The sequence below is a fragment of the Novibacillus thermophilus genome, from assembly GCF_002005165.1.
GTDB classification, from domain to species: domain Bacteria; phylum Bacillota; class Bacilli; order Thermoactinomycetales; family Novibacillaceae; genus Novibacillus; species Novibacillus thermophilus.
In genome coordinates, this window is the sequence record NZ_CP019699.1 from 865,072 (window position 1) to 922,255 (window position 57,184).

Sequence of the window (57,184 nt, forward strand, 5' to 3'; positions counted from 1 at the left end):
CATAAGGCTTAGTAAAGTTGACGAGATGGGGGCGAGGACGTTGATGAGGTTGAACCGCATTTCCATCGAACGGGTTTGGCCGGTGTTGGACACAGAAGTGCTCGCTTTTTCGGAATTGAGACAAGATGAGTTGTATCCGAGTATCCGCCCGAACCAAATTGTCTCTTACATTGAAGGGGCAGTTGAATTTGGCAGGCAGGCAGGAAAGGAGTATGAGTACAACGGCGATCTGGCGCCGCTGATGGAGCATATTGTGCGCAGTGACACGAGGGTGACCTTTGTCGATGAGCCAAAAAAGGACGGGGACAAACTGATCAGAGCCCAGTACATTCGCAAACCCGCCACGATACTCGTGTATCGCCCGTCGTTGGAACAGATGGACCATTTTTTCCTCAGGAGCGGATTTCACATACGGCAGGAAGATTTAATCGCCCTGCACGTGTGCCATGAGTGGTTCCACCATTTGGAAGACACCCGTTTCGGCCGAACGGACGACAAACTTCCGAAAATCGTTATGCGTAAAGTCGGGCCCGTCATGTTTAAACAGCCTGTGGAGAGTACACGGGAGATTGCGGCCCACGCCTTTACGCAGCAAGTCATAGGCCTTTCGTGGTATCCGCTGTTACTCGATCTGTTGATCGATTATTCGGAACGTAAGGTAAAGAAAGAGCAAATCAGGGACAGCTTTAACGGGCTTAAGCAGGAATTCAAACGGGCCGTCGAAGCAGATGTGACCGCTGTATAGCTGAGATGTTTCTTTTCTTTGTTAGAAGCCGGTTGACGGTTCCGGATTTTCAATGGGTTTGTGTCAGCGAGAATTTCATTTAAATAGGTGACAAAGCTGCTTTCAGCAATTTAGGAAGAAACTCTACATTCTCTACTCATTTTCGTTGTAATATTTATCTCCTTGCAGAGGGCGTTCCGGCAGGAAAAAGGTGCCGATTAAGCACAGTACGGCGAACACGAGGCCAACTTCAAACAACTGGTTGATCCCGGCTGTCAGGGACGCTTTTACGGCGTAGAGCAGTTGCTGGAACATCTCTTGTCCTGCTTCTCCGAAGGCGGCGAACTGATCGGCCATTTCCTGCTGCGCTTGTTGCGTCAACATAGTTTGTGGGTCGAACCGGGCCCAATCACCAGAGAGATCTTTCAGTTCGTCGGGCAATGTGACGTTCAAGCTGCTCTGGAATCCCCGGTTGAGAATCGATCCGAAGATCGGGGAGGCAATGACACCGCCCAAGGAGGAGACGAATTGCTGGGTGGCATTCACAGTTCCCATCATCCGGTAAGGGAAAGCGTTTTGCACCGCGATGTTCAACAGCGGCATGAGGGAACCGACTCCTAGTCCGAGGACGACCATGTTGACGATGACCGTCGGAAATTGCGTCTCAACGTCCATGTTCATCAACAAAAGAGAGCCGAGGACGATGAATGCTGCACTGACGTGGGACAAGGTGCGGTATTTCCCTGTCTTCGTCATGAGTTGCCCGGCAACCACACTGCCGATGATAAAACTGATCATCATCGGTGACATGACCAAACCGCTGTTTTGAGCGTTGAGCCCGATGACGCCTTGGATGAACAACGGGAGGAACATGATGCTGCCGAACATCGCCATGGAGACAAAAATGCCGAGAACGAGCGATGTGGTAAAGATGCGGTTTTTAAACAGAGAGGGAGTGATCACGGGATCGGACGCCTTCTGCTCAAACCAGATGAACAAAACTAAGACAGCTGTACCACTCCCGAATAGCACCCATATGACCGGGGACGTCCAAGTGTATTTCGTCCCGGCCCAAGTGAATCCCAATAAAACGGGGACGAGACCTGCGATGAGCAGAAGAGAGCCAAACCAATCTACCTTCGATTGCTCTTTGGCGCGCACTTTGGGCAGGGCCAATAGGACGCCGATTAAGGCGAGCATGCCGAACGGCAGGTTGATGTAAAACACCCAACGCCAGGAGAACGTTTCTGTGATCCACCCGCCAATGACGGGGCCGAGAATGCTGGACAGACCAAACACGGCGCCGATCACTCCCATCCAGCGTCCGCGTTCTTTCGGATTAAAAATATCACCGATTGTCGCCCGGGGCATACTCATCATCGCTCCAGCTCCGATTCCTTGTACTCCTCTGGCCAGCACTAATTCCAGCATCGAATGGGCTAGCCCGCAGGCTGCCGATCCGATCATAAACACGATAAGGCCGAAGACGTAAAACGGTTTTCGCCCGTACACATCGGACAATTTTCCGTAAATGGGAACCGTGACGGCGGAAGTGAGCATAAAGGCGCTAAACAACCACGCATAGAGCGAGAACCCTTGTAATTCTCCGACGATGGTCGGGATGGCAGTAGAGACGACCGTTTGGTTCATCGAGGAGAAGAACATTGTAAGGAGTACCGTGGCAAGAGCCCACCACTTGCGTTGTCCCGTAATCTGGTTCGTCGTTTGTACGTTGGACTTTATTATCTCTGTCGCCATGACATCCACTCCTCTTTCTTTTTAAAGGTCCAATATGTCGGCAATCTCTTTCCGGTATGGCTGCAGGGGCTCGATGCCGTCGAAATTGGCCAGCATCCCTTTAAAAATGTATCTTTCAGTACGGTCGCTTCTGACTTCTTTCAGCAAAAAGTTGAGTGTGGCAAGCAACTCTTCCCTCGTGTCTGCATCGAGATTGAGCTTGTTCACTTCTTTCTGCATCGTGCGCAACAGTTGGATGATCCGACGGTTATCCTGTAAAACAGGGTTGAACATGGATTTTGTTAGCAACGGGGTCTCGTTGTCCTTGATCATGCCGTGCACGATGTCGTCCAATCTCTTAACGATAAAGCGAGAAAGCTTTCCAGCATGGAGGTCAATTCCGTTTACAATCATTAATTTCATATAAGATTTGTGGATCCCTTGGAACAGATTCGATACGTCTGCTAAGTAAGGAGAGACCGGGTCTCCGTACATAGCCAAAAAGCTGCTGTGCAGCCACTGTTCGCGTTCAAGTCGTTTTTGTTTAAAAAAGTGCTCAATGTCGTCGTTCATGTAGAGATATTGCTCTCTGAGTTGGATGATGACGACATTTTTTTGCCGCATTATTTCTTCAAATTGCTTTTGTAGCTGGCGGATAAATGTTTCCCGAGGGCCTACGCCTTCGTCCTGTACAGAAAACATGTGCTGTTCAAGGCGTTCTGTATAATGCTTAAATATCGACAGGACGAGCTCTTCTTTGGAACGAAAGTGCAAATAAAAGGAGCCTTTGGAAATGCCGCTGATGTCCGCAATTTCTTGTATCGTCGTTGCGTCCACTCCTTTTTTGGCGAACAGCTTCACAGCTGTTTCTATAATGCTTTTTTTCTTCGCGTGCACGGGCATTTCCCCTTTCTTCCAATTGACGTAAGGAAAAGTGACTGGCCGGACAGTCACCCTTCTATAAAAATTAAGGTGCGCTGATTTTACATTATAAAAGCATGAAAGTTATTATAGACCTATGTGACCAATGAGTCAATCATTCAAATTGAAAAAACCTAAACCCGCAACGTTCGGGTTTAGGGGGAAAGTACGTGACCGTCTGCTACTCTTTTGTGTCTTTTTTTGTCGGCGTCTTTTTTCTCGGGGCTTTTTTCTTTTTCGTTTCGACCAGTTGTTCCACAGTGCTGACCAAATAGTTGACGTGGTGGTCGGGATTTAACTTTTCACCGGTCGCCTTTTCCAACAGATCGTTCCACTGGTATTTTGCGCCGTGCCGGAAGATATTTTCTTTCAAAAATTGTCCAACACCTTCGTGTTTGACCAAGTCGTCTCCGCCACTTCCGACTGTTTTTTCTATGGTCGTCCAGATTTGAGACGCCATCAATTCGCCCAGCAGGTAGTTTTGGTAGTAGACGGGGGCGACCGTAAAGTGGATTTTCGACGCCCAGTCCGGTTTATGACGGGCTTCCGGACACGGGACGAATTGGATCGTCTCGACGTAATGCCACCACCTCTTCGTCAAATCCTGGTCGGGGTTGGCGTACAAATCCCGTTCGAAGTAGACCATGACGAGGCACCAGCGCAGAAGGATCAATTGGGCTAAAACGGCTTGTTTCGTGAGGTTGATCTTCATGTTCTCAGCGGTTTCTCCATCGATCCCGGCGTAATGGGTCAACCAGGACACATTCTTCGTGAGACGGCCCATCATCATCGCGATGGACTCGGTGGAGGCGATGTGTGCCGGCTGTCGCAACACATAAGGCAGTGTCTCGTCGTGATATTTGTCGTAAACGGCGTGCCCCAGTTCGTGCAACAGAGTGCTCATCCACTTCTCGTTCGGCTGTAAATTACATACGATGCGCACGTCCCCTTCGCGGTCAATATCAGTGCAAAAGGCGTGCTGCTGTTTTTGATCCCGTTCGTACAGATCGCTTCGAGCCAGGATATCGGTTACATCGAAACCGATGGCTTTATAAAAGGCGGCGGCGATGTCTTCCAGCTTTTTATCCTGAAAGATGCGGTTCAAGTCGACGTCGAACACGTCAGGCGCCTCTTGGAAGAAAGGATCGACGTAATGCCAGTGGCGCAAACCTTCAGGGCGGAGGTCTTTGTAGCGGGAAGCGATAATTTTGTCCATTTCTCCTTTGATGTCAGCGTACGGCTGATCGGTTTTTTGCTTTAGTTCGTCCATTAGGGAAAACAGTTCACCTTCGTCGGTTTCCTGTACGGTCAGCATCATTTGGAAGAAATCGCGAAACCCGAGCTTGCGGGCAATGGCGTTGCGGTGTTTGACCAGTTCGATCAGTTTGTCGACAATTTTTTCGCCGATCTGTTTGCTGGCGTACCACGCTTCTTTCCGTTTATATGTATCCGTTTCCGTTTCTAGAATTTGCCGGATCTCGTTGTCACTGATGGGTTTGCCTTGATACGTTGCGCGAAAGCGGGTAAAGGTGCTTTCGATTTCAGCCGTGCGCTGAACTAACTCGGCAATGTCTTCTTTCGGAATCTGATTGGGTAACGCTTCGTTGTACAGAAGAGTTATTTGACGGGCTATCACAGGGTCGGATACTTCGCCGTCTTTTAACGTTTTCAACCGTTCAAACAGCTGTTCGTCTGCTAGTTTTTCTCGATACTGTTTTTCCAATTCGCTGTACTGTTGTTCGTATTGTTTGTCGCCAGTCGTCGTCGCTTTCCAGTAGGCGAGGGCGGCTCGTTTTTGCAAATCAGCCAGTTCCGGGACGAGGCGATCCAGCAGTGCTTGAGCTTGTTCGTCCATCGTTTCATCAGTCCTCCACAAGTTTCTCCACCGTTATTGTAGTGGAAAAACGATCGATTGGCTAGCAGCATGAGATTTTTTCTATCGGGAATAATATGAGGTGAGCGTATTTGTCCACGACAGCAAAGGCTATTGGTGCTGTGGCAAGACGACAGGAGTCACAGCATTCGAGAGGAGGTGCAGAGGGAATGGAAGGATCGGTGAGACCGTACTGTTGTCCGTCGTGTGGAACGAACCGCACCCGGTTCAACTTGATCGAACAAGTCGTGTCCCCTGTAAAGAAAGACCCCCAAAGCGGTGAAATTGTAGCGCGCGTGGCAGACGGTGATCCATTGCACTTGCCCTATCGCGGGGAAACGCTGCGCGTCCAGTGCGGGGTGTGCGGGTTGGTGGAACGTGAAGAGCGGTTTATTAAGACGGCGGAGCTGGCGGGTGGGATGCAGTAATAAGGACACTTGAGGCGAAAACACACCCGCCTTCTGGGCGGCTTCTCGGGCATTAAAAGAACGGCTTAAAGTCTATATCCACGCTAAGTCCAGCCGAAGGATGTGGGGCGTTCGTCACCTGCGTCTGGATGAAATTCTCCAGTATGACGGTCGACTGGGCCGTTTGGGTGGACATATTGAGTGAAGTTTAGATTGCGAAAACGCGTTTCTCATTTTTTGTATCGACGAGAGTGGAAGAAATATAAGGATGTTTAAAATTCCTTTTGTTCATACAAACGGATGGAAATAGACCGAGAAATGAGAACGGCTGCTATCGTTATACCGCATAAACCAATGATTGCGGGAATGGTGTACCGCTGCCATAAAATGGGCAACCCCCAAAAATCGTATGTGAACCCCGCAAAAAAAAGAATGGGGAAAACCGTAAAACAGAAGGCCATCAAGACGATAAATGCCAACGTGATAAACGGCGTTCCCAATTTGAAATAGAGAGGAAAGTAAACGGCCGTGAAAAAAGCGACCGCCATGGCGGCTAAAAACAGATCTGTCAGTTGCCCGTCATGCCTCGTATCCACGAATAACGACGTCACTTTTCCGACTGCGATAAGCACGGCTCCGACAAACAAAGTGGACGCGTATTTGGACGTCACAATTTGCCGCCGCGTCACTGGCAAGCTGTTCAGAAGCACGTCAGTGTCGTTTTTATAGTCAGTCATATCCATTCCGATCGTAGAGAACCACGTCATCATCACCGCAAACACGAGAGGGGTGAAAGGTCCCGTTTCGTTGTCCCAAAGAAAGGTCGGAGAAAGGAAAAGAACGGCACCCGCAATGAATAAGCCGGAGCGATTGCTGTAATAACGTTGGAGTAGTAAACTGGCCATGTCAGGACCTCCTGCTAAAAGTTTTTTGTTTCGTAAATTCGGGTCGCTGTCCACCACGACAAAAGTAAGAGCAAGGTCGTCACTGTGAACAGGCCAAACGACCACTGAAGAACAGTGTACTGTTGCCACAAATCCAACAGGTAGCTCAAGACGTCCATGGCGTGCGGACTAATTTTCGACAAGCCAATAAAACCTGCAAAAAACATCGCCAAGGAGGCAAACAGCATAAACCGCGGCCCCGCCAGGAAGTAGAGCGGCAAGTAAATCGAAAGAAACGCGCCAATCCCGGCATAAGTCAAGATGAGTGCAACGATTGGTGGCGGAAAAAATTCGACAGACAGTACACTTTGCAACAAAATGTGGATCACGGCTAAAATAGCGGCCGACACAACTGAAAACAACGACAAAATGACGTATTTGGACAGGACTACTTGGCGTCGCGTCACAGGTAAGCTGTTGATCAGCATATTGCTGTCGTTTTTGAATTCAAACAGTGTCATGCTGACGGGAGCCAACCACAAGAACGGGATAGCGAACAAAGTCGGCGAAACCGGACCGAAGGTTAACAGGGCGGACAGAGCCCCCACAACATCATCCCTAAAATGACGATAAAAAATATCCGGTAAAGCATCCAATCTTTCTTCAGCAAACTACGCACGTTGACCGCTCCTTGCCGTAAACACCATGATCTCTTCCAGTGAAGGACGCTCAAAGACGACTTCGTCCCCAAACAGCGACCGTGCCTGTGCCGCATGACGCGTCAACCCCTCAAACCCGACCCCCGTTTCATGCAACCCGTCAAACACCCGCCGCGTATCTGCATCCAGCAGTTCTTTGGCTCCCTTCACAATCAGGTATTGCTCCAGAATGGTGTCTTTCTCCTCGCTGAAGACGATCCGGCCGTCGTAAATATATGTGACGTAATCGGCGATTCTCTCCAAATCTGAAGTGATGTGCGTGGAGAAGAAGATCGTTTTCTCCTCATCTTGAATGACTTCAGTCAATATATCGAGAATTTCACTGCGGAATACGGGGTCGAGCCCGGACGTCGGTTCGTCCATGACGATCAAGTCGGCATTGTGAGACAGTGCGACGGCGAGGGCAAACTTTACTTTCATGCCTCGCGACAGTTGTTTGATCTTGCGTTTTGGCGGAAGGTTGAATTTTTTTACATAGTGTTGAAAAGTGTGTTCGTCCCACCGTTTGTAAAAGGGGGCGATAACCTTCTTCATCGATTCAACACTCAAGTGATCGTAAAAATGGTTGTCGGCATAAACGAAGCCAATGCGTTCCTTGATCTCTTTTTCGTGCTTTACGTTGTCCATCCCGAATACGTCTATAGAACCTGAATCGGGCTTTATAAGATTCATGATCAGTTTGATTGTCGTTGTTTTTCCGGCGCCGTTTGGTCCGATGAACCCGGTAATAAACCCTTTTTTTATGGAGAAGGAGAGACGGTCCAAACTGAATCCGTCGAATGATTTGCTCACATGTGTCAACTTTACGGCGTCTTCCATTATAGGTCCTCCTTGTACAGCAGTTCCAGCATGTCTTTCAGTTCTTCCAGGCTGATATCCAGTGTTTTGCTTTCTGTCACCACTTCTGTCAGTTTGTCCTCAATCCACTTCAGCCGTTTTTCGCGGATCAAATCGCTGTTTTGCCCCGCGACGAACGATCCTTTGCCGACGACGGACGTGATAAAGCCCTCTTGCTCTAAATCTTCATACGCCCGTTTCGTCGTAATCACACTGATGTGCAAGTCTTTCGCCAGGGCACGAATAGAGGGAAGGGCGTCCCCTTCCTGCAGTTCCCCTTTGAAGATGCTTTGTTTGATTTGATTTTTAATTTGTTTGTATATCGGTTCTTTCGACGTATTGGAAATAATGATATTCATGCGGAACCCCATTAGGTGATAATATTGTATTTACCGTGTATATTCAATATATACAAACGAAAGGCTGCTGTCAAGCCAATGTTTGAAATTAAAAACCGCAGGCATTATGCGCCTGCGGAACTGAAGTATGTTTTGTCATGTTCTCATACTAATCGCTTGATCAATTCTTCCCGGTCACCGTACATGAAATCAATAATCGGCACTTCAATCATCGTGTAGGCGCCGGGCTGTTGCTTGAACGTTGCGCGTGCCGCGGCCACAAGGACTTGTGACGTTAAGGCAGGGTTGTTGATCCGCATCTCGAAGTTGAACAGCTGGTTGTGGGTCGCACCGGAAACCCCTTTGCGCTCCATCGATACGCCGTGTCCCACATCAACCAGCTGCTGCACATCGTCGACTTGGATGACGTGTGTTTCGTCGTTGACGAAGTAAGGGTCGGCTAAAACTTTTTCTTTTACCGTTTCAAAGTCAGCGCCAGCTTCACACTCCACGTACACCATGCGGCGGTGAACCCCTGTACCTAGCGGGATCGTCATCGAGAGGGCGTCTTTCACACCGTCAATGGCTTTAACGGCGACAGAGTGTCCCATGCTCATCCCCGGCCCGAAATTCGTATACGTGACACCGCCGGGAGCCATGAACTCCAGCATGCTCCGGATCATGGAATCCGTTCCGGGGTCCCATCCGGCGGAAACAATGGCGACACTGCCGTGTCTCTTGGCGATGTCGTCTAATTTCCTTCGGACATCGGCGAGTTCGCCGTGTATGTCGTAACTGTCGACAGTATGAATCCCTTTGGACAAAATGTCGGATGCGTACTCTGGGGTGGTACGCGTCGGTGTGGCGAGGATCGCCGCTTCGACCCCTTCCAACTCGTCGATGGAAGTTGCGATCGGTACTCCGGCGAGTTCGGGTGGGACGTCCCGGGCGGAACGCGCGCGCCTCACAACGCCGGCCAATTCCATATCGGGAGCTCTGTTGAGGGCTTGTACCGCGTATTTTCCGATATTGCCGTAACCGACGACGGCGATTTTGTGGACTTTGTTCATATTTCATCACTCCTCGAACAAAATTTTAGCAGTATTACGTTAGGGGATAAAGTGTTGTTTTCATTTCAGGCAGGTCATATGATAGTACATGGGAGGGGAGGACAAAAAAATGTCAACAACGACCAAAACATTGAAACGACGCAGTGCGTTTTTCACGATCGTCGCGGCGGGGCTTCTGCTGTTCAACGCTTGTTCCAAAGGGCCGACACCGGAAGAGAGTTTTCAGGCGTATGTCGCGGACTGGGAAGAGCAGGACTTTGCCGCGATGTACGGGCGACTGGCGACTGAATCGAAGGAAGCTATCACAAAGGATGATTTTGTCGAACGCTATGAAAACATTTATGCCGGTATCGAAGTACATAACCTGAAGATCCAAACGAATCCTCCGGAAGATTTGGAGCCGGACGAAAACGGAGAAGTCCGCATTCCGTTCGAACTCTCTATGGAGACGTTGGCCGGTCCGGTCACGTTTTCCTTTGAAGGGACACTCATCCAGGAAGAGCAGGGAGACGAGTCGGGTTGGTTTGTCAAATGGGATGAGCGCATGATCTTCCCGCAGATGGAACCCGGCGATAAAGTGCGTGCCAAGACGGTCAAAGCGGAACGGGGAGAAATCACGGATCGACACGGCAGTGGGCTCGCTGTGAACGGCACAGCCGTTGCCATCGGCATTGTGCCCGGACAGCTGGGAGATGACGGCGCGGAAGCTAAATCACAACTGGCCGATGAACTGGGGATTTCCGTGGAAGAGATAGACAAAAAATTGGCTGCTGACTGGGTGCAGCCGGATCTGTTTGTCCCGATCGCCACATTGCCGCAAGGTGACGTCGAGCGCATCGCGGCGTTGATGGAGATTCCCGGCGTGACCAAACAAGATGTACCGGCACGCGTTTACCCGTACGGTGAGGCTGCCGCCCACTTGACAGGCTATGTGGGCGAGATCACGGCAGAAGAGTGGGAAGAATTAAAAGAAGAAGGGTACCGCAAGGACGATGTTTTAGGGAAAAGCGGATTAGAGCAGGTGTTTGAAGAGCGACTCAGAGGGGAAGACGGCGGGGTCATTACGATCGAAAGTGAAGCCGGTGAGGAAAAGGAGGTCATCGCTGAGAAAGAACCGAGACATGGAGAGGACATTCAGCTTACAGTCGACATGGTGCTACAGGAATCCTTGTACAACGAGATGAAAGGGGACGCAGGCACGGCTGTCGCCCTTCACCCGAAAACAGGTGAGGTGCTGGCACTGGTGAACAGCCCGGCATACGATCCGAACGCGTTTGTACTCGGCCTGTCAGGCGAACAGTGGGAGGAGTGGGAAGGCGACCCGAAAAAACCGCTTCTTAATCGCTTTGCCCAGTTGTTTGCCCCCGGTTCAGCTTTTAAACCGGTGACGGCTGCCATCGGTTTGGAGGCGGGCGCCCTTCGACCGGAAGAGAAGCGGGAAATTTCAGGAAGGTCGTGGCAAGCGGATGCATCCTGGGGGAACTACACAGTCAGGCGCGTCACCGATCCCGGCAAACCGGTGAACCTGCGTGACGCCTTTGTCTATTCGGACAACATTTACTTTGCCCAAACGGCACTTGACATAGGGGAAGAAGCTTTCCTAGAAGGGGCCAAAGGGTTCGGAATTGGGGAGAAGATCCCGTTTGCCTACCCGGTTAAAGCCTCACAGTTGGCCGGAGAGGACGGCATTCAAAGCGAGGTTCAGCTGGCAGACACGGGATACGGTCAAGGACAGGTGCTGATGAGTGCGCTGCACCTGGCACTGACATACACCCCTCTTGTCAATGGCGGAAATATGCTGGCGCCGCAACTGGAGAAGTCGGAAGGTGAGCCGGCGCAAGAAGTCTGGAAGGAGCAGGTGATTTCCGAAGAGACGGCCGAACTCATCTTGAGCGATTTAATCGATGTGGTTGAACACCCGAAGGGGACAGGCCGCGAGGCGAAAATTTCCGGTGTCACCATCGCCGGGAAAACGGGGACCGCTGAATTAAAGGAAAGCCAAGACGATGAGACGGGAACGGAAAACGGCTGGTTCGTCGCCGTGGATACCGATGACCCATCACTCCTCATCGCGATGATGGTGGAAGACGTAAAAGATCGCGGCGGGAGCCACTACGTTGTGCCCAAGGTGAAAAAAGTGATGGGGGACTTTTTGCGTTCGGATTAGCGCAATACGTACGCTAACGCATCCAACGCTTGTTCGACGTTATCCACGACGACGTCTGCTTTTTGGGCTAACTCTTTCAGGGCATGGTGCAAGTCGGGATGGCGGACGAGAATGAGCGGCTTCCCGGTTGCCAGCGCTGTGGACGCATCCATGGCCGTGTTCCACTGGCGGTATTTGTCTCCGAACAGGGCGATGACGACATCCGCCTTTTGCATGAGAATGCTCGTGCGCAAGTTGTTGAATTCCGATGCGGCTTCGTCTTTGAAAATGTTGTTCGGTTGTGTTCCCTTGATCTTTTCCCCGATGTTGTCGGACAGATCGTGGTCTTCCTGGGGACTGACGAACGTGAGGGGCAACTTTCTTTCGTTCGCTAATCTCCGGACGCGCTCCCGCCAGTCGTCGTGAATTTGTCCCGCTAAGTATACCGTGAGTTCCATCGAATTCCACTCCTTGTAAGTGATGCTTGAGGAATAGCTACTACCTTTAGTCTAAACAATGTGAACAAAACTTACAAACAAATCAAAACACCTGAACGGAGCAACCGCTCGGTTCAGGTGTTTGAAGTGTCATTTAACGTTCGGCTGAATCATGTCTTCTGGACGGACGAGGCGATCGAACTCTTCTGCCGTCAACAGTCCAGTCTTTACGGCAGCTTCTTTCAGTGTGATGTTTTCGGCAAAGGCGAGTTTCGCAATCTTCGCCGCATTTTCATAGCCGATGTGCGGGTTCAAGGCCGTCACCAACATGAGCGACTGGTTCAAATAGTGGTCGATGACGTCCCGGTTCGGTTCGATTCCGACAGCAGCCCGGTCGTTGAACGACACGATGGAGTCGGCAAGGAGGCGCGTCGACTGTAAGAAGTTGTAGATGATCACCGGTTTAAACACGTTCAATTCGAAATTGCCCTGACTGGCGGCGAAACCGATGGCAGCGTCGTTCCCCATGACTTGGACGGCCACCATCGTCACCGCTTCACTCTGGGTCGGATTCACTTTCCCCGGCATGATTGAACTGCCCGGTTCGTTGGCCGGTATCGTAATTTCGCCGATGCCGCAGCGCGGTCCGCTGGCGAGCCAACGTACGTCGTTTGCGATTTTCATCATGTCGGCCGCGAGGGCTTTGAGGGCACCGTGGGCATGCACGATTTCGTCGTGGCTCGTGAGCGCGTGGAACTTGTTTTTCGCTGAAGTGAACCCCTTTCCAGTCATGCGGCTCAGTTCTTCGGCGACGTAGTCCCCGAACTTCGGATGGGCATTCAGTCCAGTGCCGACAGCTGTTCCGCCGATGGCCAGTTCCTTCATGTACTGAACGCTCTCCTTGATCATGTTTTCGTCTTTTTCCAGCATCCTGTGCCATCCGCTGATTTCTTGCCCCAAAGTTAAAGGTGTTGCATCTTGCAAGTGGGTTCGGCCAGTTTTAATGATATCTTGAAAGTCTTCAACTTGTTTAGCAAATGTTTGTTTCAGTTTGTCAACGGAGGGCAAGAGCTGGTCTTCCACGGCGATGACAGCGGCGACGTGGAGGGCGGTGGGAAACGTGTCGTTCGAACTTTGTGAACGGTTCACGTCGTCGTTCGGGTGAACGCGCAGTTCACTGCCCTTTGCTTCAAGAATTTGATTCGCTCTCGTAGCGATCACTTCGTTGACGTTCATATTCGATTGGGTGCCGCTCCCCGTTTGCCACACGACGAGGGGGAAGTGCGCGTCCCATTTTCCGTCCAAAATTTCGTCGGCGGCTTGAGCGATGGCCTCTGCCTTCTCCGGTTCCAAGTTGTTCAAACGCCGGTTCGCTAGTGCCGCCCCCTTTTTGAGCATGGCGAAAGCGCGAATGACGTCCATGGGCATTTTTTCAGTGCCGATGGGGAAGTTTTCGTAACTGCGCTGGGTTTGCGCCCCCCAGAGTTTATCGGTCGGGACTTTCATCTCTCCTAACGTGTCGCGTTCAATACGGTAATCCATCGGTGAATCTCTCCTTGTCTCATGATTGGGCTAGCTCCATTGTACACTTTTACTGAGGCAGTTTGAAGAAGGGGCCGGTTCCCGTTCGCAAAGGAATTGAAGTGGCATGAGTGGACTTCACGTATGTCAAATTCATACTTGACATATCGGAATAAGTGAAATATGCTTTTGCGGAAAGCTGGAAGGAGGATCAAGATGACAAATGTTTTGATTGTGATCAATGTGGTACTGTTGCTCTTGTTTGCTTTAGCCTTGTTCTTCATGCAGAAAAATCATTTATCTTTTTCTAAACGTGTGTTTGCCGGTCTGGGGATTGGCATTGTCTTCGGCCTCAGCTTGCAATTTGTTTACGGCCCGGATTCAGAAGTAGTTGAAAAGTCTGTCGATTGGTTTAACATCGTGGGAAACGGGTACGTCACATTGCTGCAAATGTTGGTCATGCCCCTCGTCTTTATTTCCATTCTCGCAGCGTTTACAAAATCTCAGTTGTCACACAACATCGGCAAAATCGGCGGCGTGATTATCGGCATTTTGATCGGTACGACGGCGATTGCCGCCGTTCTCGGAATCGGTGCAGCCTTCGTGTTTGATTTGCAGGCGACGGAAATACACGCCGGAGAAGAAGAAGCAATCCGCGGCGAAGAACTGGAAGAAAGAATGGGCGAATTGGAAGGCATGACGGTGCCGCAGCGAATCGTGTCGTTGTTGCCGGGAAACCCGTTCTTGGATTTTACCGGAGCTCGCCCGACGTCGACGATTGCCGTGGTGATATTTGCAAGTTTCCTAGGGATCTCCTACTTGGGAGTCAAGCGAAAACATGCTGAACAGGCGGAGATGTTTGCGAAACTGACGGATGCGTTACACGCTGTTGTCATGCGGGTTGTCACGCTTGTCATCCGTTTGACACCGTACGGTGTCCTCGCCTTGATGAGTCGGGTTTCTGCGACGAGCGATCTTCATGCCATCTGGCAATTAGGTAAATTTGTAGTGGCGTCTTATGCGGCACTGCTGGTCATGTTTGCGGTCCACTTGCTCCTCATCGCCGTGTCCGGTCTAAATCCGCTGACATATGTCAAAAAGGTGCTGCCGGTCTTGACGTTTGCCTTCACTTCCCGCTCCAGTGCGGCGACGTTGCCGCTTAACGTGCGGGCTCAACACCAAGACCTGGGTGTACCCGAAGGTACGGCGAATTTCGCTGGGTCGTTCGGTCTCACCATCGGACAGAACGGGTGTGCTGGCATTTACCCGGCTATGCTCGCGGTCATGATCGCGCCGACTGTCGGTATCAACCCTCTCAGTCCTTCTTTCCTTCTGACGTTAGTCGCCGTGGTCGCGTTGGGTTCGTTCGGCGTTGCCGGTGTCGGCGGAGGAGCTACCTTTGCCGCGCTCATCGTGTTATCCGCGATGAACCTCCCAGTTGCTCTGGCGGGATTGCTCATCTCCATCGAACCGCTCATTGACATGGGACGTACGGCTGTCAACGTCAGCGGAAGTATGACGGCCGGGGTGCTGACCGGCAGGGTGACGGGAGAGCTAGACACGACTATTTATGCAACACGTCGGGGTATGACATTGCCTGTTGACGAAACAAATGCAGTGGGGTAAAATAAACTCAATTTTAAATTGACATTCAATTTCGCTTCTTATCCAGAGTGGTGGAGGGACTGGCCCGATGAAGCCCGGCAACCTGCTGATCTTTTCGATTGGCAAGGTGCCAACTCCTGCAAGACAGCGGTCTTGAAAGATAAGGAGGAGGAACGTGATTGACTGCCTTCTTCTTATCTAGGAAGAAGGTTTTTTCGTTACAAATATCACTCTTATCGAGAGCGGCGGAGGGACTGGCCCGATGAAGCCCGGCAACCTGTCGATCTTTTCGATTGGCAAGGTGCCAACTCCTGCAGGAACGTTTCCTGAGAGATAAGAGGAGGCATGCCATCCCTCTTCTTATGGGGGGATTTTTTGCTGTGGGGGAAGGTGACATCTCACTGTAAAAACAAGAGGAGTGAAGAAAAAAGTGCGGTACGTTTTCGTGAGAGTGGCGTTGTTCGTCACGGCGGTTACAGTGTTTTTCGTCGGCTGTCAACGTTCGGTGGGGGACGAGGCGGAAGGTGAAGGAGCGGACAAACCGGACAAAATTCGCTTGGATTACGCTTATTACTCCCCGGTAAGTCTCGTGTTAAAAGAAAAAGGCTGGGCAGAGGAGGTGTTTGCTGAGGAAGGGATTGACGTCGAGTTTGTACTCAGTCTCGGAAGTAACAAGGCATTGGAATTTTTAAACAGCAACAGCGTAGACTTCGGTTCGTCGGCGGGAGCGGCTGCACTCATCGCCAAATCAAACGGGACACCGATTGAGACTGTCTACATCTATTCTAAACCGGAATGGACCGCCCTCGTCACGAATGCCGATTCTGACATTCAACACGTGGACGATTTGAAAGGGAAGAAGGTGGCGGCCACTATTGGCACGGATCCGTACATCTTTTTGCTGCGGGCATTAAACGAGGAAGGACTATCAGCGGAAGACGTGGAAGTGGTGCCCCTCCAGCATCCCGATGGCGCCACGGCACTGTCAAAAGGAGAAGTCGATGCCTGGGCAGGATTGGACCCGCACATGGCTCAACTGGAACTGGAAGAAGGGGCGCACTTGTTTTATCGCAACCCCGAATTCAATACATACGGCTTTCTCAGTGTGCGTTCAGAATTTAAAGAAAAGTATCCCCAATACGTAGAAAAAGTGATCGAACTGTATGAGAAGGCGAGAAAGTGGACGTTAGACCATCCGGCTGACGCGACACGCATTTTGGCCGATTCAGCGCAGTTAAATAAAGACGTGGCCGAAATCGAAATGGGGCGCAACGATTTCTCCGATCCCGTTCCAGGAGCTGTGCACCGTGAAGCGATAAAAGCTGCCGCAGAAGTGTTGCAAAGCGAAGGAATCATTGGTGCCGATGTCGATATCGACTCCCTTTCCCATGAGCTCATACAGCCATCGTTTACCGAAAAAGTCGTTCAGTAATGCCAGGAGAAAAAAGGAGTTGGCGAATCGTGGCCCGATTACAAGAAAGAGAACTTTCAAAGCCGTATCGTTTTCCGTCTCAAGAAAGGTTTGGCAAAAAGGGGAGTGGCGCGAGCTTTTGCGTTCCACCTTTTCTGATCAGAAGCATCGTTCCGCTCCTCGTCGTCATTTTGTGGGAAGTCTTGAGCCGAGCAGGGCTCGTTGCCGACAAATTGCTTCCGGCACCTGCAACTGTCGCTGTGACCATTCTCGAGATGGTACAGGACGGCAGTTTGTGGAGCCATGTCGGCATTACTCTGTACCGGGTCTTGATCGGGTTTGTCATTGGGACGGCGGCCGGAGTCGTGTTCGGTGCGCTCGTCGGGGTGAACCGAACGGTTGAACAGTTATTCGACACGTCCATTCAAGCCCTTCGCTCCGTCCCGTCTATCGCCTGGGTACCGCTGTTCATTTTATGGTTCAGCATCGGGTAATCTTCCAAAATTACGCTGATTGCTGTCGGCGTGTTCTTTCCCGTCTACTTGAACACTGTCAGCGGTATTCGGAACGTGGACAGAAAACTCATCGAAGTGGGGCAAGTGTACCGCTTTAGCGCGTATGAACACATCAGGAGAATTGTCTTGCCCGCTTCCCTGCCATCCTTTCTCGTCGGATTGCGGAGTGGACTGGGCTTGGGATGGATGTTCGTCGTCGCTGCCGAACTGATGGGGGCCAGTGAAGGTCTGGGCTACTTGCTCGTCTTCGGACAGAACACGTCAGCCCCGCAACTCATCATCAGCAGCTTGATCTTGTTCGCTGTTCTGGGCAAATGTACCGATGCCGTGTTAAAAGGAGTGGAAAGGAAGGCGCTACACTGGCAAGACGGTTTGCCACAAAAAGGTAAGTAGAGGGGGTAGCACATGTGTTGAGTGTCGAACGAGTGACCCGCACGTTTGCCAACGGGAAGACCGCTGTTAAAAATATCAGCTTTACAGCGGAGAAAGGCGAAATTGTCGGCATTCTGGGGATGAGTGGATGTGGGAAGAGCACGCTCCTCCGCGTTATCGCCGGTCTGGATACGGGATACGACGGTGTCGTCAAGATTGACGGACACGTGGTGAACGGTGTGGGTGAAGAAACGGGAGTCATTTTTCAGGAACCGCGCCTCATGCCCTGGCTGACAGTTGTCGACAATGTCTGCTTCGGGTTGAAAGGGAGTAAACAAGAAAAATACAATAAAGCCCAGCGACTGATAGATCTCGTAAACTTGACAGGATTTGAAGAGCATTATCAGAAAGAACTGTCGGGCGGAATGGCACAACGAGTGGCGATTGCCCGGGCCCTCGTCACTTCTCCCGAGATCCTGTTGTTGGACGAGCCGTTTAGCGCCCTTGACGCATTGACCAAAATGCGGCTGCAAGATTTACTGCTCGATGTCTGGAACGAATGCCGATCCACGATGCTGCTCGTCACACACGATATCGACGAGGCTCTCTATTTGTGCGATCGGTTGCTCGTATTGCGCGGCCAGCCGGGAGAACTGTTTCGCGACGTTGCGGTCGAACGAGGACGACTGCGTTCCAGAGGAGATTACCGTGTGGCTGAACAGAAGAAAGCCATTTTGGACACGTTGAATTTGACGCACAGCTCCTCTAGTCGACGGGAACGACCTGATTCATAACGAATACTCTTTCCGATATTTTCAACGAAAATCGCCCGTTTCAATCGAAACGGGCGAAGCGGATTACTCCGTCTCAAGGGGGTAGTACCCTTCTTCGTTGTGGACCTCCTGTCCTGTGAGGGGCGGGTTGAAGACGCACACCATGCGCATGTCGGTTTTAGCCCGCAAGTAGTGTTTCTCGTTTCCGTCAAGGGCGTACATGGTACCGGCTTTGATCGGATACACTTTGCCGTCTTTCAGTGTTTCCACTTCCCCTTCTCCTTCGATACAGTAGACGGCTTCAAGGTGGTGTTTGTACCAAATGAACGTTTCGGTTCCGGCGTAAATGATAGTGTCATTCAAGGTAAATCCCATGTTGTCCTTCTTGAGCAAGAAACGGCGACTCGTCCAATTTTTATCGGATGTCTCGTTCTCTGTCCCGACAATGTCATCGAGCGATTTCACAATCATAGTTAAGCTCCCTTCGTAACCATAAGTTAATGGTGTAACACGTGTTGTATGCTTTTTTCCAGAATGTTGAGGCCGAGCGTCAGTCCTTCTTCGTCAATAGTGAGTGGAGGAAGGAGTTTCACTACCTCATCTTCTGGGCCCGACGTTTCGATAATCAGGCCGGACTCAAAAGCGTCGCGACAAATTTGACTGGCCAGCCCTTCTGGACCGCACGCAATTCCTTGCATCAGACCTCTGCCGCGTGCTTCTCCTTGCAACTCAGGGTATTTCTCGACCAGCACTTCCAACGTAGCCCGAACCTTTTCGCCTTTTTCTCGCACGGAGATCGAAAACGAGTCGTCTTTCCAGAAAGACAAGGCTTCCGTTGCGGCGACGAAGGCCAGGTTGTTTCCGCGGAATGTCCCGTTGTGCTCGCCCGGGCCCCACTGATCGTATTCCGGTTTAATCAACGTCAAGGCCATGGGCAATCCGATTCCGCCGATGGACTTAGACAGGCAAACGACGTCCGGTTGAAGCCCGGCCGGTTCAAAACTGAAAAAAGTTCCCGTCCGGCCGCATCCTGCCTGAACATCGTCGACGATGAGCAGAATGCCCCAACGTCGACAAATCTCCTCAACTTTTTTCAGCCATTCAAAACTGGCTGTGTTCACACCCCCTTCACCCTGCACCGTTTCGAGAATGATGGCGGCGGGGAGTGCGACGCCGCTCCCTTTGTCCTCTAGGAACATCTCTAAATACGAGATTGAATCGTGTCCCTCCATGTAGCCATCAAACGGCATCGAGACGCTATGATGCAGGGGGATACCGGCTCCATGCCGTTTGAAGGCGTTGCCTGTTACAGACAGTGAACCGATGGTCATGCCGTGAAAAGCGTTGGTGAAGCTGATCACTGTTTCGCGACCCGTCACCTTGCGGGCGATTTTGAGCGCGCTCTCGACTGCATTCGTTCCGGTCGGTCCGGGAAACATCACTTTGTAGTCGAGATTCCGAGGTTTCAGAATGACGTCGTGAAAGCGTTGGAGAAACGTTTTTCTGGCCGTCGTCCCCATGTCCAAACTGTGGGTGATGCCGTTTTGTTGAATGTAGTCGATGATTTTCTCTTGCATCTTGTCGTGGTTGTGTCCGTAGTTTAGGGCGCCAGCACCGGAGAAGAAATCGATATACTCGTTGCCGTCTTCATCCCACAACTTGTAGCCTTTGGACTTTTCAAACACGGTCGGCCAGTTTCGGCTGTAGCTGCGAACGGCAGACTCCAGTTCATCAAACACTTTCATCTTGTCGTCTAACGTAACGGTTGCCACTCAAGATCAATCCTTCCAGTTTAATTTAAGTAAAAAATGGCCCAACGCGGTAAATCAGCTCGTCTTCGTGCCCATTTTCTGGAAAATCTTCAGTGGAAAAACACTCCCTCACCTCACAAACGGTATTCAGTTTTTTCGCTAATCCTTGGAACAAATTTTGTGACGGAATGTTCGAAGGGGAGACGGTTGCTTCGAGAAAGTGAACGTGTTCGCACGAGGAACGCCCGAGTAAGTTGAGTAACATGCGCGTGCCCAAACCTTTACCGCGCTCGGCCTCGTCGACGGCAACCTGCCAGATAAACAGCGTGTCCGGAGCTGCAGGCTGAATAAAGCCTGAGACGAAACCGACGATATGTCCACGCTGTTCGATGACAACGGACGTGTCGGCGAAATACTCACACCACATGAGGTAGCTGTATGGAGAGTTGAGGTCGAGTACACTGGAGTTTTTGATCAAAGTCCATACGTCGGCACCGTCATCTTTAACCGGCTTACGGAAGGAATAATCGCCTCTCGTCTGTTTTTCAATCGTCGCGGTGGCAGACTTTTCACTATTGATGTTTTCACCTCCCCATTTTGTATTCCTTATAACCATAATCAGAAGATGCCTATCCGTCAAAAGTGTTTAGATGCGATAAATGTGGTTATGCCGTTGTCAATTGGGAAGGGAACCGATTAAGTACCTCACGGATGGTTTAACTTGTATATGAAGCGTTATAAACCTGCGCTGGTTGTTTTCGCAAGCCTTGCGAGCTGTCGCATAGGTTGCTATACTGGCGATAAATGCAAAGGAGAGAGACCATGACCTACCAGTTAATCGCATTGGATTTGGACGGTACGCTTCTCACGGACGAAAAGGACATTACGCTGCCCACGTTGAATTTACTCGTGCAGCTTCAGCAAGAAGGGAAGTATATTGCGATTTGCACGGGGCGTTCAGCGTTGTCAGTCCAGCCGCTGTTAGAACATGAAAGTTTTGCGACCCACTTGATCACGGATAACGGCGGGACCGTAAAGGAGCTGACAACGGACCAAACCCTCTACACGAATACCATCCCCCGTTCGTTTTTAGCAGCGATGAGAGAGGTCATGCAAGAGTACAACGTCCACTGTGACGTGACGACAGCAAGCGGCGTTTACGTCGAGACGTTAACCGAGAAAATGGCTGAGCAGTACAACCGGTACTTGATCAAACCGATGGCCATCGGGGATCTGCGTCAAACGCCTGAGGATCCGTTAAAATTCACTATTTCAGGTGAAGCGGCAGTCCTGGATAAAATGGTCCCTGTCTTAAAGTCGCAATATGGGGAAGAGTTGAACATCGTACGCAGTGGAGAATACTTTATTGACATCGTGAAGGAGGGCACGACGAAAGGAAAAGCGTTAGCCATGTTGGCCAACCACCTGAACGTGAAGCCGAAAGGCGTTGTGGCGATTGGGAACTACTACAACGATTTGGACATGTTGCAGTATGCGGGGCTGGGAATCGCCATGGACAACTCTCCAGAGGACGTAAAAGCGGCAGCGGACGTGGTGACCCTGTCGAACAACGAAGACGGCGTCCGGCTGGCGTTGGAAAAATGGGTCTTGCAGCAAGACCCGGTGTGACGACTCTCTGGCAAAATTCTACAGGATGGCCTTGTCGCGTGTTGGATACCTTAAGAGTTGAATCTTCAAACAGAAGGGTTCTACCATGCGGCGCATACAGCATTCCTTACTGTTCAAGGTACTGATAGGTTATCTGGCCCTTACGTCTGTTTTCGTTGAACTGGCAGAGGCGACAACACTTGATGCTCCCAATCTGACGTTTGCTGTCATGAGTGACATTCACATCCACGTACACAACACGGACGTCCACCGCCGCTTAACGAAGGCACTAGAAGATTACAGACGCATCAATCCAAACATGCGTCTGATCGTCATCAACGGTGATCTGACGAACGGCTTTCCGTCTCATTACCGCGTTTTAGAGCGGCTGCTAGACAGCGTCCCCCACCCTTCCATCCATTTTACTCCTGGAAACCACGACTTTTATAAAATGCTATACAACCGACAGGGGAAGCTGGATTTCGATCACCTCCCTAACGGGTGGTCCAGCGAGGAGGCGATGCGCCTGTTTCAAAAGTTTACCGGGTACGACCGGCCGTACCACGATGTGTGGGTGGACGGGTATCACTTCGTCTTTCTCGCCAGTGAGAAATCCCGGGATGCCGACCGTTCTATCGGCAAGAACGGTTACCTCAGTGACACCCAACTGAATTGGCTGGAGGAAAAATTGAAGGAAAGGCCTTTGGGAGCGCACAACCCGACATTTGTTTTTTCCCACCACCCGCTCCCGAATACGGTAGAGGGTTCGGAAGGGGAAGCTCAAATCGTTCAGCACCGCGCTTTACGGCGCATCCTCGACCGGCATCCTGAAGTGATTTTTTTCTCCGGCCACACCCACTACAGCCTGCGTAAAACGGATCAAGTCTACGCTGACCGTTTCCTCATGTTGGGAAGTTCCTCTATTATGCGCCACGAAGAAAGTTTGTACATTGAAGTGTACGACGACCATGTCGACATTCACAGTCGCGATCACGGCAAGGGGGAGTGGATACGGGACAAGTTTGTTCGCCGTGACTTGCACGCCGACTGAGTACGAAAAAGGATCGGCACCGAGACTGGACACTGTCTCATGTATTGTGTGCAACGGTAAATTTCCGACGCTCTCACGTTAAACAAGATTCTTGCAAATGGTAGTTGAATGGTATACACTGATGGCAGCTATCTTATTTTACAAGATAGCTGCCATTAAGCAGAAGTATCTTGTAAAACAACATAGTCAAAGCACAAGAGGTGGGAGCATGTCAGCTCGCAGTCAGCTGTTGAAGGGCATTTTGGAAGGGTGCATTTTAGCGATTATCGGGCAGCAAGAGGTGTACGGTTACGAACTGAGTGTGAAATTGGCGGAAAACGGATTTACCTTTGTGAGCGAGGGAAGCATTTACCCTGTTTTATTGCGCTTGCAAAGGGAGAAGTTGATCGAGGGGACAATGCGCGATTCGCCGAGCGGTCCGCAGCGGAAGTACTACCGTTTGACACCGAAGGGGTGGAAGGCGCTAGCTGAGTTTATGGAGAATTGGCTTGAAATGAAGGCGTCAGTTGATCAAATTCTGGGGAAATTGGAGGAATAAGCGATGACGGAAAAAGAAATGGTTGCTCTTAACAATGAGAGGCGACAGCAGCTGACGAAAGAAAACAAGGCTTACTACGAAGACATGTTAGTCTATTTGCGTACGAGCCGTATCCCGGCGATCAAAACGGAAGAACTGTTGCTGGAGATGCTGGACCATCTGTTGGCGGCACAAAAAGAGGGAAAAAGGGCGGAAGACGTGTTCGGTCCGGACCCAAAAGCCTATTGTGAGGAAATTGTCGAGACGTTGGGTCGGCGGCCGTTCAGTTTGAAACGGTACGTGTTTATGTTCAGCACGATGCTGTACGTTGTCTTTTTTATCCACGCCATGCTGGATGGAGTGGTCATGCCGCTACTGAACGTCTTTTTCGAGGTTCCCCACGTTCGCCAAGGTCTTTCGGTGGAATTTTTGGCATTGCCGTTTATTGCCGCATTTGTAGTGGAAGCGGTGTTCTACTTGATGAGGAAGTCGACATTCGAAACATTTGGCAAAAAATTACTCCGCAGCTATGTTCCCGTCTTACTGATCTTATACGTGTTACCCTTAGTCGGCTTTTTATTCATTTTGTTCAACTTCAGGGATGACCTCCCGGTACTTCCTATTACGCCGTGGATGAGCTTGTTGATCGGGGCCGCTTGGTACATCGTTCACAAACGGTTGTTTCGGAATGCCGACATCGCTTGAGTGAACCGAAAACAGCTCACATGATAACAGAGCGTGCGTCAGGTAGCAGGAGGAGGATGTCTTAAGACAATTCCCCTCCCCCGCTACGTTACACGGCCTTCTTGTATCGCAAGGAACAGCTTACTTTCTTTCCGCCAGGACAGCAATCAAGCGGTGGTTGATTGCTTCTTCAGTGTAGTCTTTGAACAGCTGTTCGGAGACGACGAGGTCGTACAGCCGTTCCATCGGTTCGCGCTTGTCAGCGTTCTTTTGTTTCTGGCCCTTGAGTGCTTCCCACGTCTTGGCGACAAACTCCTGCGGCTGAATGGACTGTTTGTTGAAGAAGGATTTCAACTTTTCCACATCATCTAAGAAACGCTCGCCGAAGCGTTTTTCCGCGTTGTCGGAGAGGAGGGCGATCTCCGCCTCGTACATCGGGCGCTTTGTCGCTTTTTCTTTCCCAATCCACGGTGTTTCCAAAATGACCGGTTTGCCTTTTGCTACGTCGTGGTGCACAATGTTGTAAATCGTCTCGAAACCGATGAGTCCGGACCCAACCGGGGCGTGGCGGTCTTTCCTCGCGCCGCGGAAGTTTTTGCTGTCGTTGATGTGCAGCACTGCCAGACGGTCCAACCCGATGATCCGGTCGAATTCTTCCATGACGCCGTCGAAGTCGTTCACGATGTCATAACCGGCGTCGTGGGCGTGGCACGTATCAAAACAGACAGTTAACTTGTCGTTGTGATCGACCTTGTCGATAATCCGGGCGAGCTCGTCAAAACTGCGTCCCACTTCCGATCCTTTTCCCGCCATCGTCTCCAGCGCGATGTTCACCTTTTGGTCAGCGGACAACACCTCGTTCAATCCTTCGGCAATGCGCTTCACCCCGTACTCCGGATCTTTGTCCGTATACGAGCCGGGATGGAGCACGATGTTGTCGACCCCGATGTATTCGGTGCGGTCGATTTCACTTTTCAAAAAGTCCACTGCCAATTTGAATGTACTCTTCTTGTAAGAGCCGAGGTTGATGATGTACGGCGCGTGGACGACAATGTCGTCGATGCCGTTTTCTTTCATCAACTGAAGCCCTTCCTTGACGTACTGTTCTTCCATCGGCTTGCGTTTCGTGTTCTGCGGCGCTCCGGTGTATATCATAAACGATGTCGATCCGTAGCTGATCGCTTCTTGCGCGGCGTTGAGCAACCCTTTCTTGGAAAAAGACACGTGTGATCCGATTTTTAACATGCTATCCACTCCTGCAACTTGTCTCACTCCATTGTAACAGAAAATGACGGGAAACGGGCAGATCATGACTTCAGCATCATTGTGCCGGATAACGGGACGGGGAAAACCGATACAGGCGTAAAGATTCTCGCTGCAGACAGTGTTACAATAGAAGGAGTTCATGAAAGAGAACAAATGGGAGGCGATGCCGCAGCTGCCCATGAGGATGTGACGTGAACGCGTTTGTGGACATGCGGCACACCATGAGTGTGGCGATGTTCAGTCGGACTGGGATCGGACCGACATTTCAGCTGAAAAATCGAAGTGTATCAGGTAACAGTGACGATAAGTCGTTGGATCAGTATCGAGGAAGAGCGGACGTCATTGGAAGATGAGCTGCCAAAACGTAGAGCAGGTGGCGAAAATGAGGAGTGGGAAATTGATGAAAGCCGTGCTGTTTGATTTTGACGGGACCATTGCGGATACACTGCCCCTTATTTTCCATGCCTTTCGCAAAGTGTTTTCCAAGTACACAGGTCGAACGCACAGCGACAGGGAAATCTTACAGATGTTTGGACCCCCTGAAAAGGAGATAATTGAGAGGCACATTCCACCGAAACAGAGGAAACAGGCTTTTCGAGACTTTCTACAGCTCTATGACGACAAGCATCGGGAGATGGTGGAGCACAACCCGGACATTGAGAAGGTTGTCCGACTGATAAAAGAAAAAGGGCTATCACTTGGCATCGTCACGGGAAAGGGACGGGACAGTGCGAACATTTCGCTTCGACATTTAGGATTGGCACGATTTTTCGACGTCACGATCACCGGAGACGACGTGGTGAGGCCGAAGCCGGACCCGGAAGGCCTCTTAATGGCGATCCATCGTTTAGATGTTCGACCGACTGACGCAGTGTACGTTGGAGACAGCAACGGGGACATTCTTGCGGGGAGGCGGGCCGGGACCGGGACGATCGGGGCCAACTGGATGTCGGTTTCACAGAGCGACGGTTTTTCGGTGCAACCGGATCACATTTTTAAAGACATCCAGTCTTTTTCCAAGTGGATGCAGTCGGTCCTGTAGAGGAGAAGGAGAGATGATCAAGAAATGAAATCTTCAACAGTATACACCCAAATCATTTTCGCAAAGGTATTGCCGCATCACTGCTGCAATTTGTTGAAAGGGCAGAAGACGGCGTCGACACGATCACCGTGGCCACGGGTACGAAAAATAAGCCGGCAATACATTTGTACAGACGATTCGGATTCAGGGAAACGGAGAACAGAGAATTGACCCCTGGAATCTCCATGACGTTTTTTGAAAAGACATGTTAAGAAACAATTTCTCGTCGGGCAAAGGGGGGAAATTTGAATTGGGGCTTAGGCCCCTTTTTTTATGAGCTCAATCGTCCGATAAAAAAATGGGATGAAACAGGAGGATGCGAGCAATGACAGTTGAAAAATCGAAACTTTATGTAGACGTTGCCTCCCTGTCCACTTTTCATGACTGCCCTTACCGATATGAGCAGGAGCAAATCTATCGGAACAGAGAGATGTCGGACGAAGAGCTGTTGCAATTGATAGGTGGGGAACACGATACACATCGAAAACTGTTGTGGCAAAAAGAGTGGGAGAGGCGCCGCAATGAGCGTCACCCGAAAGCCGATCCACTGGTTTCACGGGATGCTGAAGCGTCCCGGGTCAAGGGCTTACTGTTTGTGACTTCGTTCGCACTCAGTTTTTCATTAGTACTTTTCTACTTGCTGACAGGTGGCCCGGCTTGGCTCGCGATCACCGCCACGTTTTGTCTCGTATCTGCCACCGTTTTTGGCCTCACGCACGTTTAGTGGCAACGTCGCCAGCGGAATGTCGTCCTTTACCGCAAATCGACAAAAGTGAAGCCGATCCAGAACGAGAAGTGGTTATGTCAAGGAGCTCCCGACTTGATAGAACAGATACCCGAAGGGGAGTTGGTGATCACGCTCCGGTTGACGACTGACATCGAGTACAACCGCAAAAGACCGTATGAAGCCGATATCATACAGTTGGGCGGCTACTTTCTATTGGCCAAAGACCGTTTTCACAAGCCGATCCGGATTGGGCGCATTGAATATCGAAACCGGACCTTTGAAATACACGACACTGAAACCCTTCATGAACAGGTCGTGCGAACACTTCATCGCTTGCGAATTTATCAAAAGTCAGGTAAACTGCCAAACGTATCGCTTGATCAGCACAAGTGCCAAGCGTGTGTGTTTTATCAGACAGTCTGTGAAAGGGCAATAAATGTATGAATTTTCCGCCTATATAGCGCTTCCAGAAATATTGTGGTATAATACTCACCGTGCAGGGAGGGACACATACATATGAGGAAAAACGGTCTTCTTGTTTTCAGTTCATGTATGATCGTGTCGATTCTCGCCGCTTGTTCATCCGGCAGTGTAAATCCCGAAGAGAGAATTGAACTGTTGATCGATAACATGTACAGTCAAGCTTATGACTTTAAGGGAACACTCCACGCGGAAACTGCGCAACATACCCTTAAAGACATGTTAGTCCTGGACGGATCTTTCGTCCCGGATAAAGGGTACGCCCTTCACGCTGATGTCCGCTTGCCCGGGTTTAAAACGGAGAGTGACATTCTACATTTAGGCGATGAGCTGTTTTACAAAATGCCGGAATCGGACAACTGGAAACCGACGACGAATCAAGATTTGCGCATGTTGGGCATCTTGTATAAAGACAGCCCGGCGGACCTCTTCCGCACTATGAAAGAAACCGTACTCTCAGTCGAACCGACAGAAGACGACAACGTGTTCCAGGTGACCCTTGACCGAAATAAATACATGGAGACGACGGAAAAAGCGCAAGAAGAGGTGATACGTCTGCCGCAAGTCGACATCCAGAGCCACGACTTTCCATTTGAGCTCGTAGAGAACCCCGTCGTGGATGTGGAAGTTGACTTGGATCAAAACGTCATTCGTTCTTTTACTTTACATTACGCCGTTAGATCTTCACTAAACGGCTCCTCTGAACAACCGGTGCAAGTGACGTACGAAATGGAAATGAGCCATTTTAACGAAAATCAAACTCTACCTGAGATATAAATTTTGGGAGCCATCGGGGGAGACTGTTGACAATCTCCCCGGTGGCTGTTTTTGATTTCTACTGTTGGGATCATTTTGGTGGCGTTTCGCCGCCGCCACTTTCCGGGTATTATGGGCGATGGTCACCCATCCGGGCTCTACATGGACTTTCTCCAATCCTCGAAGGTGTCATCGTTGAAAACCGAGGTTTCGTTTGACATGACCAAATGCACTCTCCACGTCCGTTTCGTCGCACACATGATCTTCGGGAATCAAGTCTGAACAATCCACAGGAAGATAAAGCTGTCATGTTATACTCTTGGAAAGTAGCCATTAGGGTACGCAAAAAAATCGTCTCTTTCTGTGATGGTGTTGTGGTGATTACAGAAAGAAGGCTTTTTTTGTGCGTTTTTTTCTAAAAAGACAAAAAAGAAGAGACTCCAATAGGAGGATTTTCGGCTGACAGGTTCGGCATCAAGCGCACACTGTTGACAGTGATCGTACTTTTGGGTGTCTGTTTGTTGACCATGCCATATACCTCATTGATGTTCTTCTGGTTTGTCTTGGTGATTTGGGGTGTGTTGAGTTGGGCGATTACACCGCCGATCCAAAGTCACCTGATTCAATTGTCTCCCGAGACATCGGATATACAGCAAAGCCTGAACAATTCCGCTTTGCACTTTGGTATTGCTTTCGGAACATTGATCGGGAGCATAGTGGCCGATCAACTGTCCGTCGAACAAAATGCACATTTTGGTACTTTGTTTGCCGTGCTGGCATTGGTGTCCTTTTTGTTTTCGACGCAACGGAAGCGAAGAGCAGCCGAGGGGTGAGGCAGGAAGTTGGTGTGCATAGTGCCTATTATCCTGAAATTCATACTTCCATACTAGCGAATAACAGCAGTGTCATCCGGTAGCGGGAATGGGGCTGTCTGTCACAGCAGCCCCTTCCCCTACTGTTTAATAGGAATCAACGTGCCGCCGTAATCGCTTTGGCAGGTGGTTTTTCACGACTGTCCCCACTTGTTTCCCCCAGCCGAGGGGGAATCCGTCAACCGTGACAAGTGTCCACCCTTTTTGACTGCTTTTAGCCGTCACCGTTTCACCCCGGAGGTATGCGGCTACATCACCGATACGCTTCGACGAAAGGAATGTGACCAAACGCGCGTTTTGCTTTGTCAGCGCCATAGCTAAAGCGTGACTCGGCTCAAATCGGTTTTTCTTGAACTCACCGAGGTAAAGGCCAGGTCGCTTGACTCGAATTCCCCGCAAATCCGGTAAGTCGGGAGGAATGTCGTACAAGTGGGAGCCAAAAACGATCCGCCGTTTTTCCGACAGCGGGGCGGTCAACGTATCCCGTTCAAATGTTCTCCACTTCTCAAGTAAATCGGCTGAAAGGGCTGCCTTGGGGTACCCCGTTTCCTTCGCAGGCGAGTCGGCATCACCCTGCTTTTTAAATACTGCGATAAAGTGCCCCTCCCCTTCCAACTGGTGGGGCCACAAGCGGGCAACGTGCTCGTTTAGCGTACGGGCACGCGTTTCTCGGGCAATTCCAGGTGTGAAGTGACGATGGTTTTGGGCTTTTTGCAACGTGAGATCAGGAAACGTGTGCAACAGATAGTCGACGATCTCTTCGTTTTCCCGTGTGTTAAAGGTACACGTTGAGTAGACGAGACGCCCGCCTGGCCGCAGCATGGGAATGGCGGCGTCGAGTATCTCCCGCTGGCGTCGTGTGCATCCCAAAACGTGTTGGGGACTCCACTCGTTAACGGCGTCCGGATTTTTGCGAAACATCCCTTCACCGGAACAAGGAGCGTCGACGAGGATTCGGTCGAAGAAGGCGGTAAACCGCGACGCCAGGCGCTGTGGGGACTCGTTTAAGACTGTTGCGTTGCAAACGCCACACCGCTCCAGATTTTCCGTCAGGACGTTCACCCGTTGGGAGTGAATCTCGTTCGAGATAAGCCAGCCCTGTCCACCCATTTTGGCCGCGATTTGGGTCGATTTCCCACCTGGAGCCGCACACAAATCGAGCACCCGTTCACCAGGCTGAGGGTCGAGCTGTTCCACGACGGCCATGGCACTCGGTTCTTGGATGTAATATAGCCCGGCGTCGTGATAGGGGTGTTTTCCCGGGCTGTCTTTCGAACTGTAGTAAAAACCTGCGGGACACCATTCGACCGGTTTTAGATGAAACGGCACCATTTCCTTGAGTTCAGAGGGTGATACTTTTAGTGTGTTGGTCCGCAAACCGCGAACCGGCGATTTCGTGTAAGCGCGCATGAAAGCCCGGTAATCCGCCTCTCCGAGCAGCGTCCGCATCTGTTCTTTATAAGCGTTTGGTAATTCAGGCATGTATGACGGTCCCCGTTTCTCGTATTTTTAATTACCAGTATACCTGACAGGTTACCCTTTAAAAACCTCTCGCGGTTTTTGGTTCGCTTGACGGAGAGGCGTGAATCGATTTATAGTAAGGGTAAGTAAATACGGCACTTAAGAGACGAGGAGACACTGAGTCGGGCGAATCCGGAGGCGGATTCGTTTTAGCTCGGTGTCTCTTTTTATATGGGAGGAGCGAAAATGAGTTTTTCCTATCAAACGCGAAATCGGCTGATTCAGGACATGGACAAAACGAAGTACGACCTGCTCGTCATCGGTGGTGGAATTACCGGTTGTGGCATTGCGTTAGACGCCGTGCTTCGCGGCTTAAATGTCGTCTTGGTCGATCAGGGGGACTTTGCCGGGGGAACGAGCAGCCGTTCGACGAAACTCGTACACGGTGGACTGCGCTATTTGGCCAAAGGAGAGATTCGTTTAGTCCGCGAAGCTGGGCGAGAGCGGAACGCGTTGTTGAATATTGCGCCCCATCTTGTGACGCCGATGCCGTTTATCATCCCGACCAGTCGCAAATTGGCGGGGGCGATGTCGTACTACCCGATGACGCTCGGACTGCGGTTGTACGACCATCTGGCCGACGTGCGCCGGTATGAGCGGCGTGTCATGCTGAAACCGGACCAAATCGAACAAGCAGAGCCAATGCTTGCCGGTGCGGATATGGTTGGCGGCGGCAGATATTACGAATACGTCACAGACGACGCCCGCCTCACGTTAGAAGTGGCTAAGACGGCACATGAAAACGGCGGACACGTGCTCAATTACGTTGAGGTTGTAGATCTTGTCATCACAAATGGGCGTTGCCACGGGGCGAAAGTGCGCGATGTGCTGTCCGGCAAGGAATGGGAGATTCAAGCAGAAACAGTGGTGAATGCCGCAGGGCCTTGGGTCGATGACATTCGCCGCAAAGACGCTGTTCGTCCTCGGGGTAAGCGTCTGTTTCATTCCAAGGGCGTTCACATTGTGTTGGACCGCCGAGAGCTTCCTGTCACCCATGCGGTGACTCTTCTGCCTTCCGACGGAAGAATCGTGTTTGTCATCCCCCGGGGCCGCTTTACGTACGTCGGTACGACAGACACATCCTACCGCGGTGACCTTCGCAACCCTGTTCCAACGCAGGAAGATGTGGCGTATTTGATCGATGTGTTAAACGAAGGGTTCCCGAAGCATTCGTTTAATAAGAGCCAAGTCTTGTCTTCGTGGGCGGGCATTCGTCCCCTCATTCACGAAGAGGGGAAAAAACCGGGGGAAATTTCCCGCGCAGACGAAATGATAACGAGTGAGACCGGTCTGATTTCCATTGCTGGGGGTAAATTGACAGCTTACCGTAAAATGGCAGAACGCGTCGTCAATCACGTGATCCGAGTGCTTCAAGCAAAAGGGCGGGCCACACGTGTGAAACCGTGTCAGACCCTCACGACACCTTTAACCGGTGTGAAGGGGATCGCGGGAACATTTGAATCGTTTAAATTGAGGAAAAGAGCTGAATTAGAGCAAAAAGGGTTTCAAAGGGAGACGGCCGAACGATTGGTGACGACATACGGGCGACATGTGGATCTCGTGGTGGCGATTCACGAGGAAGACGATGAACAGTTCCACCGCGACTTGTTGGCGGCTGACGTCCGTTACGCCGTCTGGCACGAGCAGGCGTTAACGGTGTGCGATGTGCTAGAGCGCCGCCATCCCCTGTTCTTGTTTTCTCACGACCAGGGGCGTTCCGCCATTGAACCGGTTGCGAAACTCATGGGCGACATGTTAGGCTGGTCTCCCACCAGGATCCATGAGGAGATATGGAAGGCGCAGGAGTCTGTTGAGAGACGGAACAAGTGGAAAGGGGAATGAGGGGTAAAAGGGTGTCCGTTTGTCTGCATTTTTGCTAAAGTATAGAGGGAGACTGACTGGGAGGAGCAAGCGGATTGATTACAACCATTTTGTTTGACGTCGACGGCGTTTTTTTGAGTGAGGAGCGTTGTTTTGACGCCTCTGCTTTATCTGTGTGGGAGCTGCTGCACAGTTCGGACTACTTGGGGCTTTCAGGTGAGCGATTTTCAACGGCGCTCGAGGAAAGGGATATTCGGCGCATTCGGAAGCTCGTGTTCGCCCATGACGATACGCTCAACTTTGTGAAAAACCGCGGGATCAACTCAAACTGGGACATGGTGTTTATGACGACAGCCCACCAACTGCTGCATCTGCTACAGAAATTGATGCCTACTCACGAAGAAACGGTCCGCAAACTTTTGCACCAGGGCATCGGCCGCGAAGAGTTGCAGCAGATTGGCCACATCGTACGGGAGGAAGGCATTTCATTCGCTCCTGATTACACCTTATTCGTCCCCGACTTCTCGTCGACAAAGGCAGAAAAACAAGCCGTTATCCGTCATTTGAACGTATTGGCCGAAGAATGGTTCGGAGTAAAAACAGAGATGTTCTCCCGGGACCATCCACTTTGGGAGTTGGGCCGCACCGTTTATCAAGAGTGGTATTTAGGGGACGCCTACTTCGAACAATCGGAAGGCAGTCGCCCGCAAACGCCGGGAAAGAAAGGGTTCTTAGAGAACGAGATTCCGCTCGCTGAACCGGATGAGATTCGAGCTTTATTGCGTGATTTACGCAGCCGAGGGATCAGACTCGGTATCGGGACAGGTAGGCCGCGCCTAGAAACGGACGTGCCCTTTCAAGTCTTCGGTTTTTCGGAGTACTTTCATCCGAAACACGTGGCGACGGCTTCGGAAGTTCTCAAGGCTGAAGACGCTTTTCCAGAAAAAAGTCCCCTCGGCAAACCGCAACCGTACACGTACATGAAAGCTTTGCTGGGCACTGAGGTACCGGATCGACGTGTGATCGAAACACCGTTACCCCTTGAAAACGGGAAAGAGGTGCTCATTGTCGGAGATTCGGTGGCCGATTACATGGCGGCTCAAAGTATGGGCTGTCGCTTTGCCGCTACACTGACCGGTTTGTCGGGAAAAGAAGCGCGTAGCAAATTTGAACACCTACAGGCTGACTACATCTGTGATGACGTCTTACAACTGCGACATGTTTTGCTGTAAAAAAGAAGGGACTGCCGTCAGTCGGAACGTTTCGGCTGAACGGCAGCCCTTTACCTTTGTCCGAATGTCGCAATCTGTTATTTGGCCGCGTCAAAACGTTTGGCCACTTCATCCCAATTGACGACATTCCAGAATGCGTTAATGTATTCCGGACGCCTGTTTTGATACTTCAAGTAGTAAGCGTGCTCCCAAACGTCGAGTCCGAGGATCGGGGTGTTGCCGTCCATCACGGGAGTGTCTTGGTTCGGCGTGCTCGTCACGGCCAATTTCCCGTCTTTGTCCACGATCAACCATGCCCAGCCGCTACCAAAACGACCGGCAGCTTGAGCGGCGAATTCTTCTTTGAACTTGTCAAAGCTGCCGAATGTGCTGTTAATGGCATCGGCAAGGGCTCCGCTCGGCTCACCTCCGCCATTTGGGCTCAAAATTTGCCAGAAGAGCGTGTGGTTCGAGTGTCCTCCTCCGTTATTGCGCACTGCTGTGCGGATGCTTTCCGGCACACTGTCAAGGGAGGCTAACAGGTCGTTGACACTTTTTTCGGCCAGAGCAGCTTGTCCTTCTAACGCAGCGTTCAGTTTGTCTACATACGTCGCATGGTGTTTGCCGTGGTGAATACGCATCGTCTGTTCATCGATGTAAGGTTCCAGCGCATTGTAATCGTAGGGAAGTGCCGGCAATTCGTGCTTTGCCATGATGAACATCCTCCTTAATATGTAATCTTGGTCTTTCCTTAAATTATTATGAACAAATTAAGGGAATAAATCAACTTTACCGTTTAGTAAGTTAACTGTCTCCCACCAAAAAATTCCGGTTTATCCAATAATCCCATATTGCCCGTTTTAGAGTGTCTGCTTATAATGGGCGCTGATTACCGTCGTGGCGGTAACCGTACAGCGAACGAGTGCGAGTCTCGCTGCAAGTGATCATCATCGCATTAGGAGGTATTCGATGATTTGGAAAAAATGCGGTCGCATCTGTCTTGCATTCATCGTGCTCGCCTCTGTTTTGTTGGCGCCGGTGATGACGGATGATGCTGATGCGCATGCTCCAAGAAAGCTGTCTTACGGAAGTGAAAACGGTGATGTATGGGATTTGCAGTATAGATTGAGGTTGCTCGGCTACTACAAATTAAAGCTGGACGGACAATTCGGCATCCACACGAGTCAAGCCGTCAAGCGATTTCAAAGAGACTACGGTTTGAAAGTGGATGGTATTGTCGGCCCTGCTACTTGGCGAACCCTCAAAAAAGTGAGCCTTTCCCTCAATGAAGTAGAATGGGTCGCCCGGGCGGTACACGGGGAGGCCCGCGGTGAGTCGTACGCGGGAAAGGTAGCTGTTGCGGCGGTGATTATGAACCGAATTGCGTCAGACCAATTTCCGAATACGGCAAAAGGGGTTATTTTTGAACCGGGTGCATTCACGGCCGTCGATGACGGTCAAATTTGGTTGACACCTGACGACGAAGCCCGGCTTGCTGTGCGAGACGCTGTAAGGGGCTGGGACCCGACACACGGTTCGCTGTACTACTTTAACCCCGAAACCGCCACGTCACCCTGGATTTGGGGGCGTCCCCAAACCGTTCAAATCGGAAAACACATTTTCGCCCATTAATTACGAGGAGCTGTCCAGAAAGTCAGTGCTCGCTGACTTCCTGGACAGCTTTTTTTACATAGAGAAGGACTCCAGTCTTCCCCCGCGTTTTAACCTAAACGTGATGCCTTTTCCACACACATAAACCAGGAGTGAAGATTAAACACTACTTGAGGAAAGGTGGTGTCAGTATGGCTAGCAGAAGGAGACTTCTCGTCCCGGAGTCGCGCGAAGCGTTAGACAAATTGAAAGCCCAAGTCATAAGCCGCCAAATTGGGCGCTCAATTTCAGCTGAAAGGGCTAAATTTGAAGCAGCGAAGCACGTCGGTGTTCCGCTGTCAAAGGGATACAACGGAGATTTAAAAACGAAGAGCGCAGGGAAGATTGGCGGGGTCATCGGTGGGCAAATGGTCAAAGAACTCGTGCGAATGGCCCAAGAGAGCTTGATAAACGAAAAAAAGCGTCCACACTGACGGTTCAGCGTGTTATAAAATGTCCGTCGGAATGCCCGCGATTTTGTCTAGAATCCGCGGTTTGTGGAGAAAAGCAGGAATTTCTTCTTCACAGCAAGAAGTGTAAAGTTGTGCACATGTCATCTTTTGTGACGGGAGATGAACGCAATGGGCAGTATTGCAGACGTTCCGGGCATTCGCGTCGGTCATGCGGAAAACAAGGAAGCATTGACAGGGTGTACCGTTGTATTGGCAGGCGAAGGAATGGTGTGCGGTGTCGACGTAAGAGGTTCTGCTCCGGGAACGCGGGAGACGGATTTGCTTGCACCCGTGAATGCAGTCGAGGAAGTTCACGCCGTCGTCCTCAGTGGCGGCAGTGCCTTTGGATTGCAAGCGGCTACGGGAGCGATGGATTATTTAGAAGAACAGGGTAAAGGACTTGAGACAGGTTACGCGCACGTTCCCATCGTTCCCTCCGCTATATTGTACGATTTAAGCGTCGGGGACGCATCCGTGCGCCCTGATCGCGAGATGGGATATCGCGCTTGCCAGGCGGCAGATGTCCATGTCCCGGTCGGAAATGTAGGAGCGGGATGCGGTGCTACGGTGGGGAAAGCACTCGGCATGGATCGAGCGATGAAAGCCGGTTTGGGAACCGCATCCGTCCGGTTGCCCGACGGTTTAATCGTGGGGGCCATCGTCGCCGTAAATGCTTACGGTCATGTGGTTGATCCGGCAACGGGAAAGATTTTAGCTGGTCCGCGCGGAGAAGACGGCACGATTTTGGATTCTGTCCAGTTAATGCGCCGCAGTGGGAAGGAACAAAACGCTTTTCCAGGCATGAATACGACCATCGGCGTCGTCGCCACGAATGCGAAGCTGTCGAAAACGCGGGCAACGAAGGTTGCCCAAATGGCACACGACGGCCTCGCCAGAACGACATTCCCTGCCCATACGATGTTGGACGGCGACACGTTGTTCGCTTTAGCGGGGGGAGAGATCCAAGCTTCTGTCGATTTAGTGGGGGCCCTCGCAGCGAATGTGGTGGCCGAGGCTATCGTTCAAGGTGTTACGTCGGCCACAGGGGTAAAAGGTCTTCCGGCTGCAGGGGATTTGTGATATAAAGAGTGAATAAGCAAGTTGTCAGGCGACACAGCGAAACTTTTTTTCCTTTTTTTCGTCTATAATTAGTGATAAGGGGGGATTTCATCAGTGATGAAACGCGTGACAAAACTGGGTCTTTTGGGTGCGCTGTTTGCTGTCTTTACTTTGTTGCTCCCGCCGGCGGCCTTTGCCGATGCCGTTGTAGGGGAAACAGTCGTCACGCTGGGAGCGGATCTGTCAAGTGAACAGCGCCAGCAACTGTTAGACGAGATGGGTGTCGATGCAGAGTCGGTACAGGTGCTGGAAGTCACGAACGAAGAGGAGCATCGGTACTTAGGAGATTACCTCAGCGCTGCCACGATTGGTTCCCGCGCCATTTCTTCGGCGAAAATTACATTGACTGAAGAAGGTTCAGGGATCAATGTCGATACGAACAACATCTCACACATCTCTAATTCCATTTATGCCAATGCGATGGTCACCGCCGGTGTCAAAGATGCCGACGTTTACGTTACAGCACCGTTTGAGGTGTCTGGAACGGCCGGTTTGACCGGCATACTGAAGGCCTTTGAAGCGGCGATGGACGAAGAGATTAGTGAAGAGCAGAAAAAAGTGGCCAACGAAGAGATGGTCAAAACGTCTGAGCTCGGCGAAAAGTACGGAGATGAGAAAATTGCCGAGTTGATGATGCGCTTGAAAGAGCAGCTCGCCGAAAACAAACCGGAGACGAGAGAAGAAATGCGGCAGCTCGTCATCAATGTGGCGGGTGACCTCAATATCAACTTGAGCGATTCGGATGTCGACTTGATTACTGACTTGTTAACGCGAATTTCTGAGTTGAATATCGATTGGAATCAGTTAGGAAAACAAGTCGACAAAATTCGCAACAACTTAGATGAGATATTGGATTCACCGGAAACGCGGAACTTTATCGAACGAGGGTTAGATCTCTTGCGCGCCGTCATTGATTGGCTTGCCAGCTTGTTTGGAGGCTGAGATGTGGTGGCACAACCGTTGTGAACCCGTCCTGATGTTAAAGGACGGTTTTTTTTGTTTACGACATTAAGGAGGACTGTCCCGACACAAAGCCGTTTGGGACGGCGCGGCTACTCGACGTATAAAGAGTGTCTAGAAGAGTGCCGAGGACGAATGGTGGAAAGCGGATGGACCTTCCTTTGGCGGGAGAAACTAAAGATAGGCTTGCCAGGGGAGGGAGGGTTTGTTTGTTTGTTTGTACACGGGATTCCGTTTCGATATGTGCCGTTCCACTACCCTGTATTAACTGCGTCACGTAAGACTTCAATCCGATCGCGCGAGCAACTAGACGATGCGCGACACTTGATCGAGCAGTTTGGATTCGAGCCAGTACACTTTTTGCGTCCAAGCAATTCATTCCCCCTCGCCGCCTGTATGGAATCGTGTTTTCACTTTGGAGATACGCTCTTGTTCTTTAATACCCTGCCGTTTCCCCGTCTCCAACTGAGTGCGCACGAGTGGGGGTGAGGGAAGTGGATATGCGCAACGCGTACTTCGTCGTCAGTCGCGAACCGGAAGCGAGATCGTGGTTTCAGACACATCTGCCAAGCGTTCCGTTCACCTTGTCCAGCGACGTCATCTAGCCGTTGCCAGAACGGGCCTAAATATTGTACATCCTGCACCATGGTTAGCGCGCGCTCATACAATAAGTTGACTGTATCCCTTGCCCTTGTGACTGAGAGATTTAGCAAGGAGGGGTGGCATGCTTTGAAGCAAAATGACCAGAGTCAGAAGCCATTACTGACGAACAGAGAGCGCGAAGTGTTTGAGTTACTCGTCCAAGACAAGACAACCAGGGAAATTGCTCAACAGTTATTTATTAGCGAGAAAACTGTTCGCAATCACATTTCGAACGTGATGCAAAAGTTGAACGTCAAAGGTCGGTCTCAGGCTGTCGTTGAACTCGTTCGACTTGGGGAATTACAAATTTAGCGCCTCTTTTCGAACAGGAACCCCTCGTCACGGGGGTTCTTTTTGTATTGAAAATGGGATGAAGGTTCACACGCACCCTTTTTCCCGCTATACTGTCTCTATACCGTTCGGTATGGCGGAGGAGATTCCATGGGGAGCAAAGGGTTTCATTCTCCCGATCAAGTCAAAAGGGTAGAGGCAGCATTGCGTCGCGTCAGCTCGACGGTCAAACAGAAGGGACGCCTCATTTTACATAATTTTCCGATTACCCCCAACAGTTTGAAGTCCTCTATCTGTTGAATGAACATGGCGACATGACCATCGGGAACATTAGTCAAAAAATGTCTCTGGCTTTCAGCACGATGACCGATCTTTTGCACAGGATGGAGAAGGCCGGGCTAGTGGCGCGAGTTCGAAGCCAAAAGGACCGCCGCGTGGTAAAAGTGCATATTTTACGCAAAGGGGAAGAAATCGTACGCGATGTGTTGAAGGCGAGGCGTGAGTACTTGGGGGCCGTTCTGGACCAGATGAGCCGGGAAGAAGTCGATCAAGTGGACCATGCCCTGCACTTAATTGCAGATTACATGGATAAAATGAAAGGACATCGGTAGAGGAGAGCACTACATTTGAATCGAGAGACCAAAGTAATCGGCATTTTAGACTCGGGCGTCGGAGGACTAACTGTTGTACGCGAGGTAATGCGACAGTTGCCGTACGAACGCATTGTGTACTTTGGCGACACGGCTCACTGTCCTTACGGATCGCGTACACCGGAGGAGGTTCGCCAATTTACACTGGACATTGTTGACTTTTTGACCACTTCGTTTTCTTTGAAGGCACTCGTTATGGCGTGCAATACAGCGACAGCTGTCGCACTTGAAGATGTGCGGCAGAAAGTTGACGTACCGGTCATCGGTGTGATACATCCTGGAGCCCGTTCAGCGGTTCAGGCATCAACAAACGGGCGCATCGGTGTAATCGGAACGGAGAGGACGGTACAGAGTGGAGCTTACAGGCGGGCACTGACGCGTTTAAAAGCGGATCTACACATCGTCAGCCTTGCTTGTCCGTCGTTTGTCCCCCTCGTGGAGAGCGGCCGAGCAGAAGCAGACGACGTATTTCCAATTGTGCAACAGGCTTTGACCCCCCTGTTCAACGACGACATAGATACGTTGATTCTCGGGTGCACCCACTATCCTTTACTGCGTAAGCACATTGCACGGGCCATGGGTGACGGAGTGACTCTCATCAGTTCTGCTACGGAAACTGCACGGGAATTGAAGTCGATTATGCTCCAACAGAACACGCTGACACTGGACCCGTCAGAAAGGCCGGAGCACCGCTATTTTACGAGCGGTTCACCCCGGTTGTTTCGGCAGATTGCGGCCAGTTGTCTACAACTGACCCTTGATGCCAAACACGTTCACTTAGAAAAAGTGTGAAGCGGTTCTACCAACTTTCTTCGGAAGGTTGGTTTTTTCACATAGATAGCATGTATAATTCCTGTCCGGGCTCGTATACATATAGTAAAACTTGGCCAGGGAGGAAACAGTATGCGCGGTAACGCTTTACGCATGATGTCGATCGTCGCACTAATCCCGCTTTTACTATCCGGTTGTCTTTTCGGTCCGGAAACTCCTGAAATTGACCCGCCCCCGGATACGACGTCTGTTGACAGTGAGGAAGCAGGGATAGAGCAGGCAGAGGAGCCTCTGCAAGAGGCGGATGAGTCTGAAGCCGATACTGAAGAAGATGAGGCTGCCGCTTCAGAAACACAAGAAGTTGAACTATACGTCAAAGATTCAGCCGGGTATGTCGTGCCCTATTCGGTCGCGATCCCTAAAACAGAAGGGATTGCTCAAAAACAGCTGGCGTATATGGTGAAAGGTGGGGAGATTGAAGAAGCGGGCGCATTGCCAGAAGGATTTACACCTCTATTGCCAGAAGGAACGGAAATTCTCGGCCTCGACATTCAAGATGGAACGGCAACGGTTGATCTATCTAAGGAGTTTTTAAATTATGAGCAATCGGAAGAAGAGAATATTTTAAGTGCCATCACGTGGGCTTTAACTTCTTGGGACAGCGTCGACAAGGTAAACTTGTGGATCAACGGCGATCCCCTCGAGGAAATGCCGAAGGGAAAAACGCCGTCTACTGACATGACGCGTGAAAATACAGCGATTAACATCGAAGTGGCCAAAGGGGTACACATCTCCGACAGCATGCCGGTCACGCTGTACTTTTTAGGGCAGGAAGGCGAAACGACTTACTTCGTCCCAGTGACGCGCATGGTGCCGCGTGGCGACAATGTGGCAGAAGTGACCATTGAACAGTTAATTGCAGGCCCTCTACAATCATCGCAATTGAACACTGAAATACTGGATAACCTAGAAGTCAACGAAATCACCGTCGAAGACCGAACTGTCGTCGCTGATTTCGGCGAACAACTTTTGGAATACGGGCAAGAAAACAAAGTATCTGATCACGCAATCCAGTCCATCGTCCTTTCCTTGACGGAAAATACCGGCGCTGAGCAGGTAAAAATTTCGGTTAACGGCGAATCTGCTGTTGCTCAAGCAGCAGAGCCGGTCAGCCGGCCGACGAAAGTCAATCCGATCGGTTTATAGTTTTTACTAGAGCTGACCATCCCTGTACGACAGGGATGGATTTTTGTTTGCAGTTGCTAAATGGCAGTCCGCAAGGTTATGCTATATGGGTGAACGATTTGTATAGGGGGGACGGCTTTTGCGGAGCGATGGACGCGCAGCCAACCAGTTGAGGCCGGTGACGATTACGCGTGATTTTATTAAACATGCCGAAGGGTCGGTATTAATTGAAGTGGGGGATACGAAGGTTATCTGTACTGCTTCTGTAGAAGAGCGTGTGCCGCCGTTTATGCGCGGAGAAGGGCGAGGCTGGATTGCGGCAGAGTATTCGATGCTTCCGCGGTCGACGGAGTCGCGCAATATGCGTGAAGCCGCCAGAGGTAAGATCGGAGGGCGCACGATGGAAATTCAGCGTCTCATTGGACGCTCACTGCGTTCGGTCGTCGACCTGGAAGCCCTTGGGGAGCGCACCGTGTGGATTGACTGTGATGTCATTCAAGCCGATGGAGGTACGCGGACAGCGTCTATTACCGGTGCGTTTGTCGCCCTGGTCGATGCATTGAACACCCTAGTGCACAATAAAAAACTTTCTTCAATACCTGTGCGGGACTTTTTGGCGGCGACCAGCGTCGGAATTGTGCAAGATCAACCTGTGCTAGACTTAAGTTACGAAGAAGATTCTCAGGCGAGAGTGGACATGAATGTGGTGTTAACTGGATCTGGTCAGTACGTTGAGGTACAAGGAACTGGGGAAGATGCACCGTTTACAGGAGAAGAGTTACATAACCTGTTAACGTTGGCCGCAGAAGGAATTCGGGAAATTGTGCACATTCAAAAACAAGTGCTGGGTAAAAGTGCTGAAAGTATCGGAGTGAAGTCTGATGGTATCAAAGCAGAAATGGACGTGGGACAAGATCGTTCTCGCCAGTCGTAACGAGCACAAATTGCGGGAGTTTCAGGCTCTGTTTAAACGGAATTTCGGTATTGACGTGAGGGGTTTGAACGATGTCGACGGTGTTGGCAACATAGTGGAAGACGGCAAGACATTTGAAGAAAATGCGGTGAAAAAAGCAAAGTCTGTTGCTAATATACTGAATATTCCAGTTGTTGCTGACGATTCCGGGTTAACAGTGGACGCTTTGGGCGGAGCGCCGGGCGTTTATTCGGCCCGCTATGCGGGCGAGCACGGAGACGATGCGGCCAACAACCGAAAACTGTTACACGAAATGGAGCGCGTTGTGGCAGAAGAACGAACGGCGACATTCGTGTGCGCCCTCGCTTTGATTCTCCCTGACGGCGAAGAGATCGTCGTACGGGGAGAGTGCCCTGGGCGGATAGCATTTCGGCCGCGGGGTACGAATGGCTTTGGGTACGACCCGCTGTTTGAGTTGGAAGGGCGCTCGGTGACAATGGCCGAATTATCGCCGCAAGAAAAGGATCAAATCAGTCACCGGGCAAAAGCTATGCAGTTGTTGGCAGACGAATTAAGGCGACGCTTTGAGTTTGAGGGGGATGAGACCGTGCGCATACTGATCGTAAGCGACAATCACGGAGAAGAGAAAGTTCTGTCCAGCGTGATCCGCAGGGAGGTGGCCGATCACGTCATTCATTGCGGTGATTTCTGCACGGACGCGGACGCCTTGCCGAATCGCGAGCGGATGACGGTCGTTCGCGGAAATTGCGACTTTGAAGCGGTCAAAGAAGAGGAAATATGGGAAGGGGGCGGCTATCGCTTTTTTGTCACGCACGGTCATCGTTATGGCATCAAATCTTCCCTTACAAGCCTTTTATATCGGGCGGAAGAGGTGGCTGCCGACATTGTGTGCTTCGGTCATTCTCACACGCCGTACTGCTCTGCACACGGAGGCTGCCTTTTCGTTAACCCGGGGAGTGTCGTTCAGCCCCGCGGGTACACCGTCCCGACGTATGCTGTCCTTGAGACGGGAGACGAGGGGGGTGTCGACATCACGTATTACACCCCTGGAGGAGAGCTTGTCCCGTTGGGGGGGACGTACTCCCTGAAGGCGAAAAAACCTGAATGATGTGAAAAGGTATGCTATAATACAGGAGGAATTAGACAAAGGGGCGTGATAGACGTGGCTTTAACAGAATCGAATATGTTTCCTCTGGGGACAAAGGCTCCAAATTTTGAGTTGCAAGATGTGGTTTCCGGAAAAAAAGTCGCATTGAGTGATGTAAAGTCGCCTGTTGCGACTGTCGTGATGTTTATATGTAATCATTGTCCGTATGTCAAACACGTTCAGAAACAGCTCGTTGAGCTGGCTAACGACTATATGCCAAAAGGTGTTTCCTTTGTAGCGATTAACTCCAACGATGTCGAACAGTATCCGGAGGATTCTCCGGAAAAAATGAAGGAAGTGGCAGAAAAGCTTCAATACCCTTTTCCGTATTTGTACGACGAGACGCAAGAAGTAGCCAAAGCTTACCAAGCGGCTTGCACTCCGGATTTTTACATTTTTGACGGTCGTCTTCAGTGTGTTTACCGCGGGCAATTAGACGATTCCCGTCCCGGGAATGAAATTCCGGTAACAGGGGAGTCCATTCGCACTGCACTGGATCAACTGATCAATCAAACCCCGATTACCGTTCAACAAAAGCCGAGTATCGGTTGCAACATTAAGTGGAAAGAAGCGTGAAACTGCTTATTGATGCGAGTTTAGACGTCGCGCTAGCGGAGACGTTGGCCTGATTGGAATTGAAATGACGAGAAAGCCCTTGACGCCATGAAGGGCTTTTTAATATACTAAGATTTGCTTATCGCGTGTTCCGAGAACACTGTGTCCCAGTAGCTCAGCTGGATAGAGCAGCGGCCTTCTAAGCCGTCGGTCGGGAGTTCGAATCTCTCCTGGGACGCCATTTGAGGAACTTTTGTCAGCCGGGGATATCCGGCTGTTTTTCTTGCGGCAGACTGTGAACGTTTTGCCTTACATCTATTGAAACCCCTTAGAGCTGTGTTATAATGAGTTGATTATAATTGTTGCTTTCAGGTGTAATCGTAGGAGGGAATATTCGCGTATGAAAGTCCAATGGGAAAAGCAGGAGAACCATCAAGGTGTACTGACGGTTGAAGTTGATGAGGAGAAAGTCAAATCGGCTTTAGACGCCGCTTTTTACAAAGTGAGAAAACAGATAAATGTCCCTGGGTTTCGCAAAGGAAAAGTACCGCGTCAGCTGTTCGAGGCCCGATTCGGAGTGGAGGCTCTGTACCAAGACGCTTTGGACATACTGCTCCCAGAAAGCTACGCGCAGGCTGTAGAAGAAGCGGGGATTGAACCGGTTGACCGTCCCGACATCGACGTGGAACAAATTGAAAAAGGGAAACCCCTCATTTACAAGGCGACTGTGACAGTGAAGCCTGAAGTCGAACTGGGTGAATACAAAGATCTGGAAATACCGGAAAGAGACTTTTCCGTTAAGGATGAAGATATCGACCAAGAGCTGGAGACGATGCGTAACCGTTACGCCGAGCTGGAAACGGTCGAAGGGGAAGCACAGAAGCACGACCACGTACTCATTGATTTTGAAGGGTTCATCGACGGTGAACCGTTTGAAGGCGGGAAATCGGAAAACTACAACTTGGAACTCGGATCGGGCCAGTTTATTTCAGGTTTTGAGGATCAATTGATCGGTGTGAAAGCAGGAGAAGAAAAAGACGTTGTCGTCACGTTTCCCGAAGATTACCAGCAAGAAAAACTCGCCGGGAAAGAAGCGACCTTTAAAGTAAAGGTGCATGAAATTAAACGGAAGAACTTACCCGAGCTCGACGACGAGTTTGCCAAAGACGTCAGTGAATTTGACACGCTGCAAGAACTGAAAGACGACATCAAACGGAAATTGCAGGAACGGAAAGAAGAGGAAGAAAAACAGTACAAACGGGATACGGTCGTGGAGAAGGCGGCAGAAAACGCGTCGGTGGACATCCCGCAAGTAATGGTTGAACAGGAAATTGACCGCATGTTGCAAAACTTTGAACAGCAGTTGAGAATGCAAGGCATGAATTTGGACACGTATAAGCAGATGATGGGACAAGAAGAAGAGGCTTTGCGGGAGCAGTTTAAAGAACAGGCTGAAAAGCGCGTCAAAACGAGTCTGGTTCTGGAAGCCATTGCCAAAAAAGAAAATGTAGAAGTCAGTGACGAGGACCTCGAAGAAGAGATAAAGCGCTTTGCTGAAATGCTTAACCGAGACGTCGAGGACGTTCGGAAAGACCTGAGCGACCAAGGCATGGATTCGTTAAAAGAAGATATTATTATCCGAAAAACGATTGAACTACTTGTATCGAACAGCCAAAATGCGGCATAATGGAGGTAGGAAAATAAATTAGGTGCGGCTCCTCGTGCCCTGTTTTGCGGCAATCAGTGGAAGCCAGGTCATGGCTTGATTGTTCAAGTCATCACCCATCGACATTTCATTTGAAAGGGTGATCCTTGTGTTGAGGTTTAACGAGGAAAAGGGTCAGTTGAAATGTTCTTTTTGTGGTAAAACTCAGGAACAAGTTCGAAAATTAGTCGCCGGCCCCGGCGTGTATATTTGTGATGAATGTATTGAGTTGTGCACGGAGATCGTCGAAGAAGAACTGGGACACGAAGAAGAGGTGGATCTGCAGGAACTTCCCAAGCCTCAGGAGATTTGTGCCATCCTCGACGAGTACGTCATCGGGCAGGAAGCTGCGAAAAAGTCACTGTCTGTCGCTGTATACAACCACTACAAGCGCATCAACTCCGGAAGCAAATCCGACGATGTCGAGATTCAGAAAAGTAACATTGTCATGCTCGGACCCACCGGCAGCGGCAAAACCCTTCTCGCCCAGACATTGGCCAGGATATTGAACGTTCCGTTTGCCATAGCGGATGCGACTTCGCTCACGGAGGCGGGATACGTCGGAGAAGATGTGGAAAATATTTTACTCAAGCTGATCCAGGCTGCTGATTACGATGTGGAAAAGGCCGAACGGGGCATTATTTACATCGACGAAATTGACAAAGTGGCCCGGAAGTCGGAGAACCCCTCGATTACGCGGGACGTATCCGGAGAAGGTGTACAACAAGCCCTGTTAAAAATTTTAGAAGGAACTGTGGCCAGCGTTCCGCCCCAAGGGGAAGGAAACATCCGCACCAAGAATTTATTCAAATCGATACGACGAACATCTTGTTCATTTGCGGCGGCGCCTTTGACGGCATTGAACAGATCATTAAACGCCGCATCGGCAAGAAAGTGATCGGATTCGGTTCTGACGACGATCACGCCGAGTTAAGTTCGGGCCAACTGTTGCAAAAAGTGTTGCCTGAAGACCTTTTGAAGTACGGTCTCATTCCGGAATTCGTCGGGCGTTTGCCAGTTATCTCTACTTTGGAGCCCCTCGACGAAGAAGCGCTTGTACGCATCTTGACGGAACCGAAAAATGCCTTAGTCAAGCAGTATCAAAAACTGCTTGAAATGGACAATGTCCAACTTGAGTTTGAAGAAGGGGCGCTCCAACAAATTGCTAAAGAAGCGATCAAGCGCAACACGGGAGCGCGGGGGTTGCGTTCGATCATCGAAGGGATTATGCTGGATGTCATGTTTGATCTTCCTTCCCGTGAGGACGTGACGCACTGCCTGATCAAAGAGGAAACGGTGCGTGACCGGATGAGCCCAGTGTTAACCACGCGGGAAGGTCACGTCATCGACGGCCGATCAGCTAAAGAAGAGAGTGCTTAATCGAGTAGGAGGGGGCGGCTAGCCCCCGTCCTCTCACACCACCTAGCATGCGGGTCCGCACTAGGCGGTTCCAAAAGGTTGACGAAGTTCCATATAACGAAAAAGCATACTCTTCAGCCCTTTCGCTTCCCAGTAGGAAGTCGGAAGGGCATTGTTTGTGTTCCGGGACATTTCCCATGGTCCTCGGCGGGAATTGGCCATCATGAAGCAGGCCCATTCTGGTACGCCAAGGGCCCTAAGTTCACGAAGACGGGTTCTGACCCGTTTCCATTGTTTCCATAGGCACATCCTCAGTCTGCGCCGAATCCATTGGTCGAATCTTTCACAGTGCGTCTTCATCGATGCCAGTCGAAAGTACCTGACCCAACCGATGATGTAGCGGTTGAGCCGTTTAATTCGCTCTTCCATGGAGATCGCCCGTGAACGACTCGTCATCTCACGTATTCTATCTTTGAATCGGGAGATGGTCTTCGGGGCTAACCGAATCGTTGCTTGTTTGTCCGGCAGAAAACTGAACCCTAGGAATTTCCGGTTCCAGGGGCGGTCTACCGCACTTTTGTCTCGGTTCACTTTCAGTTTCAGCTTTCCCTCTACAAAGCGAATCACCGATTCCATGACGCGTTCCCCTGCGCGCTTGCTAGCGACAAAGATGTTACAATCGTCCGCATAACGTGCGAATTGCAACCCGCGTTTCTTTCGTTCTTTGTCCAGGTCGTCCAACAAGATGTTGGCCAGAAGCGGACTCAGCGGTCCGCCTTGCGGCGTCCCTTCCTCTGTCCGTTGGCATACTCCGTTGACCATGACTCCGGCGTTGAGGTACACCCGGATGAGTTTCAGGTCTCGCTTGTCCTTCACCCTTCTTGCTACCCTCGCCATGAGCATGTCGTGGTTTACTCGGTCAAAGCACTTCTCTAAGTCCAAGTCCACAACCCATCTGTATCCACTCTGGATATAGCGCTGGGCTTGAAGGACCGCATCATGGGCTCGCTTCCCTGGTCGGAAGCCGTAGCTGTCCCATGAGAAGTGAGCATCGAAGATCGGATGCATCACTTGCAGCAGGGCTTGCTGGAGGAGCCGGTCCATCGCGGTCGGGATCCCTAGAAGCCTCACGCCGCCTCCAGGTTTGGGGATTTCCACCCGTTTGACTGGCGCGGGTTTGTAGGTTCCCGCTAGGAGCTCTGCTTTCACCTGTGCCCAGTGTGTGTTCAGGTAAGCCTGCAGTTCAGCTACCGTTACTCCGTCCACTCCGGGCGCTCCTCCGTTTCGGACCACTCGCTTGTATGCGAGCAAGAGATTTTCTCTCTCAAGCATCCTGTCCAGCAAGTCGTTATGGTCTTCGCGAGAGGAAGGGGCGACTTGTGCCGGAGAAGAGCTCGGCGCTCCAACATACCCTCGCGGCTTCACCGCTGCTCTCTGTTGGCAGCTCCCTTGCGGGATATTCTGCTGTCTGCGCTCTTCTCTCGAACGCATCGGTTTCCTCTCTCCTTTCGGTTCGGCCCTTCCGCTTTCCGGCGCCCCGTACTTGCGTACTATGGCCTCTGCTGACTCCTGCGGATTCAGCGCAGCCTCTCGACTGCGGTTACGATGTTACTTCGCGTGTTCCGCAGGCCTCCCCAGATAAGAGCGTCATCTTTCCGCCCGCGATCACTGGAGTTTACAGGATGAGCCCTTGGCGGCTTTGGATTTCGTTGTGTTCTGGCAACTCATCCGACTAATCCTGCCTCAAATCCAGTTCGTGTACCTTGACCCGTGCGTTTGTCTCCGGCTTCCTTCAGATTCCGCCTCGCGACGGACACCCTTGCCTTTGACTACGGTAGGCGCTCGCCAGCCCCCGTTCGGGACTTTCGCCCTATAGATGACGCCCATGCTGGGCGTACACACAGTTAACGCCGGGGTATGGCTCCCGGCGTTTTTTGTATGATTACTCCCTGTTCCTCGCGGTAATACTATGGATGAATTGAGAACTACCGGGAGGAACGTGACGTGAACATGACAACGGCTTTGCTGGTCGTTAATGTCTTTTTTAGTGTCATTATCGGCCTGTACTTTTGGAACATGCTCAAGAGCCAACAATCCAACAAAATTGCTGTCAACCGCGAATCGAAAAAAGAGATGGAGAAACTGCAGAAGCTTCGTCAAATCACCCTGTCCGAACCGTTGGCCGAAAGGACTCGTCCGGCGAAACTGGACGATATTGTCGGTCAAGAAGAAGGGCTCCGCGCTCTTCGCGCTGCTTTGTGCGGGCCGAATCCCCAGCACGTCATCATTTACGGCCCCCCTGGAGTTGGGAAGACGGCTGCCGCGCGGGTTGTATTGGAAGAAGCGCGCAAAAATCCATTCTCACCGTTTAAACACGATGCGAAGTTTGTTGAATTAGACGCGACGACTGCCCGGTTTGACGAACGGGGAATTGCCGACCCGTTGATCGGTTCGGTTCACGATCCAATCTACCAAGGTGCCGGCGCGATGGGTGTCGCGGGGATTCCCCAGCCGAAGCAAGGGGCTGTGACGAAAGCGCACGGTGGGCTACTTTTTATTGACGAAATTGGGGAACTGCACCCGATTCAGATGAATAAAATGTTGAAAGTGTTGGAAGACCGTAAAGTATTTTTGGAGTCGGCTTACTACAGCCCGGAAGACTCGAACATCCCCAGTCACATTCACGACATTTTTCAAAACGGCTTGCCGGCCGATTTTCGCTTGGTTGGCGCAACGACGCGCACCGCCGAGGAAATACCGCCGGCGATTCGTTCCCGTTGTCTTGAAATATTTTTTCGAGCGCTGCTTCCTGAAGAGATTGAGCAGATTGCGTGGAAAGCCGTTGAGAAATTACAAATTCAGGCACAGCCCGAGGCCGTTGAAGTGGTCAAAAAATACGCTACAAACGGGCGCGAAGCCGTCAATATGGTGCAAATCGCCTACGGTTTGGGACTGACGGAAGGGCGGCACACGATTTTGGCTAAGGATGTGGAATGGGTTGCTCACAACAGTCAAATCACACCCCGTCCAGACAAAAAAATCCCTCCTCAGCCGCAAATCGGGGTCGTCAACGGGTTAGCGGTCTACGGGCCGAATTTGGGGTCATTGTTGGAGATTGAAGTGACGGCGAGCAAAATAGGGCGGGGAGAAAAAGGATCGGTCAACATAACCGGAGTAGTGGAGGAAGAGACGCTCGGTGAAGGCAGGGGAGGCCGGTCTTTAAAACGGAAGAGCCTGGCCAAAGCTTCCGTAGAAAATGTCCTCACCGTCCTGAAAAAAACTGACGTCAATCCGTATCAATACGACTTGCATGTTAACTTCCCCGGCGGGATGCCCGTCGACGGTCCTTCTGCCGGGGTGGCCTTGGCTACGGCCATTTACTCTGCGATCAAGGGTGTGCCTGTGGACAACGAAACAGCTCTTACAGGGGAAATCAGCATTCGCGGAAACGTGAAACCGGTGGGAGGCGTGGTGGCCAAGGTGAATGCGGCCATGCAAGCCGGTGCACGAAAAGTGTTGATCCCACAAGACAACTGGCAGAGTATCTTTAAGGACATAGGTATTGAAGTCGTTCCTGTGACCCGCATAGAACAAGTGTTAGAACATATGCTGCTGCCACAAGAGAAAGTCAGCGAGCGGACCGGGACACAAGAGAAGCCGGCCGACATCATGACTGCTTCACCACTTGCCAGATAGATGTCAATGGACAAAGTACGGCGATTAAGATAAAATTTACAAAGTGAACGAAGGCAAAAATATTTTTGCCTCTTTTTTTTAAACAGTACGGAGGTGCCCGTCAATTGGGGATCAAAACAACGGAGAAAACACTTCCCTTACTGCCGTTGCGGGGGTTGATTGTCTATCCGGGAACAGTGTTGCATTTAGACGTGGGCCGGGAAAAGTCGATCAAAGCGTTAGATGAGGCGATGCTGGCAGACAATGAGCTCTTCCTGGCCACACAGAAAGAAGTGAACGTTGAGGAACCAAGTGTCGATGACATATACAGAACCGGCACAGTGGCCAGAGTGAGACAGATGTTAAAGTTGCCGAACGGGACCATCCGCGTATTGGTTGAAGGGTTGGCCAGGGGAAAACTGTTGGAATATGTGCAAGAGGAGACATTTTTCCGCGTCAAAGTGGAACAAATTGACCAGGACGAGCCAGATTCCCCTGAAATTGAAGCGTTGATGCGGACGGCTTTGGGACAGTTTGAGCAATACGTCAAACTGACGAAGAAGGTGACGCCAGAAACCTTTTCCGCAGTTCAGGACATAGATGAACCGGGGCGGCTGGCCGACCTTGTGACGTCCCATTTACCTTTGAAGTTAAAAGACAAACAGCGGATCTTGGAAACGATCGACATTAAGAAGCGGTTGGAGAAACTTCTCAACCTGTTGAATGACGAGCGCGAAGTGCTGGAGTTGGAGCGCAAAATCAGCCAGCGCGTGAAAAAGCAAATGGAGAAAACGCAGAAAGAGTACTACCTCCGGGAGCAGATGAGGGCGATTCAACGCGAGTTGGGTGAAAAAGAGGGAAGAGCCGGTGAGGCAGAGGAACTGCGCGAGCGTTTGAGTGAGTCCGATGCTCCAAAAGGAGTGAAGGAAAAAGCAGAGAAGGAAATCGCCCGGCTGGAGAAAATGCCGCCTACATCTGCAGAGGGGAGTGTCATCCGCACCTACGTAGAGTGGCTGCTGGATTTACCGTGGTCGTACGAGACGGAAGACCGGTTAAACATTCGCCGCGCGGAAAAAGTGTTGGACGAAGACCATTACGGATTGGAAAAGGTAAAAGAACGGGTGCTCGAATATTTGGCCGTCCAGCAAATGGTCAAAAAATTGAAAGGCCCAATCCTCTGTCTCGTCGGTCCTCCAGGTGTCGGAAAAACGTCTCTCGCCCGCTCCATTGCCCGCTCACTCGGACGCAAGTTCGTTCGAGTATCACTGGGAGGAGTACGGGATGAAGCGGAAATCCGCGGACACCGCCGCACGTATGTGGGCGCCATGCCCGGGCGAATTATGCAAGGGATGAAGAGTGCCGGCAGCGTGAACCCTGTCTTTCTTCTAGACGAAATCGATAAAATGGCGATGGATTTCCGCGGGGACCCTGCCGCCGCTCTGTTAGAGGTTTTGGATCCGGAACAAAACCATTCGTTTAGCGACCATTACATTGAACTGCCGTACGACCTTTCCAAAGTGATGTTTATTACGACGGCTAACGTGATGCACAACATTCCACGCCCGTTGTTGGACCGGATGGAAGTGCTCTACATCTCGGGTTACACCGAGTTAGAGAAGCAGAAAATTGCGCAACACTACTTGTTGCCCAAGCAGTTGAAAGAACACGGTTTAACTGGCGACAAACTGCAAATCCAGCAAGGGGCGCTGCTGAAAATCATTCGCGTGTACACTCGGGAAGCCGGTGTGCGCAACTTGGAACGCACGATTGCGTCTCTTTGCCGCAAAGCAGCGAAAATATTGGTGGCCGGAGAGAAGAAACGGGTGGTTGTCACGCCGAAAAACGTCTCAAATTTCTTAGGGCCGGAGAAGTACCGCTACGGCATAGCGGAGGCGGAAGATCAGGTGGGAGCGGCGACTGGGCTGGCGTGGACGGAGGCCGGGGGCGATACGCTTTCCATCGAAGTGACGCTCTTACCGGGGAAAGGAAAATTGACATTGACGGGCTCCCTTGGAGACGTAATGAAAGAATCGGCTCAAGCGGCTTTCAGCTACATTCGCTCCCGCGCCGACACCCTTAAAATTCCCGTCGACTTCAACGAGAAGTACGACATCCACATCCACGTTCCTCAAGGGGCTATCCCGAAGGACGGCCCTTCAGCGGGCATCACAATGGCAACTGCCCTCGTTTCAGCGCTGACGGAGATACCCGTGTCCCGCGAAGTGGCGATGACCGGCGAAATTACTCTCCGGGGACGCGTGCTCCCGATCGGCGGTTTGAAGGAAAAGTCTCTCAGCGCTCACCGGGCTGGAATCAAAAAAGTGTTGTTCCCGCGGGACAATGTAAAAGATCTGGACGACATCCCAGAAAGTGTGCGAAAAGACCTCCAATTTGTCCCCGTTGAACATATGGACGCCGTGTTGAAACACGCCTTGGTCAGGGTGCCAAAATGATAGTGAACCACGCAGAATTGGTTGTGAGCGCGGTTAAGCCGGAACAGTATCCGAAAGGATCTCTCCCGGAAATTGCCCTCGTCGGACGTTCCAATGTGGGAAAGTCTTCGTTGATTAACCGCATGATAAATCGTAAACGGTTGGCCCACACGAGCTCTACACCGGGAAAGACACAAACGCTGAACTTTTATTTGATTAACCGCGCTTTTTACTTTGTCGATTTACCGGGATACGGGTATGCGAAAGTGTCCAAACAGACAAAAGCGCAATGGGGACACATGATCGAACACTACTTGCGGAAGCGGGAGGAATTAACGTGCGCCTTGCTTCTCGTTGACGTGCGGCATAAACCTACGCGGGATGATGTGAACATGTTCGATTGGTTAGACTACTACACGATCCCGACTGTTGTCGTGGCGACAAAATCAGATAAACTCTCAAAAGGGAAGCGGCTGCAACAAGTGAAGGCCATTCAACGGGAACTGGGGGTTCGCCCGGAGGATATCGTCGCTTTTTCCTCAGCGACAGGTGAAGGGAAAGAACCCCTCTGGAGAGCGATCACTTCGTACGTTTCAAACGCGTAAACGGGAAATTGCGTATTGAATAGTGTATTGTATGAACCGGATTTACATGGGGGAAGGTGAAGAGGTTGTCTAAAAAAGTGAAAGTCGCCGTCTTGTTCGGGGGAAGATCTGGTGAACACGAGGTGTCCATTCAGTCGGCGTGCTCGGTCATTGAGTCAATGAATCCGGACAAATTCGAAGTCATTCCCGTTGCGATCAGCCATGAAGGCGAGTGGAAGGGCGGAAGTGCCTCCCTTGCCATGTTGGAGGAGAAGATTGACAGCAGAACGTTAAATCGGTTGACGTCCAATCACCTCATTTCCGCTGTCGACCGACTGACGTCCAACAGAGCGTTGACATCAGCCAGATTGAGATCGGGGATGTTGACGGTGACGATGCAGGAAGTCGATGTCTTCTTTCCGGTTCTCCACGGCACTTACGGAGAAGATGGAACCATTCAGGGCCTGTTGGAAATGGCCGGGAAACCGTATGTCGGTGCCGGAGTGTTAGCTTCAGCAGTCGGGATGGATAAAGTCGTCATGAAACAAATTTTTGCTCAGGCAGGGCTGCCTCAAGGTCACTTTACGTCAGTTTTGCGCCGAAACTGGGAGAGTGATCGACTTGCGATCGTCGAGCAGATTGAAAAAGAGTTCACTTACCCGTGTTTTGTGAAACCGGCCAACCTCGGTTCCAGTGTCGGCATTTCGAAGGCGAAAGACCGAAACACTTTGTGTGAGGCGATCGATTTGGCCTGTCGCTACGACCGCAAAGTGATCGTGGAAGAGTTTATTCCGGCCCGCGAGGTGGAAGTCGCTGTTCTGGGAAACGATGATCCGAAGGCGTCAGTTCCGGGAGAAATCGTCCCTTCCAATGAGTTTTACGACTATCGTGCCAAGTACATCGACGGTAAATCGGTGATGCACATCCCGGCAGAACTGCCGAACGAGACGAAGGAGAAGTTGCAGAAGTGGGCGATTGAAGCGTTTCAGGCCATTGACGGGTCTGGGTTGGCGCGGGTCGATTTTTTTGTGCGAACAGACAACGGCCGAGTCTTGATTAACGAGATCAATACGATGCCCGGATTTACGAAATACAGTATGTACGCCAAACTATGGGAACATTCGGGACTGTCTTACTCTCAGTTAGTGGAAACATTGATTGAGCTGGCGTTTGATCGGTTTCGGGAGAAGACGAGGAACACGACGAGATTCGATCTCGAATAGCGAACTGATTGATAGGGCGGTCCCTGTTTTGAAAAGGGACCTATTTTTTTTTACGAAATGTTCGGCAGTCTGTCACACATAGAAAGGTAAAAATTCTTTATAATAACATTTAGGCATGCTTTTATAATGGGTCATACTGACTGAAAGTCGCCTGCTGTACAAGGGTTGTGGTATATGGTATTGTATGGGGTGGTCAGATTCGCCTTCTGTTTAGACGTTGTCGATTACATTGAGAAAGTGAGGTCGTGTTGATCGTATGAGACGAAACCGTGGTGTGACGCTTTTGCTGTTCATGTTAACCGTTGCGGCATTTGGCCTCGTGGGTTGCACTGTGGAACAGTCTACGCTCGATCCGAAAGGGCCTGTGGCGGAACAGCAGGTGTCCCTCATATACCTTAGTTTTTGGATCATGATGGGTGTGACGATTGTCGTCGCCGTTATTCTGTTATATGTTCTTTTTCGCTATCGCGCGCGGAAAGGTCAAGAATATATCCCTGAGCAGGTGGAAGGGAACAAGTGGCTCGAGATCACGTGGGTCGTGATTCCCGCTATTCTGCTGACGATCCTGCTCGTCCCCACCATATCGGTGACATACAATTTGGCAGACGCATCGGACGACGGGGATGGAGTAGAAATTGTCGTGACAGGGAAACAATATTGGTGGGAGTTTTATTACCCGGAACTTGGAATCGTCACAGCTAATGAACTACATATTCCAACTGGGAAAAAAATACACTTGCATCTTGAAGCATCGGACGTCATTCATTCGTTTTGGGTACCGAAATTGGCAGGTAAAACGGACACCATTCCCGGGCGGACGAACTACATGTGGCTGCAAGCCGATGAGCCGGGGATTTACTCTGGACAGTGCGCAGAGTACTGCGGTTCTTCTCACGCTTTGATGGCATTTCAAGTGGTGGCCCACGAACCGGAAGAATTTGACAGTTGGGTGGCGCAAATGACGGAACCGCCGTCTGAACCACAGACACAACTTGCACAGGAAGGACAAGAAATCTTCACCCAAAGTTGCGCCAGCTGCCACGCCGTTGAGGCCTCGGAAGATACCGTCGGCATGCAAGGACCGAACTTGGCGAACTACGGCAATCGCAACAAGATGGCGGCCGCGATCATGGAAAACAATAAAGAGAACTTAGTAGACTGGATTATGAACCCTCAAGACATTAAACCGGGTAACTTGATGCCCGATCTCGATATCGATGAACAGCAAGCTGAAGCGCTGGCTGAGTACTTGCTCAACCTTAAGTAATGTAACCTCAAGAAAGGAGGAGACAGCGTCGAAATGTCCACTTTGCCGAAACACGCTGATTTAGCTCAACAACATCCTTTGCATAAACAGTCTTTTTGGGCAACGGTCTGGGATTGGATGACGACCGTCGACCACAAAAAGATTGGAATTATGTACATTGCCTCCGGTCTGTTTTATTTGTTTGTTGGAGGAATTGAAGCTTTACTGATACGCCTGCAGTTGATCGGTCCGAACCAGGATTTCGTTGGGCCGGATACGTTTAACCAACTGTTTACGACTCATGGCACGACGATGATATTCTTTGTCGCGATGCCGATTTTGATCGGGTTTATGAACTACATCATGCCGTTGCAGATCGGTGCGCGCGACGTGGCGTTTCCTGCCATGAACGCGTTTAGCTTCTGGTTGTTTTTCGTCGGGGCGCTGATCTTTAACATAAGTTGGTTTGCTGGAGGGGCACCGGACGGGGGCTGGTTTGCCTATGCGCCTGTTACGTTAGATCAGTACAGTCCGGGACCGGGGATGGACTTTTACGACATCGGGCTGCAAATTTCCGGTTTCGGTACAATCATGGGGGCCATCAACTTTATTGTCACGATCGTGAACATGCGCGCTCCGGGCATGACGTACCTGCGTATGCCGCTGTTTACGTGGACGACGTTTGTGACGTCAGCGCTCATTCTGTTTGCTTTTCCCCCGTTGACGATTAACTTGTTTTTACTCATGTTCGACCGTTTGTTCGATGCTAACTTCTTTAATGTCGGGGAAGGCGGCAATGTGCTCATTTGGCAGCACTTGTTCTGGTTATTCGGTCACCCCGAAGTGTACATCGTCATCCTTCCCGCGTTCGGGATTATGTCCGAAGTGTTTGCGACGTTCTCTAAGAAACGCTTGTTTGGTTACAGCGCCATGGTGTTTTCAACTGTCGTCATCGGTTTCCTCGGGTA

The 57,184-nt window shown here is 50.9% G+C and carries 59 protein-coding genes, 1 tRNA gene, 2 pseudogenes and 2 riboswitches (1 of these 64 cut by a window edge); of the genes and pseudogenes, 44 read left to right on the forward strand and 18 right to left on the reverse strand.

Annotated elements, in window-relative coordinates:
• Positions 1–40: 40 nt before the first annotated feature.
• The gene (locus B0W44_RS04235) at positions 41–745 is read left to right on the forward strand and encodes a hypothetical protein (protein WP_077718915.1); all 705 of its coding nucleotides are present in this window, start codon (positions 41–43) and stop codon (positions 743–745) included.
• 132 nt (positions 746–877) lie between these two features.
• Here B0W44_RS04235 and B0W44_RS04240 read toward each other — a convergent pair whose 3' ends face one another.
• The 3 genes from B0W44_RS04240 to B0W44_RS04250 form a co-directional block, all read right to left on the reverse strand.
• Positions 878–2,482: an MDR family MFS transporter gene (locus tag B0W44_RS04240; RefSeq protein ID WP_077718916.1), complete on the reverse strand. Its 1,605-nt coding sequence runs from the start codon at positions 2,480–2,482 to the stop codon at positions 878–880.
• Positions 2,483–2,503: 21 nt separating this feature from the next.
• Positions 2,504–3,358, reverse strand: a complete 855-nt coding sequence (locus B0W44_RS04245; protein WP_169835414.1) for a TetR/AcrR family transcriptional regulator — start codon at positions 3,356–3,358, stop codon at positions 2,504–2,506.
• Positions 3,359–3,563: 205 nt separating this feature from the next.
• Entirely contained in the window at positions 3,564–5,237 is a 1,674-nt protein-coding gene (locus B0W44_RS04250) for a M2 family metallopeptidase (protein ID WP_077718918.1), read from the reverse strand.
• Positions 5,238–5,425: 188 nt separating this feature from the next.
• Here B0W44_RS04250 and B0W44_RS04255 point away from each other — a divergent pair, with 188 nt between their 5' ends.
• Positions 5,426–5,683: a DNA alkylation repair protein gene (locus B0W44_RS04255; protein WP_077718919.1), complete on the forward strand. Its 258-nt coding sequence runs from the start codon at positions 5,426–5,428 to the stop codon at positions 5,681–5,683.
• A 52-nt stretch (positions 5,684–5,735) separates the two neighbouring features.
• Here B0W44_RS04255 and B0W44_RS18865 read toward each other — a convergent pair whose 3' ends face one another.
• The 6 genes from B0W44_RS18865 to B0W44_RS04280 form a co-directional block, all read right to left on the reverse strand.
• Positions 5,736–5,858, reverse strand: a complete 123-nt coding sequence (locus B0W44_RS18865) for a hypothetical protein (protein WP_257788060.1) — start codon at positions 5,856–5,858, stop codon at positions 5,736–5,738.
• A 76-nt stretch (positions 5,859–5,934) separates the two neighbouring features.
• Positions 5,935–6,567 carry an ABC-2 transporter permease gene (locus B0W44_RS04260; protein WP_077718920.1) on the reverse strand — a complete coding sequence of 211 codons (633 nt, stop codon included), beginning with the start codon at positions 6,565–6,567 and terminating at the stop codon, positions 5,935–5,937.
• A gap of 14 nt (positions 6,568–6,581) precedes the next feature.
• Complete coding sequence (locus B0W44_RS04265; protein WP_149026926.1) at positions 6,582–7,154, reverse strand: ABC-2 transporter permease; 573 nt, start codon at positions 7,152–7,154, stop codon at positions 6,582–6,584.
• Positions 7,155–7,217: 63 nt separating this feature from the next.
• Positions 7,218–8,084, reverse strand: a complete 867-nt coding sequence (gene pmtA / locus B0W44_RS04270; protein WP_077718922.1) for a phenol-soluble modulin export ABC transporter ATP-binding protein PmtA — start codon at positions 8,082–8,084, stop codon at positions 7,218–7,220.
• Positions 8,084–8,461, reverse strand: a complete 378-nt coding sequence (locus tag B0W44_RS04275) for a GntR family transcriptional regulator (protein ID WP_077718923.1) — start codon at positions 8,459–8,461, stop codon at positions 8,084–8,086. Before B0W44_RS04275 ends, pmtA begins: the two co-directional genes overlap by 1 nt.
• 143 nt (positions 8,462–8,604) lie before the next feature.
• Positions 8,605–9,510 (reverse strand): diaminopimelate dehydrogenase, encoded by a 906-nt coding sequence (locus B0W44_RS04280; protein ID WP_077718924.1) that lies wholly within the window; start codon positions 9,508–9,510, stop codon positions 8,605–8,607.
• A gap of 109 nt (positions 9,511–9,619) precedes the next feature.
• On the opposite strand from B0W44_RS04280, the gene B0W44_RS04285 reads away from it, so the two are divergent.
• Entirely contained in the window at positions 9,620–11,677 is a 2,058-nt protein-coding gene (locus tag B0W44_RS04285) for a penicillin-binding transpeptidase domain-containing protein (protein ID WP_077718925.1), read from the forward strand.
• Here B0W44_RS04285 and B0W44_RS04290 read toward each other — a convergent pair.
• Together B0W44_RS04290 and fumC are read right to left on the reverse strand one after the other, a co-directional pair.
• Positions 11,674–12,114 carry a YtoQ family protein gene (locus B0W44_RS04290; protein WP_077718926.1) on the reverse strand — a complete coding sequence of 147 codons (441 nt, stop codon included), beginning with the start codon at positions 12,112–12,114 and terminating at the stop codon, positions 11,674–11,676. The genes B0W44_RS04285 and B0W44_RS04290 overlap by 4 nt on opposite strands.
• 129 nt (positions 12,115–12,243) lie before the next feature.
• The gene (gene fumC / locus B0W44_RS04295) at positions 12,244–13,635 is read right to left on the reverse strand and encodes a class II fumarate hydratase (RefSeq protein WP_077718927.1); all 1,392 of its coding nucleotides are present in this window, start codon (positions 13,633–13,635) and stop codon (positions 12,244–12,246) included.
• A 195-nt stretch (positions 13,636–13,830) separates the two neighbouring features.
• On the opposite strand from fumC, the gene B0W44_RS04300 reads away from it, so the two are divergent.
• From B0W44_RS04300 to B0W44_RS04315, 5 genes are all read left to right on the forward strand, one after another.
• Positions 13,831–15,240, forward strand: a complete 1,410-nt coding sequence (locus B0W44_RS04300) for an L-cystine transporter (RefSeq protein WP_077718928.1) — start codon at positions 13,831–13,833, stop codon at positions 15,238–15,240.
• Between the two features lie 35 nt (positions 15,241–15,275).
• Positions 15,276–15,386: riboswitch (SAM riboswitch) on the forward strand.
• Between the two features lie 63 nt (positions 15,387–15,449).
• Positions 15,450–15,559: riboswitch (SAM riboswitch) on the forward strand.
• Positions 15,560–15,649: 90 nt separating this feature from the next.
• Positions 15,650–16,651: an aliphatic sulfonate ABC transporter substrate-binding protein gene (locus tag B0W44_RS04305; RefSeq protein WP_418304068.1), complete on the forward strand. Its 1,002-nt coding sequence runs from the start codon at positions 15,650–15,652 to the stop codon at positions 16,649–16,651.
• A gap of 29 nt (positions 16,652–16,680) precedes the next feature.
• Positions 16,681–17,124, forward strand: coding sequence for an ABC transporter permease (locus tag B0W44_RS19190; protein ID WP_418304069.1), 444 nt, complete (start codon positions 16,681–16,683; stop codon positions 17,122–17,124).
• Between the two features lie 18 nt (positions 17,125–17,142).
• Positions 17,143–17,538: an ABC transporter permease gene (locus B0W44_RS19195; protein WP_418304087.1), complete on the forward strand. Its 396-nt coding sequence runs from the start codon at positions 17,143–17,145 to the stop codon at positions 17,536–17,538.
• A 14-nt stretch (positions 17,539–17,552) separates the two neighbouring features.
• Positions 17,553–18,311 (forward strand): ABC transporter ATP-binding protein, encoded by a 759-nt coding sequence (locus B0W44_RS04315; RefSeq protein ID WP_077718929.1) that lies wholly within the window; start codon positions 17,553–17,555, stop codon positions 18,309–18,311.
• Between the two features lie 63 nt (positions 18,312–18,374).
• On the opposite strand, the gene B0W44_RS04320 is transcribed toward B0W44_RS04315, so the two are convergent.
• From B0W44_RS04320 to ectA, 3 genes are read right to left on the reverse strand one after another with little or no spacing between them, the layout of a single operon-like run.
• The gene (locus B0W44_RS04320; RefSeq protein WP_077718930.1) at positions 18,375–18,761 is read right to left on the reverse strand and encodes an ectoine synthase; all 387 of its coding nucleotides are present in this window, start codon (positions 18,759–18,761) and stop codon (positions 18,375–18,377) included.
• A gap of 26 nt (positions 18,762–18,787) precedes the next feature.
• Positions 18,788–20,035 carry a diaminobutyrate--2-oxoglutarate transaminase gene (ectB, locus tag B0W44_RS04325; RefSeq protein ID WP_077721253.1) on the reverse strand — a complete coding sequence of 416 codons (1,248 nt, stop codon included), beginning with the start codon at positions 20,033–20,035 and terminating at the stop codon, positions 18,788–18,790.
• Between the two features lie 52 nt (positions 20,036–20,087).
• Positions 20,088–20,657, reverse strand: a complete 570-nt coding sequence (ectA, locus tag B0W44_RS04330) for a diaminobutyrate acetyltransferase (protein WP_077718931.1) — start codon at positions 20,655–20,657, stop codon at positions 20,088–20,090.
• A gap of 206 nt (positions 20,658–20,863) precedes the next feature.
• Here ectA and B0W44_RS04335 point away from each other — a divergent pair, with 206 nt between their 5' ends.
• The 4 genes from B0W44_RS04335 to B0W44_RS04350 all read left to right on the forward strand — a co-directional run bounded on the left by B0W44_RS04335 (position 20,864) and on the right by B0W44_RS04350 (position 23,922).
• Entirely contained in the window at positions 20,864–21,670 is an 807-nt protein-coding gene (locus B0W44_RS04335) for a Cof-type HAD-IIB family hydrolase (RefSeq protein WP_169835415.1), read from the forward strand.
• 85 nt (positions 21,671–21,755) lie between these two features.
• Positions 21,756–22,700: a metallophosphoesterase family protein gene (locus tag B0W44_RS04340; RefSeq protein ID WP_077718933.1), complete on the forward strand. Its 945-nt coding sequence runs from the start codon at positions 21,756–21,758 to the stop codon at positions 22,698–22,700.
• A gap of 208 nt (positions 22,701–22,908) precedes the next feature.
• On the forward strand, positions 22,909–23,238 hold the full coding sequence (locus tag B0W44_RS04345) for a PadR family transcriptional regulator (RefSeq protein WP_077718934.1): 330 nt from the start codon (positions 22,909–22,911) through the stop codon (positions 23,236–23,238).
• A 3-nt stretch (positions 23,239–23,241) separates the two neighbouring features.
• Positions 23,242–23,922, forward strand: coding sequence for a DUF1129 family protein (locus B0W44_RS04350; RefSeq protein ID WP_077718935.1), 681 nt, complete (start codon positions 23,242–23,244; stop codon positions 23,920–23,922).
• 120 nt (positions 23,923–24,042) lie between these two features.
• Here the strand turns inward: B0W44_RS04350 and B0W44_RS04355 are convergent, their stop codons facing one another.
• Positions 24,043–25,146, reverse strand: coding sequence for a deoxyribonuclease IV (locus B0W44_RS04355; RefSeq protein WP_077718936.1), 1,104 nt, complete (start codon positions 25,144–25,146; stop codon positions 24,043–24,045).
• An 18-nt stretch (positions 25,147–25,164) separates the two neighbouring features.
• Between B0W44_RS04355 and B0W44_RS18005 the strand changes: the two genes are divergently transcribed.
• The 8 genes from B0W44_RS18005 (at position 25,165) to B0W44_RS04395 (ending at position 29,044) form a co-directional block, all read left to right on the forward strand.
• Positions 25,165–25,362: a hypothetical protein gene (locus B0W44_RS18005; protein ID WP_077718937.1), complete on the forward strand. Its 198-nt coding sequence runs from the start codon at positions 25,165–25,167 to the stop codon at positions 25,360–25,362.
• Positions 25,359–25,520, forward strand: coding sequence for a hypothetical protein (locus B0W44_RS18010; RefSeq protein WP_169835416.1), 162 nt, complete (start codon positions 25,359–25,361; stop codon positions 25,518–25,520). The genes B0W44_RS18005 and B0W44_RS18010 overlap by 4 nt, the downstream gene beginning before the upstream one ends.
• A gap of 47 nt (positions 25,521–25,567) precedes the next feature.
• Complete coding sequence (locus B0W44_RS04365; protein ID WP_169835417.1) at positions 25,568–26,209, forward strand: HAD family hydrolase; 642 nt, start codon at positions 25,568–25,570, stop codon at positions 26,207–26,209.
• A 41-nt stretch (positions 26,210–26,250) separates the two neighbouring features.
• On the forward strand, positions 26,251–26,460 hold the full coding sequence (locus B0W44_RS04370) for a GNAT family N-acetyltransferase (protein ID WP_228441639.1): 210 nt from the start codon (positions 26,251–26,253) through the stop codon (positions 26,458–26,460).
• A 113-nt stretch (positions 26,461–26,573) separates the two neighbouring features.
• Positions 26,574–26,972 (forward strand): hypothetical protein, encoded by a 399-nt coding sequence (locus B0W44_RS04375; RefSeq protein WP_077718940.1) that lies wholly within the window; start codon positions 26,574–26,576, stop codon positions 26,970–26,972.
• A gap of 48 nt (positions 26,973–27,020) precedes the next feature.
• Positions 27,021–27,419, forward strand: coding sequence for a CRISPR-associated protein Cas4 (locus B0W44_RS04380; RefSeq protein ID WP_169835418.1), 399 nt, complete (start codon positions 27,021–27,023; stop codon positions 27,417–27,419).
• 108 nt (positions 27,420–27,527) lie between these two features.
• A complete protein-coding gene (locus B0W44_RS04385; protein ID WP_169835419.1) occupies positions 27,528–28,232 on the forward strand; it encodes a hypothetical protein in 705 nt (234 codons plus the stop codon).
• Positions 28,233–28,654: 422 nt separating this feature from the next.
• Positions 28,655–29,044, forward strand: a complete 390-nt coding sequence (locus B0W44_RS04395; RefSeq protein WP_077718944.1) for an MFS transporter — start codon at positions 28,655–28,657, stop codon at positions 29,042–29,044.
• Positions 29,045–29,170: 126 nt separating this feature from the next.
• Here B0W44_RS04395 and B0W44_RS04400 read toward each other — a convergent pair whose 3' ends face one another.
• Positions 29,171–30,565: an RsmF rRNA methyltransferase first C-terminal domain-containing protein gene (locus B0W44_RS04400; RefSeq protein ID WP_077718945.1), complete on the reverse strand. Its 1,395-nt coding sequence runs from the start codon at positions 30,563–30,565 to the stop codon at positions 29,171–29,173.
• Between the two features lie 225 nt (positions 30,566–30,790).
• Here B0W44_RS04400 and glpD point away from each other — a divergent pair, with 225 nt between their 5' ends.
• Complete coding sequence (gene glpD / locus B0W44_RS04405; RefSeq protein ID WP_169835420.1) at positions 30,791–32,446, forward strand: glycerol-3-phosphate dehydrogenase; 1,656 nt, start codon at positions 30,791–30,793, stop codon at positions 32,444–32,446.
• A gap of 74 nt (positions 32,447–32,520) precedes the next feature.
• Positions 32,521–33,657 (forward strand): HAD family hydrolase, encoded by a 1,137-nt coding sequence (locus tag B0W44_RS04410; protein ID WP_077718947.1) that lies wholly within the window; start codon positions 32,521–32,523, stop codon positions 33,655–33,657.
• A gap of 77 nt (positions 33,658–33,734) precedes the next feature.
• Here B0W44_RS04410 and B0W44_RS04415 read toward each other — a convergent pair whose 3' ends face one another.
• A complete protein-coding gene (locus B0W44_RS04415) occupies positions 33,735–34,349 on the reverse strand; it encodes a superoxide dismutase (protein WP_077718948.1) in 615 nt (204 codons plus the stop codon).
• Positions 34,350–34,605: 256 nt separating this feature from the next.
• Between B0W44_RS04415 and sleB the strand changes: the two genes are divergently transcribed.
• From sleB to clpX, 16 genes and pseudogenes are all read left to right on the forward strand, one after another.
• Positions 34,606–35,268 (forward strand): spore cortex-lytic enzyme, encoded by a 663-nt coding sequence (gene sleB, locus B0W44_RS04420; RefSeq protein WP_418304070.1) that lies wholly within the window; start codon positions 34,606–34,608, stop codon positions 35,266–35,268.
• A 170-nt stretch (positions 35,269–35,438) separates the two neighbouring features.
• Positions 35,439–35,720 carry an alpha/beta-type small acid-soluble spore protein gene (locus B0W44_RS04425; protein WP_077718949.1) on the forward strand — a complete coding sequence of 94 codons (282 nt, stop codon included), beginning with the start codon at positions 35,439–35,441 and terminating at the stop codon, positions 35,718–35,720.
• A gap of 147 nt (positions 35,721–35,867) precedes the next feature.
• Positions 35,868–36,818, forward strand: coding sequence for a P1 family peptidase (locus B0W44_RS04430; protein WP_418304071.1), 951 nt, complete (start codon positions 35,868–35,870; stop codon positions 36,816–36,818).
• A gap of 96 nt (positions 36,819–36,914) precedes the next feature.
• Positions 36,915–37,799, forward strand: a complete 885-nt coding sequence (locus B0W44_RS04435) for a DUF1002 domain-containing protein (RefSeq protein ID WP_077721255.1) — start codon at positions 36,915–36,917, stop codon at positions 37,797–37,799.
• Positions 37,800–38,546: 747 nt separating this feature from the next.
• On the forward strand, positions 38,547–38,771 hold the full coding sequence (locus B0W44_RS04440) for a helix-turn-helix domain-containing protein (RefSeq protein WP_077718951.1): 225 nt from the start codon (positions 38,547–38,549) through the stop codon (positions 38,769–38,771).
• A gap of 129 nt (positions 38,772–38,900) precedes the next feature.
• Entirely contained in the window at positions 38,901–39,050 is a 150-nt protein-coding gene (locus B0W44_RS19050) for a hypothetical protein (protein WP_335582652.1), read from the forward strand.
• Positions 39,047–39,361, forward strand: coding sequence for a MarR family winged helix-turn-helix transcriptional regulator (locus tag B0W44_RS04445; RefSeq protein WP_335582653.1), 315 nt, complete (start codon positions 39,047–39,049; stop codon positions 39,359–39,361). The genes B0W44_RS19050 and B0W44_RS04445 overlap by 4 nt, the downstream gene beginning before the upstream one ends.
• 15 nt (positions 39,362–39,376) lie before the next feature.
• Entirely contained in the window at positions 39,377–40,192 is an 816-nt protein-coding gene (gene racE / locus B0W44_RS04450; RefSeq protein WP_077718952.1) for a glutamate racemase, read from the forward strand.
• Positions 40,193–40,303: 111 nt separating this feature from the next.
• Positions 40,304–41,377, forward strand: a complete 1,074-nt coding sequence (locus B0W44_RS04455; RefSeq protein ID WP_077718953.1) for a GerMN domain-containing protein — start codon at positions 40,304–40,306, stop codon at positions 41,375–41,377.
• Between the two features lie 118 nt (positions 41,378–41,495).
• Positions 41,496–42,290 carry a ribonuclease PH gene (gene rph, locus B0W44_RS04460; protein ID WP_077718954.1) on the forward strand — a complete coding sequence of 265 codons (795 nt, stop codon included), beginning with the start codon at positions 41,496–41,498 and terminating at the stop codon, positions 42,288–42,290.
• Positions 42,238–42,840, forward strand: a pseudogene (locus B0W44_RS18460) (XTP/dITP diphosphatase); the annotation flags it as partial. The gene rph and the pseudogene B0W44_RS18460, both read left to right, overlap by 53 nt.
• Complete coding sequence (locus tag B0W44_RS18465) at positions 42,820–43,398, forward strand: metallophosphoesterase family protein (protein WP_228441640.1); 579 nt, start codon at positions 42,820–42,822, stop codon at positions 43,396–43,398. The pseudogene B0W44_RS18460 and the gene B0W44_RS18465, both read left to right, overlap by 21 nt.
• 54 nt (positions 43,399–43,452) lie before the next feature.
• Positions 43,453–44,013 (forward strand): thioredoxin family protein, encoded by a 561-nt coding sequence (locus B0W44_RS04470; protein ID WP_149026927.1) that lies wholly within the window; start codon positions 43,453–43,455, stop codon positions 44,011–44,013.
• A 143-nt stretch (positions 44,014–44,156) separates the two neighbouring features.
• Positions 44,157–44,233: transfer RNA gene (locus B0W44_RS04475), tRNA-Arg, on the forward strand.
• Positions 44,234–44,392: 159 nt separating this feature from the next.
• Complete coding sequence (gene tig / locus B0W44_RS04480) at positions 44,393–45,679, forward strand: trigger factor (protein ID WP_077718955.1); 1,287 nt, start codon at positions 44,393–44,395, stop codon at positions 45,677–45,679.
• Between the two features lie 127 nt (positions 45,680–45,806).
• A pseudogene (gene clpX, locus B0W44_RS04485) lies at positions 45,807–47,077 on the forward strand (ATP-dependent protease ATP-binding subunit ClpX).
• A 60-nt stretch (positions 47,078–47,137) separates the two neighbouring features.
• Here clpX and ltrA read toward each other — a convergent pair.
• A complete protein-coding gene (ltrA, locus tag B0W44_RS04490) occupies positions 47,138–48,547 on the reverse strand; it encodes a group II intron reverse transcriptase/maturase (RefSeq protein WP_077718956.1) in 1,410 nt (469 codons plus the stop codon).
• Positions 48,548–49,060: 513 nt separating this feature from the next.
• Between ltrA and lonB the strand changes: the two genes are divergently transcribed.
• From lonB to ctaD, 6 genes are all read left to right on the forward strand, one after another.
• Entirely contained in the window at positions 49,061–50,752 is a 1,692-nt protein-coding gene (gene lonB, locus B0W44_RS04495) for an ATP-dependent protease LonB (RefSeq protein ID WP_077718957.1), read from the forward strand.
• A 104-nt stretch (positions 50,753–50,856) separates the two neighbouring features.
• Entirely contained in the window at positions 50,857–53,184 is a 2,328-nt protein-coding gene (gene lon, locus B0W44_RS04500) for an endopeptidase La (RefSeq protein WP_077718958.1), read from the forward strand.
• Positions 53,181–53,768, forward strand: a complete 588-nt coding sequence (gene yihA, locus B0W44_RS04505; RefSeq protein ID WP_077718959.1) for a ribosome biogenesis GTP-binding protein YihA/YsxC — start codon at positions 53,181–53,183, stop codon at positions 53,766–53,768. The genes lon and yihA overlap by 4 nt, the downstream gene beginning before the upstream one ends.
• A 56-nt stretch (positions 53,769–53,824) precedes the next feature.
• The gene (locus tag B0W44_RS04510; protein ID WP_335582654.1) at positions 53,825–54,970 is read left to right on the forward strand and encodes a D-alanine--D-alanine ligase; all 1,146 of its coding nucleotides are present in this window, start codon (positions 53,825–53,827) and stop codon (positions 54,968–54,970) included.
• Positions 54,971–55,226: 256 nt separating this feature from the next.
• Positions 55,227–56,237, forward strand: coding sequence for a cytochrome c oxidase subunit II (gene coxB, locus B0W44_RS04515; RefSeq protein WP_077718961.1), 1,011 nt, complete (start codon positions 55,227–55,229; stop codon positions 56,235–56,237).
• 117 nt (positions 56,238–56,354) lie between these two features.
• Positions 56,355–57,184 carry the start of a cytochrome c oxidase subunit I gene (ctaD, locus tag B0W44_RS04520; protein WP_228441641.1) on the forward strand. It continues 982 nt past the right edge of the window, so 830 of the gene's 1,812 nt are visible here — the first part of the coding sequence; the start codon lies at positions 56,355–56,357; the stop codon falls past the right edge of the window.

What these genes read in the sequence shown, in the direction of transcription:
- B0W44_RS04240 (WP_077718916.1), bottom strand. Translation starts at nt 2,482, where the DNA reads ATGGCGACAGAGATAATAAAGTCCAACGTACAAACGACGAACCAGATT.
- B0W44_RS04250 (WP_077718918.1), bottom strand. Translation starts at nt 5,237, where the DNA reads ATGGACGAACAAGCTCAAGCACTGCTGGATCGCCTCGTCCCGGAACTG.
- B0W44_RS04255 (WP_077718919.1), top strand. Translation starts at nt 5,426, where the DNA reads ATGGAAGGATCGGTGAGACCGTACTGTTGTCCGTCGTGTGGAACGAAC.
- B0W44_RS18865 (WP_257788060.1), bottom strand. Translation starts at nt 5,858, where the DNA reads ATGTCCACCCAAACGGCCCAGTCGACCGTCATACTGGAGAATTTCATC.
- B0W44_RS04260 (WP_077718920.1), bottom strand. Translation starts at nt 6,567, where the DNA reads ATGGCCAGTTTACTACTCCAACGTTATTACAGCAATCGCTCCGGCTTA.
- pmtA (WP_077718922.1), bottom strand. Translation starts at nt 8,084, where the DNA reads ATGGAAGACGCCGTAAAGTTGACACATGTGAGCAAATCATTCGACGGA.
- B0W44_RS04275 (WP_077718923.1), bottom strand. Translation starts at nt 8,461, where the DNA reads ATGAATATCATTATTTCCAATACGTCGAAAGAACCGATATACAAACAA.
- B0W44_RS04280 (WP_077718924.1), bottom strand. Translation starts at nt 9,510, where the DNA reads ATGAACAAAGTCCACAAAATCGCCGTCGTCGGTTACGGCAATATCGGA.
- B0W44_RS04285 (WP_077718925.1), top strand. Translation starts at nt 9,620, where the DNA reads ATGTCAACAACGACCAAAACATTGAAACGACGCAGTGCGTTTTTCACG.
- B0W44_RS04290 (WP_077718926.1), bottom strand. Translation starts at nt 12,114, where the DNA reads ATGGAACTCACGGTATACTTAGCGGGACAAATTCACGACGACTGGCGG.
- fumC (WP_077718927.1), bottom strand. Translation starts at nt 13,635, where the DNA reads ATGGATTACCGTATTGAACGCGACACGTTAGGAGAGATGAAAGTCCCG.
- B0W44_RS04300 (WP_077718928.1), top strand. Translation starts at nt 13,831, where the DNA reads ATGACAAATGTTTTGATTGTGATCAATGTGGTACTGTTGCTCTTGTTT.
- B0W44_RS04320 (WP_077718930.1), bottom strand. Translation starts at nt 18,761, where the DNA reads ATGATTGTGAAATCGCTCGATGACATTGTCGGGACAGAGAACGAGACA.
- ectB (WP_077721253.1), bottom strand. Translation starts at nt 20,035, where the DNA reads ATGAAAGTGTTTGATGAACTGGAGTCTGCCGTTCGCAGCTACAGCCGA.
- ectA (WP_077718931.1), bottom strand. Translation starts at nt 20,657, where the DNA reads ATGGTTATAAGGAATACAAAATGGGGAGGTGAAAACATCAATAGTGAA.
- B0W44_RS04335 (WP_169835415.1), top strand. Translation starts at nt 20,864, where the DNA reads ATGACCTACCAGTTAATCGCATTGGATTTGGACGGTACGCTTCTCACG.
- B0W44_RS04340 (WP_077718933.1), top strand. Translation starts at nt 21,756, where the DNA reads ATGCGGCGCATACAGCATTCCTTACTGTTCAAGGTACTGATAGGTTAT.
- B0W44_RS04345 (WP_077718934.1), top strand. Translation starts at nt 22,909, where the DNA reads ATGTCAGCTCGCAGTCAGCTGTTGAAGGGCATTTTGGAAGGGTGCATT.
- B0W44_RS04350 (WP_077718935.1), top strand. Translation starts at nt 23,242, where the DNA reads ATGACGGAAAAAGAAATGGTTGCTCTTAACAATGAGAGGCGACAGCAG.
- B0W44_RS04355 (WP_077718936.1), bottom strand. Translation starts at nt 25,146, where the DNA reads ATGTTAAAAATCGGATCACACGTGTCTTTTTCCAAGAAAGGGTTGCTC.
- B0W44_RS04365 (WP_169835417.1), top strand. Translation starts at nt 25,568, where the DNA reads ATGAAAGCCGTGCTGTTTGATTTTGACGGGACCATTGCGGATACACTG.
- B0W44_RS04375 (WP_077718940.1), top strand. Translation starts at nt 26,574, where the DNA reads ATGACAGTTGAAAAATCGAAACTTTATGTAGACGTTGCCTCCCTGTCC.
- B0W44_RS04385 (WP_169835419.1), top strand. Translation starts at nt 27,528, where the DNA reads ATGATCGTGTCGATTCTCGCCGCTTGTTCATCCGGCAGTGTAAATCCC.
- B0W44_RS04400 (WP_077718945.1), bottom strand. Translation starts at nt 30,565, where the DNA reads ATGCCTGAATTACCAAACGCTTATAAAGAACAGATGCGGACGCTGCTC.
- glpD (WP_169835420.1), top strand. Translation starts at nt 30,791, where the DNA reads ATGAGTTTTTCCTATCAAACGCGAAATCGGCTGATTCAGGACATGGAC.
- B0W44_RS04415 (WP_077718948.1), bottom strand. Translation starts at nt 34,349, where the DNA reads ATGGCAAAGCACGAATTGCCGGCACTTCCCTACGATTACAATGCGCTG.
- sleB (WP_418304070.1), top strand. Translation starts at nt 34,606, where the DNA reads ATGATTTGGAAAAAATGCGGTCGCATCTGTCTTGCATTCATCGTGCTC.
- B0W44_RS04425 (WP_077718949.1), top strand. Translation starts at nt 35,439, where the DNA reads ATGGCTAGCAGAAGGAGACTTCTCGTCCCGGAGTCGCGCGAAGCGTTA.
- B0W44_RS04430 (WP_418304071.1), top strand. Translation starts at nt 35,868, where the DNA reads ATGGGCAGTATTGCAGACGTTCCGGGCATTCGCGTCGGTCATGCGGAA.
- B0W44_RS04435 (WP_077721255.1), top strand. Translation starts at nt 36,915, where the DNA reads ATGAAACGCGTGACAAAACTGGGTCTTTTGGGTGCGCTGTTTGCTGTC.
- B0W44_RS19050 (WP_335582652.1), top strand. Translation starts at nt 38,901, where the DNA reads ATGGGGAGCAAAGGGTTTCATTCTCCCGATCAAGTCAAAAGGGTAGAG.
- B0W44_RS04455 (WP_077718953.1), top strand. Translation starts at nt 40,304, where the DNA reads ATGCGCGGTAACGCTTTACGCATGATGTCGATCGTCGCACTAATCCCG.
- B0W44_RS18465 (WP_228441640.1), top strand. Translation starts at nt 42,820, where the DNA reads ATGCAGTTGTTGGCAGACGAATTAAGGCGACGCTTTGAGTTTGAGGGG.
- tig (WP_077718955.1), top strand. Translation starts at nt 44,393, where the DNA reads ATGAAAGTCCAATGGGAAAAGCAGGAGAACCATCAAGGTGTACTGACG.
- ltrA (WP_077718956.1), bottom strand. Translation starts at nt 48,547, where the DNA reads ATGCGTTCGAGAGAAGAGCGCAGACAGCAGAATATCCCGCAAGGGAGC.
- yihA (WP_077718959.1), top strand. Translation starts at nt 53,181, where the DNA reads ATGATAGTGAACCACGCAGAATTGGTTGTGAGCGCGGTTAAGCCGGAA.
- coxB (WP_077718961.1), top strand. Translation starts at nt 55,227, where the DNA reads ATGAGACGAAACCGTGGTGTGACGCTTTTGCTGTTCATGTTAACCGTT.